Raw genomic sequence first — 50,327 nt, 5'->3', positions numbered from 1 at the left:
CAGCGACGTGACAGCCTGCGCGGTCCCGGTCGATAACGAACCGATCGCGCTGGCCGCGCCGGTTGACAGGCTGCTGACCGTTTGAGCGGTCGACGTCGACAGTGACGAGAACCCTGCAGCCGTGCTCGTCGACAAGCTCGCGACCGTCGTGCCGACGTCGGACAGCCCAGTTGAGAGCGAACCAAAGCCTGATGCCGTACTGCTCGACAGACTCGTGATGTTGGCCGTGTTGCTGGTGAGGCCCGTCGACAGCGACGTGACAGCCTGCGCGGTCCCGGTCGATAACGAACCGATCGCGCTGGCCGCGCCGGTTGACAGGCTGCTGACCGTTTGAGCGGTCGACGTCGACAGTGACGAGAACCCTGCAGCCGTGCTCATCGACAAGCTCGCGACCGTCGTGCCGACGTCGGACAGCCCAGTTGAGAGCGAACCAAAGCCTGATGCCGTACTGCTCGACAGACTCGTGACGCTGGCCGTGTTGCTTGCCAGGCCCGTTGACAGTGACGTGGCCGACTGCGCAATACCGGTCGACAAGCTGGCCAACGCCGTACCGGCGCCGGCCACGCTGGTTGAGAGCGAACCTACGCTTGATGCTGCGCTGCTCGACAGGCTCGTGACGTTGGCCGTGTTGCTCGAGAGCCCTGTCGATAGCGACGACAAAGATTGTGAGGCGGTGGTTGACAGCGTAGCGAGTCCGGAAGAGACGGCGGCAACTCCTGTGGCATTGTTGGCGGTCGCAGTCGACAGCGACGTCACGGACTGACTCGTCGACGTAGAGAGACTCCCAACTGCCTGTCCCATTTGATAGAGCTCGGATCCGTTGACGGCGTCGAGACTTGTTGCACTAACGGCGCCGGCGGCAACATTAGTCAGTTGCCTCGGACTTTGCGGCGCACCGAAACTCACCACCCCGTTGGACGTTGATCCCGCCACCGAGTAGTTCTCACCAGCAATACCGAAGCTACTAAGCGGGTGCGCGGCGCCGGTCGTGGATCCCGATCCGATTGCGACATCCTGCGAATTGTTCGCGACGGCGCCGGTTCCGATCGCGACGGAACCATTGCCCGCAGCAGTGGCGGCGAAACCCATTGCCGTTGCATTCGTACCGGCCGCCGTCGTATTGCCGACCGCTACCGCATTCGTCTGCGCGGTGCTGGACGTCCCGAGCACGATCGAATCGGCGCCGGCCGCCGTCGACGCGTAACCAAAGCTCAACGAGCGCGGCCCGGCAGAGGTAACCGCCGTGCCGATCGCAACGGAATAATCGCCAGAGGCAACGGCACCATTCCCATCTGAAAGCGCACCATCTCCGGACGTCTGAGCATGCACTGGACCAGCCATCGATGCGATCGCCGCGGCGATCGCGATCGATAAACCGCGTGGTGTAGGGCGTTTCGAAAATTTCATTACAATCCCCGCTTAACAACGAGTGCCCGGTCTACGGGACGTTTACGCCTGCGCTCGCGCAGGACCTGGAGCCCTCTGTTCCTGTCCTCCGCCAAGATTCCGGGAACAGAGGGGGTTTCTTTCGGCAACATCGCCATCGATCTGACGGCGCTGCCTTTGGTGAATCTCAAGCTCGGCACCCTCGAAGGCGTCGCGCAGCATCGGGATATCGGCAATCAGAGGAGGACATTCCCCGTCATGGTCGCTAGCGCACGCTCGAGCGAGTGCTATCGCGTGTTGCCGACCGGTATGGAGGTAGTTGAACCACGCTGGCGAACCGGGGTCTGTCGTACGGACCGCATAGGCGTACTGGATACGCGCCTCGAGCGCCCGCGAGAAGCGAGAAAGGACGGCCGTCATCGCAACGCCTCCGACTGCGACAGCAGTGCAGCAGCAATCACTGGAAAGGTCCGCTGCATCGGCGGATAGCAGATCTGGTTGATTGCACAGCCTTGATAGGTCACCGTGAGGCCGAACATCTCGCGAGCATTGACCGGCACACGCAACGTCACTTCCCGCTCGAACACCTCAACCGGACGCCCAGAGCTCGGATCAGCGACGACCTTGCCGGCGCCGTGCTGAATTGCACCGAGGTGCGCGCGGCCGTCGTCACTCGCGACCCGGAAGCGGTCGCCGTAAAGTCGGTAACCGTCGGCGACCGCAAAATGGAGGACGACAGCGCCACGTTCTTCGGTCATGCGAACGCGGAACGCTTGCTCCGGCGACAGAAACTCCTGCGCGCGTGCCTGGCGAGCGAGGACACCGCCAACGATCCACGCAAGCAACGCCACCAACACGGCCACTACGAAGCCGCGCAGAACGCGAGTTCGACCGGTCATCGCGCACCTCGCTGCTTCCACGCCGATTCAGTGCGGGCGAGACCGTGCAAGACCGGCAGCGCCAGTAGGCTCCAGAAGTACAACGTTGCGCCGGCTACCATTCCGTCGAAACACAAGTCGAAAGCCGATTCCGCCAACCTGGCCGCCGGCGAATCGAAGTTCCCGACGATCACGATCATCAACAGCATGCAAATGAGATAGACATACATGCCGAAACGGTGCAAACCGCGCTGCGCGCGACGTAGTGCGCTCCACGTTCCACGACGAGTGCACGTCGAACGTACAGCCGGCAAGAACAGTAGCGCCGTAACAATCGCGGCGATGAACACGGGCTCCGTGCTATTCCAGAATCCGAGCGCATCAAGGTAAGCAATAGGCGCAATCAGTAACCAGGTAACGACCGCCAACACGCCGAGCATGATTCGCACATGTCGACGATGAACGGGGGGGGTCAAGGGGCGCGTATGCATACGGCTTTCTCCTTTACATGCCGCGTATTTGTCCAATTCCATCGTGGCGTTCAGTTCGCATGCCCACTGACCAAAAAGCGCAGGGCGTCCTGACTGCCTGCCGCCGCGGCTCGACGCATGAGTTGCATGCCGCTTTCCTGATCCGTATCGGTCGCCGCCGTGGTGTGGCCGAAACCCGCGTGCTTTTGCAGGTGCATGCGAGCAACCAGGTACATCGCTGTCGGTTCGCCAGCGTCCGACTCGGCCTGGAGCAAGCCCGGATAGTCGCGATTGAAATGAACGGCAAGCCATGTACCGGCGGAACGATTTCCGCCTTTCAGCGCGGCCTCCATGGCAGGTCGCATGTCGAGGTACGCGCGCGAGCGAGCCCAGGACTGCAAGGGCCCGTTTGTGCCGGTGATGGAAAACAGGCAAGCCGCCGCCGCAAGCGCGACCGCCGCGCCCTTCAGCGTGCGTTGGGCAGAGGGGTCCGGATTGGTCAGGATCAACGTGCCTTCTGGCCAGGTGATCGAGGCTGCAGCTCGCCGGCGCTCGATGGAAGATGCGCGATATCGATTCATTACGGGTGCCTCTACAGAAACGCGAGATCGGGGAAAAAGACCAGCCGGCAAGCCGGCTGGCGTCAAAGGGAAGGCGCAAGGTAAGGAACAGCACCTTCCCGCCACTAAATTGCGATCAGGCAGGCGCTACTGGCCGATGCCTCCCTTGGCCACGTCGGTGGTCTCGGCAAACGTGTATTTCTTGACGACGCCGCTGTCGTCGAACAGCACGGTCAGCGTCTTCTTCCGCACGTCAGCGCCATGTGCAAACGCACCGACGATCGGCACGAAGTTGATAGCGTGCGGCGTGGCGTGAGCCAGCTCGTATGTCCAGATCTCGAGACCCGAATCGGTGAACGTGGTCTTGTTCGGTGAACCGAAAGCATCCTGAACGTCCTGCTTCGTGCTCTTGCCCTGCTGGATTTGGGCCTGAACGCTTGATTGCGTCGCGGATTCGAGGTGCTCGTTGCCGGTGGTCGCGCAACCGACAAGTAACGCCGTGCCCGACAAGGCGACGATCAGGAGCGTGTTCTTCGTGAATTTCATGGTCTTCCTCTTGGTGTGGTCAACAGTCAAAAAATGGCGGTGATTCGTTGCTGGACTAATACAGGCGGCCGGTTCGCTCTGCTTCACATACAGCGCGGTACCAGTCGTCCATGTGGCGCCTGACCTGCAGCTCGACGTAGCTGATGTACGGTCGCCACCACGCGTAGAACAGCGAAGCAACGAGGCCGGCGAACGCGTACATCGGCAGCGACGCGCGCGGCTCGACGACGATCGGGTAGTCCAGGTGGAACCCGTTGGAGATCAGTCGCCCCCAGAGCAACAACGCCGGAGCCCATGCCAACCAGCACAGCGCGAGCCACTGCACGACGTAACGTGTCGCCCAATCGGCTTCGGTACGCAGCAGTCTCGGACTGGTCCACAGCCGACGGCGAATGTGTCGACGTTCGGCCAGATAGAGCCGCGTAAAATGTGGAACGGGACGCGCACGGCGGGGGCGATTGAAAATAGACATGGCGGCGCCTATCGCTCGATAGAAAGCTGGTGGTCGTGTGATCGGTCTGCGCGTTCTGCTTCGTGATCGCGCTCCTTGACCTGGTGCAGCGCGCTATCTGGCGAATACTGAATCGCGACCTGCTCGCCGACCTCCACGTCGCGGGACAATCGATCGCGCGGATAGACGATGCCGACGGTCTGACCGATCTTGACCAGCGAGTGGTGCGTCGAGTTGGCGAGCACCTCGCCGCGGTAGTGGCGCTCCAGCTTCTGCGCATCGCGCAAAATCAGGTTGTGGTGATCGCCGGCCAGGCCGATCGCCCGGCGCGAAACATCGTCCGGCACGTCACCCTCGGGTAGCTGGCCGCGATGGATCAGCTCGGACAGGTTGGCGCGTTCGAGTTCGCTGTGGGGAACCGTGCTGATCGAGGTCCGCGTTTCGAGGTGGTGGTAGGCCGCGTCGAGCTCGGGGAAGAGGGCGAGCGCCTGGTCACGGCCCAGCGTGTCGAACGCACGGCCGCGCTCCGCGTCGCGTGCGTGGTCAACGGTACGCCGGCGCGGCGCGCGCGCCGTATCGACTTCGACCTCCGTCTTTGCCTGATCCGGTTGGTGTGCGGGCGGCAGAATGGCCCGTTCGCGTACCGGCTCTATGCCCCCCGGATCGACGACTACCACACGACCGTCCACGATGCCCAGATTGTCGACGCCCTGATCGCCCCAGTGGTAACCGCGCTGACGAAGCGCATCGGCGGTGCGCGCGACGTCGGCCGATGTCACGCCTCGCATTTCGGCGCGGGGCATGATTTCGTATCGCAGATTGCCTTCGGTGCCGCTCGCCACCGGCTGCAAGACCTCTGGAATTTTTGGCCGAACGGCAAGATCGCCAGTACCGAGCCGCACCACATGCTTGTCGTCGGCCGCCAGCACGACCGACGACGCGCCGGCGTCCAGCGGTGTCAGGTGAGTCATCCCGTGCGAGCGAAGCCTGGCCTCGAGCGCGGGCAGATGACGCGACGCGGCGATTTCCTCGGCGACCGGATCGGGGAAGCGGCCACCGAGGTTCGGCACGTCACGGGTCATTGACCGGAGGACGTCGCGCAAGCCACGCTCCGGCGCCGGCCGCGCATCCGCAGACGCCCCGTTGGCCAGTGCTTGCGCATCCCTCTCCCGGACGCGTAGCGCCTGTTCACGACGCAGCGAGATGTCGGCAATCTCCGGTGCCGGCGCACCTCGCCCGGTACGAGCGTCACGAATGTCATCGAGCATTTGAACGTGATGGGCTATCTCGTCGCGCGTCATCGGACGCTCGCGCTCATGCACGATCGACGCGGCGGCCGCTTGCGGCTCGCGCCATTCACCCTGATGCAGTTCGTTGCGGTAGACCTCGCGGTGATGCCGATCGAGGATCAAGATTCGATCCACTGCCTTCTCTCGCTCGAGCAACGCGACCGTCTCGACCATGCCGGCATACGCCTGGTCGTGCTGCTCGGGATTGACAACCCGCCCCACGCCCGTCGTCGCGATTTCTCGCTCGGTACGCATCTGCGCACGTGTGAGCGACACCTCGGCTGGCATAGCGACGCCCCGAACCTCCAGCGTGTAGCCGCGCTCCTTGAGCCGCCGTGCCAGATTGCGCAGGCTATCGGGGTTGCGCATCGTCCCGTCGACCACAAGATCACGCCGCGCGTCGGATGCGGCCGTGGTTAGCCGGCCGGCCCATCGACCGGCGTCGGCATGCGTCAAGTCAGCCGCGTGTCGCGGATCTTCGCGAAGAAGCCGGCTGTACTGCGGCAAGTTCTCCCTCATGCGATCCGCGTCGATCAAAACGGCACCACCGCGTTCGTTGAGTTCCCCCATCGCCTGACGCGCGAGGGCCGTCTTGCCGGCACCGGGCTGGCCGCCGATGAGGATCGCCTTCGGTTCAGCCTGCTCGCGACTGCCGTCAATCGCCTCGCGCTCCACGCGCGCATACGCGCGCTGCATCACCACATCCGGAAAATTGTCCATGATGGGCTCCGGAGTCAGGCGCGACCGAGGTTCAATCGACGAACACGCAGGCCGTAGACGTCCAGCGCACGAGTGATCGCGACCGTATCATCCGGATGCAGCGCATCGCGAGCGGCAACCAGAGTCTTGCGTTCTGCGTCCGCGATCGCGACGCACTCCGCATCCGGCTCCGACCGCGACTCCTCTTCAGCGATGACGGCGACATAGTGGGCGATCAGCTGCCCGATCGTTTGGCAGGCGACTTCGTAATCGACATGAGGCATCGTGTTCTCCTGAAAAAATTAAGCTTGCGCGCGTGCTTCCTGGGTCAAACCCCTGGGTAAGGCTTCGATTCATTCCATAGCCGCGTCCACGCGCTGCGCACGGCTGCGGCGACCGTGGCGTGATGCCAGATGACGAGGACGTTTTCTGCGTTGTGGTTGGCGCCGGCCTGCGTGTAGTTCATCGAGCCTGTCTGGGTCGTATCGCTATCAGCGACGATGAACTTGTCGTGCATGAGCGGTACGGCCATGTCGATACGAACCGGTATTCCGGCCGCGACGAGATCCGCGAGCTTCGAGCCGCGGCCGTCAAGCTGCGAGCGGTCGAGGACAACACGAACCTGCACACCAGCGTGGGCGCGCTCGATCAGGTGGGTAACGATGCGACGATTGGTGAGCTCGTAAGCGGCGACGTCGAGCTCCGACTGCGCGGTATCGATCACGCTCAGCACGAGGGCCTCGGCCTGGCCGTCTGGCGAAGTGGCGAATTGCACGGAGGCGCGATCGCCAGAGCCGGTGCTTTCCGAATGTGAGGCGTTTTCGGCCGGGTGTTTCAGAGCGCTCGCATAATGCCCAACGGACGACGACAAATTGCCGAAATCCGGCGTTGGGCCGTCATGCAGCACGTAGTAGCCGACACCGGCCGCGAGCGCGAGGAAGAGGAGAAACTTCATGCCGACCTCCCGACGTGAGAGGCGTGGCCATCCGCTGAATAGGAGCGGGCGCAGGCGTTGTCGCCGTGCACCGAGGCGCAAGCAGCAAGAAGCAGGGCAGGAAACGTGAGCGCGGCCAGACGCACTCGACTCACCGTCGAGATCGCGCTATTTAAAGACGCAAATGAATTGACACCACGACGAATTAATTCATCAAGGATTAACTTGCCAGTACGCAAAATCAGGCGTAACGTCAACACTAATTGCGTACGGGGACGCTCATCATGGACTATGTGCTTGCGAATTTCATGGCGATAATGGCAGCAGTGATTTTCTCGGTTTTCACGTCGTTTATTGCATCGCGCAGTGGCCGATTGATTTACCGGAAAATCATGTGGTGCTACCTGACCACGCTCCTGGTTGCGGCCATCGTGATTACGGTAATGCAGCTGCCCTTTACCATTTTGGCGTTTGGCGCTCTCTCTTCCTGCATATTCGGCGTGTTCGCAGAAATCGGCATCGCTGCGAAAGTCGGCCACCTCGCCATCACCGACAGGTCGGGCGGTGGATATGACGATAATCTCGCTAGGTCGCGTAGCTTTGTCGACGAGTACACCAATAGCTGGAAGCAGCCCTACCACGGGCCGAATGATTCTCTTCGAAATTGGTGACAGTGAGTTCTTCATATTCTGAGTGGGCCGCAAGGCCCCTTTTTCATTGGTTCTTGGGGTCATCGTTTGCAACGTCCGCCCGCGGGATCGACTTGACTCCACGTTCGTCATCGGCCGAACCGCGCCCTAGTCGACTCGGCGACACCAGAGCGCTCGGGGAAGTGGCGGCGCCGCTGGCCGCCGACTCGTCGCGCGAAACCGATGGGGCGCCTTCGGCGGTTGCGGGATCGGGGTACGGCGAAGGTGTCGTAGGCAAGACAGCCCCAGCAGCAGATGGTCCGGCTGGCGCGCGATCGATCTCCATCTTTCTTTCAACACCGCCGACTTGTGACTCGACGGTTGGGAGGCCGACGCCACCAGACGTCGAACTGCTCCGGGCAGCTGTTCCAGGCGCAGTAGGCGCCGGCGTAGCCCCCACTGGACCAGCGTTAGTAGGTTTGACGTTGTCAATTCGCGAGCCGGAGCTAACGGCCGTCGTTCGCGGAGCCACGACTGAGACCCCGCCGCTGCGCTTCATTGAAGCGGTCGGCACGCCACGTCCCTGACTTCCATCGTCAACCACTCGGTGACCCGGTGTCGGGTCGACGCGTCGCGCTACAGCTTCTTGATCAAGACTGGATACCTCCGGAGACGGCCGGCTGTATGTCCCGTCAAGAGGATCGGGCGCTCGACGATCACTCTGCAGATGTGACATGTGGTCGTTGCGGGCCGGCAGAGTCACGATCCTGAAGTCAGATTCAGACAGGCGCGGTTGAGTTGCGGGCGCGGGTCCCGCCGCTCGAGCGGCTTCAAGAGTCGGGCCATTTCCCGTCGTTCGCGGATGCAGGAAGCTTTCAATAGGTGCCGAGGTGGACGTTGTTCCAACCGGCCCGGTCGGCTGAATCGAGTTCACCCATGCCGACAGAGGCCCCTTGCTATCAGAAGCTGAGGTCGCCGCCGGCGGAGAGGAAAGCGAGCGGCCCGGTGCCCGCTCGGGCATCATGAGCGGCTTGTTGTCAGCCGACGGATCGACGTGGTCACGCACCTGCTTGATCGGCGCGGCGGACTCGCTTGCGACCCGTTGCTGCATAGCATCCACACGCTGCTGAGCGTCGGTCACGATTTGGGGCATCGGAGTCGCAACATCCAGGGGTGTCGTATCCACTGGTCCAACCGCACCTGCAAATCGCTGGAACGACGCGGGGGCACTTGCGCCAACACCGGACTGGTTGCGTTGGTCCTGGCGAGCGACGTCGATCCCGCTCGCAGGGAGAGCAGACCCATCACGAGCCGTGGTCGGCAACGTCGAGTTGCGCGAAACGATGTCGCGCATCGCTGCATCTTGGGCGACCAGCTGAGCGATCTGCGGAGACGGCAGCGTCATCAGCTGGCTGTATCGCATACCGTTGCGCGCAGCGACCGCCTGCAGGTTCTCAGGCGTCATCAGGTTGGTCGAGGTATCTACGCGCGAAACCACTTGCGTCGATCCGCGCTGGCGCACGTCTGCGCTGCGAGTGAGATCCGCTGAAACGCGAGAGCCGGACGAAACCTGGTCCGTCAGAGACGCGGAACGGTCGCTGCGAACGTGTTGCCCGGACTCCATCCCCGTCGAGTCCGAATGGATCTGTGAGCCTTCCCGGCTAACTTGATCGCTTTCGGTATAGGCGCCCAAACTTCCGTACTGATCGACGAACTTCTGTGCATCGGAATTTCGCCAGAATCGCGTGTAGCCACCCTCACCCGAAACGTCGAGCCCAAATTTCAGACTGGACCGCCCCTTTCCAGTGCCGCCGCCGTTGACAAAATCTGCCGCGCGCACCTTCGACCGATACGCGTCGCGCACCGCCTGCACCTCTTGTGGCGTTTTTCCGAGCGACTCCGCCTTGCGCGCAAGCCGGTCTTCCTCGGCTTGATTGAATAGTGGTGAGTTCGCCGAGGAATTGGCGGTTCCGTGGGACCCATTGCCGCTCGGGCCCCGACCATTGCCACCTGACGATCCACCACCGCCACCTCCGACATTGCCAGCAGGTTGCGCATCATCACCAAACGACTTATCGAAGCCACCACCGAGCATGATGGATCCTCTTCCGCCAAGCGACGTCTGCCCTTCAACGGAATGTGCTTGATCGACTGCGTACTGCTGGTCGTTCGACGTCCGGCGCTCGCCGGACTGCGTCGAAGAGGCCCGCGTACCAGAACTGGCCTCATCGGCAAGCCGTTGCGAGCTTCCCCGTTCCTGGCTGCTCGAGACGCTATTCGTGCTGGACGCAAGCTGCTCGCGCCCAGCGAAGGTCGAATTCGTTTGGTTTGCCGCGACACCCGTCGAGGTGTCGGTGCCGAGCGACCGCTCGAATGCGTCCTGGGAGGTTGCCGAAACACCAAGGTTGTTTTGAAACTCGGTTCGAGCGATCAGGCCATTGGCAAAATTCGTAAAGGCCGAGCCGGTCCCGGTATCGACGTTCATCGAGCCAGTGCGCGATTGCACGGTGTTGTCGTACTTGTTCGCCGAGGTCACGTTGCGCGACGCGTTATCGATCGACGACGAATCCATGTGCACGTTGCCGATGTTTTCGTCGCCCTGCGCCTGCTGGCCACCGATCTGTTGAGCGGACCCTGTAAGCGCGCCGCTCAATTGAGAGAACGCGCCGACAACGCCGGCCGACGCGAAGTTCAGCAACATCCAGGCAAGGGGTGGCGTAATAATCACCATGTATCCAAGCAGCGCCTGCTCGTCGAGCAACGTCTGCCCGAACTTCGCCGCCATCCCGAACGGCACCCCGGCCTGCAACAACATCGAGCGCATCTCATGGCTCAGGTGAATCAGCGACAGCCCGTTGATGACCGCGAAGAGCATCGGCCAGATAGATACCCACGCCACCGTCTTCGCATACATCGCGAGGATTCGCTTGGCCCCATCCGCGCCGCTGATCAAGCAGAGCACCAGAATGAGCGGGAAAACCGCATAGATAATCGCTTCGGCATAGTTGCGAACAGTCGGCAGCGTGTTCTTGGCCAGAATCGCCATGGAGGCAAGCGAACCGTTCGTCGCCACCGCAGCCTGGGCCGAACTCATCAACGCATTGACCTCGGCCACGCGCGCCGGATCGTTCAGCATCGCGGGCAGCTCCGCGCCCGCCTGACGCCATACGTTGTTGAACATTGCCTGTCGTAGCGCCGACGACGCGTTCTGCGACGACTGGAGGATGAAGCCGTACGAATCTCCGATCGCGTTGACGAATTCCGCCTTCGCCATGGAGGCGTCGGCGATCTCCGGATACATCTCGCTGCCATACATCTGCTCGGCCGCTTGCTCAGCGTCCTGTACGCGCAGCAGCAACAAAGTGCCGGTCGCCGAACACGTGTCCGTCGTAGGGTTCGCGGTAAGGGTGTTCGTCGTCACGTATCGTGCAGGGCTCGTCGACGTGAACACGGTATTGAAGGGGTCCGTGCCGTTCATGATCGTCTTCGGATCAATTGCGCCGTCCTGGATGTCGTAGACCGTGCACTCCTTGAAGAACTGGATAAGGTCGGCGTGCAGCCCCGGATCAGTGATTTCAGCCTTGTTCACCTTCTGCAGCACGGAGATGCCGAAACCCACATCGCCCTTTTTCAGGGTCAGCGTATCCGGCACCGAAAAGATCGTTTCGTACGACTGCGTCAGCACGCGAGAGATGAGCGTGAAGCTCTGGGCAACGGCGGCGAGATACGCGGGGACGTGATCCACCTCTCGAGTCGGCTGCACGTTGTTGACGTCGGTGATGAACACGTTCTCAATAGGCAGCAACAGCAGCTGCGTCATCAGCATCGCGGCGGCGAACCAGCGGAAGATCTCGTAGCCTTTCCGACCGATCGCGACAATCGTCCAGATCACCACCCCGCACAACAGCGTGTAGCGGATGAGACCTGTCCAGGTGCCGCTACCCATGAAAGACGCGATACCCTGCATGACGTAGTACAAGGTATCGACGTTCCCATAGGTGTCGATTTCCATGTTCATTGCGTGCTCCCGCCGTTCAACGTCTGGCCGAACGCCAACGAGTTCCGAAGCGAAGACGACACATTCGCGTGCACGGCACGCTCGATCGACTGGAGTTGCTCGACCAGCTGCCACGCGTTCGACGTCTGGCTGAAGGCTTGCATCACGACGCTGCGTGCTTCCGATTCGACCGTGTCGATGTTGGTATTGAGCTTCGTGGCCTCGTCGAGCAGCGACGTGCTGGATTTAACGGTGCCGTAACGCGCGATTGCCCGGCGGAGGTCTTCAGCAGATCCGTGGATGTAGGCCTCGGCGTACTTGGCCGCGATCAGCGACTGGTAGGTGCTCAACAGTTGGTCGGCCAGAGACGAATTGTTCAGGCGCGTGCCGACCGCGATCATTTTGTAGACCGGCAGGTCGGTCATGCTCAGGAACCGAAACGTGTCTGCCGGGTTCGGGATCGCGGAGCGCGATGCGATCGCATCCGTGATCACCTGCAGCTTTTGCTGTACGAGCGTACGGAAGGGGGTGTACCCAATTTCCTGCACTGACGGATTCAGGCATTTCGACGTCTCGTCGCACACGTACACCTGGATCGTCGTGCCGCTGTTCGCAGCGGGATCGTTACCGACCAGCTCCTGCACCGTGAGGCTGCCGATTCGCGGGAGAAATACAGGGTTCACCTCCGTGCCGCCCGAATCCGACGGGTCGGGGAAGATGACCGTCCCCACCAGCGACATCAGGAATTCGCGATCCGACGTGCTCAGGTCCGGCAGCTGCTGCAGCGCCTGCCACGTCACATTGCCGTACGGCTGCTTGGCCGCTAGATTGGAATCCGACGCAGTGGCCGTGTTGATCGTCTGCGCCGCTTGTGCCGAGTTGTTTCCGGTATTTGTCCAGGCATCGGTCATATCCGAATACAGGTTCGTGAATGGCCCGAGCGTGTCGGCCAGGTTCGCCTGCTCCTTTTTCCATGCAACGGGCGTCACGGCGTTGACGATGCCCTCGGCGGCCTGGCACGAGTCGATGTTCATCCGGTTGACGTCGCGGGCGATGGTCTGCAGCGATTGCATGACGTTGTCGCAGGTCGGGCAGAGGTTCTGCAGGGCAAGCTTGAATGCGTAGCCCAAGGCGTTCGAGCCGATGTTGCGCAGCAGCGCAACAAACTGCTCTTTGTTGATGAAGCTGAACCCGCCGGCAAACAGGTCGATCCCGCCGCAACCCGCGCCCCATTCCGGGGCCGTGACACTCGCGAGCTGGTAAGTCTTGTGTGGCGTGCGCATGAACACGCTTCCGCCGCTGTACATATCCATCGTTTCGCCCTGCAACGCGCGTGGGCTCGATACGTTGCCCATGGCGTTGATAGAGTCGAAGACCTGCTGCATCGACATCGCCTGCGCATAGGCCGGGGCGATGGCAAACACTGCAGCCGTCATTGCGGCAATCCAGCGTGTCGGTTTCATCAGAAAAGCTCTCCAGGCTGCGAGGCAGTGAGAACGAAGATTCGGTCGATGATGTCCTGGAGGGACATCGTTCCCGAGCCGATCATCGCGTGGTCGCCGGTCTCTTTCGACGCGATGAAGAGGGCGGGCACCTGTTGGACGCCCCAGACCGACGCCTGCCCGTGGTCAGGCGTCGGGTTCGGAAACTCGCCAATGCCTCGCCCGTCCAGAGAGACCGGCAGCACGTCAATGCCATAGCGCTGCGCGAGCAGCACAATCGTCGGGGCCATCGCATGGCAGTACGGGCAGTCCGAGCGGAAGAAGAAAATCAGGCCGTGCTTCTGCGCGAGCGCACGCAGCTGCCCGTCCTGGTCGGAATCCCGGGTCCGGTCGTAGGTATGGACAGCGACGTTGTTGGTCGGACGCTTGAGCGAGTAATCGAGGCTCGGGTTCTGCCATACGACGCGGCGCCATTGATCGGCGAAGACAGCGCTCTTTTGCTGGACGTACTCCCAGAGCTTGATGTACTCCTTGATGTGCTCGGGCGTCGGGTCCATGTTCGCGACGTCGAGTCGGTGCTTCAGCGCCTCGCGCATCTCATCGGCCGACTTGATCTGGTCGAAGTCGTCGGAATCGGTTGGCTTGGCCGCGCTCGCACCTGCCGGCGCCGCAGGCTTGTCGTCGTCGCAGTACCAATTGAATTTCTCCTGCCCGTCGCAGCTCCAGGCGGACTTGTAGTCCAACCCATCGGCGTGCGCGATCGGCGACACCAGTAGCGCTGCAGGAAGCACGACCGCTACCGCGAGCCCGAATCCACGGATTGCGCTCATGGCCGGCTCCGCTGCGCGTCGACGTCATAGCCGGCGTCCATCAATTGGCCGAGTGCCTGCTCGAGTTGCACTTCCGCGAAACCAAGAGACTGCGCCGCCTTGACCTGTTCTGCCGCATCGGCTTGATGCCGCGGCCCTCCGAGAATCCAAAAGAATTGGCTTCGGGCCTTGGGCTTGTGCAACACCGCCGCCGCGCCCATAAACGCCCGACGTGCGTTCCGCCAGGCGAAAGCCGCGCCAACTACGTTCGAAATGCAATGTCGCTGATATGCAGCAAGCTCGATCAACTCGTCATCGCGCTGCGCGTGAGGCGGTTCGGCAGGAGGCTGGCTGTCGTGCTGCCAGCCGGCCTCTGTCGACGCCGACGAAGGTGCCGCCGGGATACTGACGACACCGCTCACTGGCCGAGCCGGTTTGTCCCACTTTGGGGTCGACCATGGCGCACCGGAGAAATGATGCTTTTGGAAGGCTGCGAGGAGCGCGGCATGGTCGCCGCCCAGGGAACCTGCGATCTCCCTCAGACAGTCGAGGTTGTCGCTTCCATTCCGATATACCCGGGAATCGTCTGAGTAACCGAAAAACCAGTCGTGCCGATCGAGCATGTCGTAAAACTGTTCGATCGCGGGACGGTGGATCGGCCCCGCCGAGCTCAGCGGCGTCCCGTCAGACAAGTCGACCGGATCCGCGACCGCGTCGTCATCGAGCTCGATCGTCGTACCGGGCGCCGGCGCCGATCCGTCGACAACAACGAAGCTGCCTTGCCCCGTGACCTGATCGTAGTTCGTCACGCAAACATCTGCGATCGCGTCCTCGAGCAATACGGAAATGGCTTCGCGCGACGGCGCGGCGCCGCGCGTTACCCGGAAGGTCGCGCGGTCACTGCCGGCGCCAGCAAAAAGATGGCTCGGCAAGTCGGGCGCCGGCGCGGCGCGCATGCTGGTGATCGTAATCTGCAGTCTCACTTCACCTCTCCTTCGCGGCTTGCGCGACTACGCTCGGCACGCTGCCGTCCGATCGAATCGAGGTGTGTGCGCAACGCGAGAGGCGAGGGCGGAGACCAGACGAGGTCCGCAGCAAGCGTAATGGCGGCAGCAACGAGCCACGCGACGAACAAGCCGTGACCAACCCGACGAGCGAGCGTAGCGACGGGAACGTCATCAGTCCGCCAGTGCATACAAATGGCCGACGGCGAATACTGAGCCGCGGTATCGGCACATGTCCGCAGTCGGATCGTGTCCGGATTCGTGCCGCTTCCAGCAGCCTGTTCGAGCACGGTCGTTGCCATACCCGTGAACGACCCGAGGTTGAGAACTGCGAGCCCGGCGACTGGGACGGCCGCCGGCACAACGACGAAAGCCACGAAGAGGCGCCGCACGTAGCAGGGAAGGCTGGCCCGCAGCGCCTGGGCCCAGTCGGAGCGGGAACGCGAAGGGGGAAACATGCTTTCGATGGACATTTCAACGCTCCTGCGTCGTGAGGGTTTTGAAATCTGCAACCAGTGGCCGGTGCTGCGTCACGGTGTATCTCCCGCGGGTTGCGACGGCGCCGCCGGCGTCAGGCCAATCGGCGGGACCTGATCGCGGCAATAGTTCATCTTCACGTCCAGGCGGCCGCTGGCTTCGCCCGCCTCGGTCTGGACGCCGCGGACGTCGAACAGCACGTCCAGACGCTTGCAGCCCGGCCGCGGCAAGTCGCCGATCGAGCGAGCCGTGACGTAGACCGGGCCGTTGGCGTGCAGCTTGGTGATAAGTGAACCCGCAACGGGTCCACGCAGCGCGCCAGACGCTGACCCGTGATCAATCGCGTCGATGAGAACTGCACTGAATTCGTCGTAGCTACCGCCGAAAGCCGCGGCCGGCAGCGCAAAAATCGCAGTAGCAAACGCAGCGGAGACAAGGCGCATCATTGGGATACCCCTTTTTCGCTTCCGATCGATTGCCGCACGCGCTGCAGAATCGCGTCCTCGTCGACGGCCTTGGACTGGATCGAATTGACGAACTCGGTAAAGTCGATATTCGAAAAATCAATACGCTGGAGTTGGTCGGCCGTGAAGCCACCGCAGCCGGCGAAGGGGATGCCGAGTTGCGCCTTGCCTTGCTGGTTGACAAGCTTCGCGATCAACGAGTTGAAACAGCAGTAGCTCTTCTTTTCCTCGACGCACACGCCGAGCACGCGCTTGGAGCAGCCCTGGTTGTACTGGACACAGAGGTTCTGGCCACGCTTCAGACTGAGCACCTGCTCGTCAGGGGAACATGCGAGCCACATCTGGATCAGCTGCGCAGCGATCTCGGCCGCGAATACGTACGGATTGAAATCTGCAAGCTGAACACCATTGGTGAGGGAGAACGAAAAACTAAAGCCGTAGGCACCAAAGGTTCCGGAGGTAGACAACGCCCTGTCCGCCCATGCGCCCATCTGCAAGAGACCAGAGTTCACGATCGAGCTATCGACCGTTTCGTACAGCTGGTCAAAGACATACCTCGACCCTAACGCGATGCCCTGCTTCGCCGCCGTTCCGCCAACCGACAGTCCAGCGCTGACCGCGGCGCTTCCGATCGCGTTGTTCGAGTAAGCGGCACCGCCGCCGTTGCTGGTGCAGCAGCTCTTGATCTCGAGGCCGCCCAGCACCTTGATCGAGCAGCTGCTGTCGTAGCCTTTGAAAATGTTCACGTTACCGCCACCGACACCGTAGGCGCCGGCTTCGCGCCCGGTTTCCAGCCCTGCTACGACCTTGCCGAGCGCGCCGTCCGCACCACTACTTGACGAGAAGCATCCGGCACCGGGTGCGCACATCGTGTTCGTGCATTGGGTGACGGTCGTCGTGTGCGCCGGAGTATCGAGACACTGGTACGTGTACTGCATCGTGTCGCAGCTTCCCTGCACCGCGTCGTTGTATGACACACACTGCTGGTTCACAAGGCCGCAGCCTTGCTGCTGCAATGGCGCGCAGTCGTTAACGGTGGAAGCGGCTTGGCATTCGTAGGTATCCTGGTAGTTCCAGCAATCCTGGTAGAGCGGAATCCCGTTGATGACACGTGTGCCGGCCGGCTCGATGCAGGCTGAACCAGTGCGTTGGCAGGTGGGCGCGGCATACGCTACCGGCGCGGCGAGCAGGGTGACCGTCATTACACTGCCGACGAGGGTGAACGCACGCGCGGCGAACATGAGAGCGCGGATATTCATTGTGCGGCCCGCTGTTCGAACGAGCTGCACTGGTCGATCCAGTTCGGCGTGCAAGTCGCGGTGCAGATCTGGTTCAGCGTGAGCTCAACTCGGGCCTGCCCGCCGCCCTGGAAACCGTACCCGCCTATCGCCGCTTGAATCTCGACGGTATTGACGCCCTCGTGCAAATACGAGCGGATGTCGGTGTTGGGCGCAATGGTCGACGGGTTCCCCTCGTACTCGCTACCGAAGGTGAAGAACGGTCGATACTCCGTGAGACCGCCATCTGCCGTAAAGGCAGTTTTATCCGAACACACGCTCCGAATGCCGTTGTAAATCAAATTGTGTGTGAAGGTCACACCAGGCGAGGACGCGGCAAGATAGCCGGTGGTCTGCCGTCCATCAATACCGCCGGACGACGCCGGCAGCGTCGCCACTCCGCATTGGAGAATGCGCCCGCCGTCCGGCGCATCGGTGTAGACCGTGACGCCGTTAATGTCGACGCTGCGCAGCGTATTGTTTGCCGTGATCTGGCTGATGACTGCGGTACCGATCTGACCAAGGTTCTGGACGCTGAAACTCATCGAGCCGGACACGGTCAGTCCGTTGTAGCCTGAGTTGTCGTGATAGCCCGTGTCAGCGCCGAAGTTCCAGAGCGCAGAGTTCGATGCCAGCCGCGCGGCAAACCCGCCGGTGAAGCTTCCCTCGACGACCCCGCCAGCGGCGCAGCCTTGATAGGGTTCGGTGCAGACGGGGTCATTGATGCGGTTGCAGGTATAGGTTTGCGTACCCACGGCCTGCTCGCAGGTTTCCTTCCGGTAGGTCGCCGGCACCGTCGACGTCACGTTGTGGCAGTCCTGCGAACTCGTCGTAGACCCGGGGTTATTGATCGTGCCCTTGCTCCCGGTCACGATCGGATCGCTCGCGGTGATCGGCATGCGATTGGGCGGCTTCTTCGCGAGGTAATTCACGGCATCGCATTCTTGACGCCAGTAGGCACTCGGGTTCGCTGGCTGCGTCGAGCAATCCGCTTCCTTCCCTGACCCGGCCGGCCCGAGACTGCCCTGCCCACCGCCATACAGCGGCGTCAGCTCGCCGTCCTGGTTCGTGTAGTTCGGCACGTTCGAGCTACCGCCACTGATGCTTCCGTGAGCCGCGTTCATTCCTGACTTACCGAACGACTGGCCTTCAGTAAACGCAGTCCCGGTAGATGGGGCGTCCGCAGCAGCGCACACGGCGACCGCAGCCAGAGCGGTCGCGATGGCCAGTGGTGCGCTTCGGCGCAGGGTTGCCCGCATTCCGTTCATTCGACATCCCCCAGTGCACGGAGATATCGCTCGGCGATCCCCCCGTAGGTAGGGCTGTGATCGACGATCTGGCGCAGGGCATACGCGGGCGTCACGTCTCCCGACAAGGAGACGTACGACGCCGGCAGCGCACATCCGCTGCTGTCAACCTGATTGTTGGCGTCTCCACCGCGTGTGACGACATAGGCGGGCACACGGGCGATGCGATACTGCGTGAACGCCTTCGGGTTGACGACGATGCCGCCGGACGCAATCCCCAGCCTCTGCATTTCCGCGGCCGTCGCCTTCAGTGAGTCGTTCTTGAAGCCCCGGAACACCACAGTTCCGCCGGCCTGATTCATGGTCTTCACCAGGCGTACCAGCGAGGCAGCGGGCATCGAGAAGCTCGCGAACGCGACGAAGGAATCGGTCACACGACGCTGCGTACGGCTTTCGTACCGTTTGGCGACGGCGAACGGGTCGGCACCGGCGGCGGCTGGCGCCGGCGTCGGCAGGTTCGGGAACGCGTTGCCATCGTGAGATGCCTTTGCTGCCGCCTGGGCCATCTGCCGATCGCGACTGCCCTGGATACGGCTCATCTCGGCATCAATCGCATCCGACGATGGCATCACGCCGCGGTAACGCGCGGTGCCGCTGGCTGCCTCATCGAAGGTCGCTCGGCGCGTGGTATTGATCTGTTGCTGCTCACGCGCGAGCGCATGATTCGACACGGTTTGTGCCGACACGTGAACGGCCGCGAGGGCGATCGTGCCGGCGGCTACGATGGAGAAAGTGAGCCGACTCATTGGGGCAGGTCTCCGAGGTTCGCACCCATGCAGCAGTTGCGCTTGCGGAAAATCTCGTACGCGAAGTCCTCCCCCGTGTACGGGATCATTTTTCCGGCGCCCCAGAGCGCCGACGTGCGGCCATACGGCTGACAGCACTGACCGTTGATCTGGTCGGTTTGCGCAACGGGGTAGAGCATCGTGTACTTGTATTGGGTCTTGTCCATCACCGGCTGCAGGTAGTAGCCGCACATGGCCCCGTCACCTGTCGTGCCCCACATCAAACCCTCGCGATGCAGCTTTGCGGTCATGCGCTCGACCAGCAGTGACGACGCCTGGATCGCGGACACATGGGCCTGAACGTGGCCGTTGAATGGATAAATCGAGCCGTTGCAGCCTGCGCACCAGAAGAGCAGGTTGCTGCCGAAACCTAGGCTCGAGAGTACGCAGTCACCTGCGCACGCGGCCTGGGCGATCGGACTGCCGAACAGGTAGGTCTCGGGCTCGAGGAGCAAGGTGAGATCGTCGTCGCTCCACGTCGGATCGACTTCGGTCATGTACGCGACATCGAAGCTGCCCGTCTCCATACAGGGGTCGTCTAGCAGGATCTCGGTGTAGTACATGACCGGATCGGTGTACCAGTGCACCTGATAGAAGCTCTGCTTGGTGTCGTCCTTCTGCTCGCGCACCTCCCCCTCCGGGGCGTGGATGCCCGGGTTCAGCGAGATCCCGCCGAGCGAAACGAAGCAGTAGGGCGAGCGCGTGACGTCGACGCGCCGGATCGGCTCCCAGAAGCTGAACTTGACGCCGAACGTGCCGTTACAGAAGCAGAGGAATCCTCCCGGGTTCGGGGTGTCGTCCTGGCCCATATTGAGGAACGTGACGCTACCGATGGCCATCGGGAAAGCGCATTCCCAGCAGATATCCGTGATCGGATTGGCGAATCGGCCGACACACTGACCCGCATCGGCCGGCGCCGAGAACGAGAAGCAGCTGGCAACCAGCGCGATCGCGAGAATCCAGCGGCGAAGGAGAGGGCGCATGCTCATGAAAGCAGCTCCCGCATCGCCGGATACACGTGGAAGACGAAGTCGATCAGGTTTGCGCCGACGTGATGGCCAAGGCGATAGACGATCGGCAGGAGGATCACTGCAACACCGCCGGTCGCCGCACCGGCAACGCCCCAAGCGGCGACCCAGACCACACGTGACGTTACCGTGGCCAGGATGCCGAGCAGCTTCGCTCCAATCGAACGACGTGCGGACTCAACAACGCCGGAGACGGGAAGAGGCTCATCCAACTGGACCGTATGGGTCGATTCGACGCCGATACCGAGGGCGCCCTTCACCCCCTTCTCGATACGACCGATCAGCTCAACGGCTTCGACCTCGCTCAGATGCTCGGCGAGGACCGCAGCAGGACGGTGGATATCATCTACAGCACCCGCCACAACGCGAAAGATTTCCCCGCTGCTGTCTCCTACGATCTGGCGGTCAGGTTGAACGGATAGACGAGCGACCCTGCTGTCGTACGGGCTCGCGCGCCAGTAGTAAGTCGCGAGCACACCGTTTCCTGAAACGACGACCTGATCATTGGTGACGTCTACGACATACCGCGTCGGCTCGCCTGTCGCATTGAAGTGCTGAAGAGCAGCAGCGCCGTCGTGGGGCGAGTTCTTCTCGACGACGTCGATAACGGCCGGGTCGGCAGTGAAGCCCAGACGGTCATAGTTGTTCATCGCGATTCCGATAAATTGGGAGGTGACAGGTGGTTTGGTCGCCGGGTCAACGCAGTTGCTCCGCAGGTTCTTCCTCAAGAAGCAGTTGGTTGCCGCGCTGGCTGATGACGGCCGGCACGCGGGTGATCCCGAAACGCTGGCTAAGTCGACCCTGCTGATCGAAATACACTTGCCGTTTCCACGACTTCGTCAGGTCAAACCACGAACCAGCAGTCAGGATCGGTTTGATGGAATCGCCGGAGCGGGCCGCGAGCGCCTGAACCGCCTTAGCCTGAGCCGGATCACGGCCGTCGAAGAACACCAGGCGCTCGTGCAACGTGACAATGTCGAGCGGATTGATCCGCGTGCCGGCGGCGACAATCACGGCGCCCGCGTCATTGGTGACGGGTTTTGCGTAGGTGACCGTCGGATCGATCAGGCGACTCGAGTACTCGCTGACCGTTGAAATGCCCGGCACCGGGGGCAGGGACGTTACGTCATGCAGCGCGCGCTGACGTGCGCGGCGCTCGACGGTCGCCAGCCCACCATTGGCTTGCAGTTCGAGCAGGCGACGCTTCAGCATCGCAATTGCGTCATGCTCTGCGATCGGATACGTCGGGCCAACGACGCCCAAGTCGTCCGCGACCGCGGAGATTGGGGATGCCGCGAGCGTCAATGCCGCGATCCACGTGACGGCCGGGCGTCGCTCAAGCCATCGGAATTGGAGCCGAGCAACGAGGGAGCAGGATGACGTTATCGCCGTTTCCAATACTTGAAGAACTGAGAAACGAGGGGTGCTACTGCCGTGCAGATATGCCAGGCACCCACGAGCATCACACCAAGTCAGACTACGGTCACGACGGCCAGCACGAAATGCATATTCCCGGTGATGAATCCGACGCAAATCAACACGAGAGAAATCAACAAGCAGACAAGTTCCAGCATTGGAATCTGAGCCTCCAGTCGAAGGGTCGGCCGGCGTGATGAGGGCACGGCAGCGGTCAAAAAATTTCATAGGCCTCCCCGACGATTGCGGTTTGAGGAACGGTGCCGGCGATCGAGTACCGCGAATCGAGGCTGTTCGGGTTCGGCGTGGCCACGAAGTAGTGTCCGGGCGGAATCACGCCGTCTTGGGTCGGAAACAGCGCCATCCCTGCAAGCGAGAGCGGCTTGGCGTAGCCGATATAGGTCTGATTGACCCAGACGTTGCGACCAACGACGTGCACGACGTCGCCAGGCAAACCAGCCACGTGTTTGATGAAGGTCAGTCCCGCGGGGTAGGTCGCCCCACCGTGCCACCGAAATGCGATGGTGTCGCCGAGGCGCGGCCGACAGTGGCCCTTGCGGATGAAGTAGAGCGTCCCCGGCAGACTGGTCGACATGTTGAACGTCAGCCCATACCAGGGCGTGAGGCCCCATGCGACGGCCGCCACGATCGTCAGGGCGACGACGGTGCGAACAAACCGTCGATAACGAGCCAGGCCGCTGGAGTAGGCGACGAGCGCGATCACTGTTCATCTCCGCGCAGGTCGGCCTTTGCAGCCATCGCGCACGCCGATCGGCAATAGACGACATGCGTCGTTACGTTTGCAAGGACCGCCGCACCAGTACTGGTCGAGGCGGCCAGATAATCGCCAACGTCGGTCGGCGCGAATCGCTCTCCCGCCGTTCCTATTCCACGCGTGCGCGCCGAAAGCCGGGGCAGCACCATCAACCGGAGGCGTGTCATTTGGCGATCCTCTTGGCGATCAGGTCCGTGAGATCGGGCGCGTCACCTGCAAGCACGGCAGCTTTGTTGATCACCACGCAGCCACACTGCGCGCCGAGCTGGTCCAGCGCGGCCGACAGGCGCTTTGCGTAATCGCCGGCGTGTTGGGTCGCCTTGTTCTTTGCGTCGTCCGTCATATGGACGGGATCGCCGTTATTGAAGGTCTTCAGCAACGTTTCTTGCTCATCGCTGATGAGCTTCTGCACGTCGACGACGACGACCGGCGCAACTTTTTCGCGTTGCGTCCAGAAGTAGACGAGCGGGGAGCCCAACAACAACGAAGCGCCGATCGAGATAAGGCCGGTGAGTACGAGGTCGTGTCGCATGTTCATTTCCGTTTGGCTTGGATCAGGGCGCGGATGGCGTCTTCGGTCGACGTGCCGCTGGTACGCAACCGCTCCATGAATTCGTAGTCCGGCCCCTTGGTGGTTGCCATGGCCAGAGTGAATTCGTCGGGGATATGGCGCAGCAGGTGAGTGCCCCCGTTCGGATCGACAAGGACGAACTCGCTATAGCGACCGGGTACCGGGCGCAGCGACTTCAACATGCGCTTCAACCCCGGTGACAGATCCATTACATCGCCCTTCTCAATCTTCTTGAGCGTGTCGTCGCTTTGCTTGAGGTGGAACTTCCATGCGGAGTTGTCAAAGGCGGCCTGCGTAGCCTTGTTCATCCCTGCATCGGTGATCCCCTGCGTCGCGAAAAAGAAGCTGCCTTCATATTTGCGCGCACGCCGATAGCCTTCTTCCATGAAGTCGGCCGATTCTTGATCGTCACCGACGATCTGCCAGCCCTCGTCCTGCAGGAACAGCTTCGGCCGCGACCGGTCAAAGCGGTACATTTCGTTGGTGACCTGATTGGTCAGGCCGAGCATGATCACCGTGCGCAGTTGGGGATCGCTGTTGAGGTGCTCGAGTTCAAGGCCCACCACTTCGTTGTCGAGGCTTACGTTGGTGCGCCCGTTGACGTAGTCGCCGTAAACACCGCCCTTGCAGAACGGTTCGAGACGCACGGCAAGTTCATACGCGATGCGTTCGGGTTGCCCGTTCTGGTCCTTTAGGCTCAACAAGGCGTCCCGCACCAACGTGGGACTACCTTCCTGACCGTAGTCCTTCCATACGATGCGCACTGCGACATCGAGCAACGCACCCTCGAATGGGGTGATGGGTGCGGTCGGCGATACCATTCGCGCGATAATCGGCCGGATGAATTTCACCTCGCTGTCGAGACCATTTTCGGTATCGATACCGGCCGTCGAAAACGCATTGATGATGATTCGCGACCCGGGCTTGAAGTCGATGTACTGGCCGTCGCCCATGTCGATCTGCTTTTCATACGAGTAGCCCACATCGCAGATCCGGACGATTCCGCCGACCGAGCGAAACGCTCCGATAATTTCGTTCAGAAGTACCGATTTACCAGCGCCGGAAGTACCATCCACAAAGCCGTTGTAGTTCGTTCCGCTCGAGTAGATGTCTACGAGCGCGGGCGTACCGCGGCGTCCAAAGAACAGCAGATTGGCTCGTCCACTGGTACCCGACCACTCGCCCAACACCGGCGCCATGTCGGTCGCATTCACGGTGGTCTTGGTAGTGATCAACCGGAACTTCTTGAGGTCGTCCCGCATGTCGCTTGTCAGCATCATGGGCAGGGCCGACAGGAACGTCGTGAGCTGCTGGGTCAGCATCGGGAACAGCTTGAAGCGCTCGGAGCGCCAGATTCCTTTCGCGGCCGCCACACACTGCTCCATCTTTTTGCGCGGAGCGAAGAGCGTCAGCGTGTGATAGAGCTCACACATCGAGCCGCCTTGCGTGAGCTGCATCGAGACGGCTTTCCAGTCCTGGTTCTGCAGGGCGAGTTCCGGCTGCAGCTTCGCGATCTTCGACTCGGCGTTCTGTGTCGCGCGAGCACCACGCAGAGCGGCCCGTGTCTCGACGGCGGTCTGATCGAGAATCAGGACGCCGAGCGTGATCAGGTACGGGCAGGGGTATTGATGGACATCGTTGAAGAGTGAACCTACGATGTTGTTCATCTCCCAGAGCTCTTTGCTCTTCGGATACTGGTGCACGCCAAAGCTGCGCACCGCGATGCGCGCGTCGGGCTCGTCCGCATCCTCGGGCGGCACTCCATAGAGCAAATGCTTCGCCTTCACACGCATGTGGTGACCGAAAGCCGTCAGTTGGTCACGAATGGGCTTGTCGTCGCTGTAGGTCTGATCGATCGTCTCAGCCCCATCGCCAAAGAACGCACTGGGGTTGAGGATCGGCCAGAGGAAGCGCAGCAGATCGTTGGGCTCCGCAGTACGGCTTGCCAGGCTTGCGGAACTCAGCGTCGCGCCGACGACGTCGCGAATATTCTGGATTTCTTCGATCAGCTTCAGATCGTCGAGCGAGCCCTTGCGCACGATCGACAGCAACAGCCGCTTGTCCGTGATCGAGTAGTTTTGGCCCAGAAACAGCGGCTGGCCGAGTTTGCCGCGGATGAACGCGGCGCGGCGCTCGGCCTGCTCCAGATAGAACGAGGGTGCACGGCCCGCCTCGGCGTACTCGCGCCGCAAGTCGACGTAGGCGTTTAACGACTCCTCGATGATGGGGTCGCCCAGCAGCATCCATTGAAGCCCATAGCCGGCAGGAACCGAGTCATATAGGCCGTGGAGACTGCGGGTCAACTCCGCGTCAGCGCCCGTCTGCGGTGCAACTGCAAGCACGAAGCCAACGGAATCCGTGTTGTAGTAGAGCTCCGTGGCGGGGTCGTACTGGTCATACGGCAGCAGGTTATGAAGTCCGACTGTCTCGACGCGCCGCTGGTCGGCAGCAACGGGTGCGGGTGGCCCGAGGTCGTCCTCGGTGCCGAGGATTGCTTCGCTGATCGCTGTTCGCGCGAGCGATTTCGCGTCGTCGATCCAGGCCTGCAGGGTGCTCATCGATGGCTCCTGGATCAGTGGTCTGTCGCTGCGGGCATCGCAGCCGCTGCACGGTCGACTGCACCGGCAGGCGTGAGAATTCCCTGCATGACCCGATCGGCACTCGAGATCGACCCCGACGCCGACTCGGTGTTGGAGCTAGCAGCGGATGCCTTGCTACCGCTACTGCCAGCATCCGGCGCAGCTGTCGGCGGCATCACCGGCCGGAACGCGGCCTGGATGCGCTGCTGGTTGTGCGCGATCGACCAGTGGCCGGGATCGACGATCAGATAGACGTATTCCTGATCGTGCAAGTCCGAGTCCGCGTCCTGCCACGGTGCGAACCAGATCCGCATCTCGCGCGACGCCGTGTGAACCGGAGCACCGCTGTCGAGCGCTTTGGGAAGAATCCCGGCGGCGCCGACGACGGGTCGAGCATTGCCGCCGACCGCAGCACCCGGTGCGCTCGATGCCTGGCTGAAATCTCCGGCATAGCTGCCGAGCGCGATATTCGTCGTCGCGCCGGCGCCTGTATGCACGCGCTGGTCGGGCAGGTTATGCGCCATCGCGTTGGCATAGATGCCAGACATGCTGCTGCAGAGCACCCCTTCAGGCGCCTTGCAGGCGAATTGCGAGCTCGCGTCATAGCCGCTGAAGCTGCAGCCGGTCAGGGTGAGAAGCGCGGAAAGCGTGGCCAGCATGATCTTGTTTTTCATGGTCACTTCGCTCCAAGCCATTGATCGATCGCTTCGGCGCTGGCGGCGCCCGGAAGCACCCGCCCGTCCTCGCTCACAAGCGCGGGCGTGCCAGAAATGCCCATGCTTGCGGCCAGCGCTTCGTTCGCTTCGATGGGGTTTGCGCACGACACGAGCTTCGGCTCGACGCGCGTCGGTGCAGGTGTCTTGGCAGCGCCGCCAGTCGGAGTCGATCCCTGATCGCGCATCCAGCGCGACAATGCGAGGGGCATCCACGCGTGCCACGTGGCAAGCCTGTCCTCGGCGCACCAGATCGCTATGGAGTGCGCGCGGGCCCGCGGATGAATCGACTCGAGCGGGTACATGAAACGGTAGATCGTGACGTCCTTGAGCTTGGAGAGGTCATCCTCCAAGGCCAGGCAGTATGGACAATCGGGATCGTCGAAGATCGCGAGCTTGCGACGGCCGCTACCATGAACCTCGACGAACGCGTCCTGAAGCCGATCGGCCGGGAACCGCACCTTCTGCAGTGCTTGCTCGAGCGGCACTGTCAGATCCTGTTGCGTCACCATGTCGAAGAGGTGGCCAAACAGGAAGTACCGGCCAGTGACGTCGGTGTAGGCAACTTTGTTGCCCATCACGACCTCATAGATGCCGGCCGACGGCGTGGCGGCGACTTCGTGAAACTGGGTTGCCGGGTAGCGTGCATGGAGCGCCGCCTTGAGCGCAGCTACGCCGGGATCAAGGTTCGGGTCGGCCGGGTTGACCTTCGACGTGGCAGCCGGACCGACAGACGCCGTAACACCGGCTTCAGAGCCCGGCCCGGCGACACGCGCCGGAACCGTGGATGGCACCACAGAAATACCTTGGGTGGTGCAGCCCCACGCGATGCACGTCGTCATCAGAAGAGCGAAAGTGAATTTGGCCTGTTTCATTGGATCGTTGAGCATGTTGAGGAAAAGGTGCCGTCGACGAACGTGGGTGCCGACGCGGGGGAGGGGTCAACCACGTGCGGTCGCACCACTCGATCTTGCTGATCTCGGTCATCGCCGCACCATCATGCAAAGGTCCGCCCGGCGCTTGATCTCAGCCGCGTATACGGTCAAGTCGCCGGTCAACACAACATGCGTGCGCGGTGCGGCTGGCACACCGACATACTCTTCAACAGGGGAGTCCGGGGTCCGCTTATCTCCGGCAATGCAGACGTTGTAGCCCCGCGAATTCGGAACATGCGCAATCGAGAGCGTGCCCTGCGCGACCATCGCTTCGAGCAGCGGGCGAATCCGCGCCGCGCTCAGGTGAAACTCGCTTGCCAACGCGTAGGCTGCATAGGCGACACGTGGGCGCATGGCAGCAAGTACATCGTTGGCAGTCGGCATATATTTCGCGCGAGGCATGGTCAGTCCTCCACGGGCTTGCGGCGTTGCACGAAGTCCCACAGCGCGGCCGGCAAGAACCGCGCCTCTGCACCTCGCTGGTCGAGCATCATCGCGACGTTGGCAACATCCACGGGATCGCCCATCGCGACGACCTCGATAAGCTCGCTCGCGAGCTTCATCGCCGAGACGGTCGCGGGGTCGCGCCATCCGCTACGGCCTTCTTGACGCTTCTTTGCGAGCTTGCGTTTCATCCGCGCAGCGAAGAGGTCGACGGCGACATCGTCCGGATGCACTGAGCCAGCGCGTCGGTTCCAGGCGGCTGCAGCGGCAGCGGCGTCGTTGAAGAGCAGCACCATCTGATAACCGGGGCACGCGAGATCGACGCAACTCGCACCGAACATCGCCTCGGAAACACGCATGACCGCGTCAACGTCGCAGTACGGACACGGGACAAGTTGATGATCGCGGGGAGAGTTCATTGAAGTTCTCCAGAGACGGCCGCGCGCGCAGCGACGCGCTCGAAATAGAAGACGACAGGCGCCCCGGTTTCCTCGATCAACCCGTAGCACTTCGCCAGGCGATAGATCGGGTGATACGCGTTGAGCGAGGAGACATGCTTCATGAGCGCTTGGCGCCACTGCTCAAGCGACATCTGCCCCTTGCTGATGTTGCAAGGCGGACAGGACGGCATGTAATTCGACTCGACGTCACGCTCCGGATGCCTCGACGGGCCGCTCACAAGCTTCCATTGGCCATCCGCGGTGCGCTTGGTCTCGACCGCGCGTACAACCGGGTCTAGATGGTCGCCGTGCCACCGATCGGGCAACGGCATTCCGCAATACGCGCAGTGTCCGTCGTACTTGCGCCGGAGCCGATCGCGCTGTGCTTTGGAGAGTCGGCTCACGCTTTATGCTCCGAGGCAACAGCGGCAGCATCGTGACAGACGGCTGCAGCGGGTCCCGCTGCATTTGCGGAGCGGATCACAATCTCCACCTGCTCCCAGAGCAAGGGCTTGCAGTCACGCGCAAGTTCGTTCGGAAAGCCGGTAACGCCGATGGCACCGGTGGGTGTCCTGATGTCGAGTTGGCCGCCCATAACCGGACTGCTGGAAATCTTCGTGAGCTCGCCGGCGGCAATGATCTCGTCGGGCGACGCGGGGGCAGACGCGATAGCCTCGCCCTTATACCAGTGCATCATGGCGAGCAGGCCGATATCGATGGGGTCGCCCTTGTCGACGTGCGAGCGCAACATCGTCGATAGGTCATCCCGTTGCGCGCTCCACCAGCCGGCACGCCCCTGGGCTCTACCCACTGCCATCTTTGCCTTCAACTCGCTGGTGAACCCGTCGAGTGCCGCATCGTCGAACGCTGCCGCGCTGGTGAGCGGATTCGCGTCGGTCACACTGGTAACAGCTGACGAGCCGAGCTCGTTGCTGGAGAGGTCCAGCAGATCCGCAGCTTGCTTAAGAAATTCCAGGAAGCCCGATTGAAACGCGGGATCACCGCGAAATCGATCGGCACCGATATCCGCGAATCCGCGCACGTGCTCGGCAATGAGCGAAGCCGCACCGAGCCAACCGGCAAGCGCCCTGCGCATTCCCGGTTGGCGGTAGTTGCCGTCTCCATCCTGCGTGAACGACGCTTCGTGGTCCGCTTCGTCCGCACACCGCTGCATTGCGGCCTCGAACGCGGCCATGGTCACGCTCTTCGTTTCATCAATCATCGGAGTAGCCCCCATCGTTAGCACGGCCATCGTTGGCCAAGCCATCGTTGATGTTGCTGATATCGGAGAGGGCGCCGTCGTATTCGGCTCCCTTTGTCACGGCGAACTCGACAATGCGGCCACCGTCCGTTTCGATCACGGGGAAAAGCTTCTCAGCCGTGCGGATGTAGTACTGCTTAAGAGCGTCGGCGCCTCCAGAGACGCCACTGCCGATAGCAGCACGGCCGACCTGGCTCGGATTGATAATGGAGGTGGACCCAAGGGCGGTATTACTGAGGGTGTTGGCGGACTGATTGAACGCTTGCCCAATCCCGGACGAGATACCGGCGAACACCGACATGGCCAATGCCGATCCCGCCTTCGAGACGAGCCGACCTCGCACACCCTCCTTGCCGTCCTCGCCCATCACGTTGCCCTTGATCGGCATTTCCACGGTTCGGCCGTTCTTCAAGATGCAGTCAAGCGTTTCGCCGCGCATGTGAGTGCGCTCGCTGGACACATCGCCATACGCCTGCGTCAGAATCCGGCACTCCGTGATGTCGAGCTTCCGGCTGTTCGGCAGATTGGCTGGGTCCAATACCTGGAGGAACACGGGAAGCGGGTCGTGCTGCGCCTCACCGCCCGTTGGGGCGTCGACACCGTTCATCATGAATACGCGAACAAATGAGGAGCCCGGGATGAAGCTGACTTTCTTCTTGCCGTTGGCCTTCAGGCAGTCCTGCTGTGCGCGTGTCGCCTGATCCAACGGCAACGACGAGTAGCGGGGGTCGACGCAGTCGGCCCCGTTGCCGGTCGGTGTATTGAATTGAATGATGGCGAGCTTTGGAGGGGCAGCAGCCATATCGACACCGGGCTTGCCGGATTTGCCGAATGGCGGATTCAGGATTGCGCCCGTCTTGGCCGGGGCCCCGTTGAGGGGAATTGGCTTGTCCAGGGCCGCGCGGTCTGCCGTTGCTCCGGACGCGGGCGCGGGCGCGCTTGCCGGCGTGCTCTTCATCGCGTCGATCCGCTTACTGAGCTCTTCCTGGGCTTTCGACAAGGCTTTCATCTGCGACACGGCATCGTCGGCGCGCGAATCTATACTCGACATCCTGCGCGTAAGCTCAGCAAGTTGCGCCTCGGAGTGAGCCCGCCAGGCATTGCGATCGTTCTGGTCGCCGAGGCTCGTAAACGGCACCTTCGTGGTGAACTGACGATTGGCCGGCCCGCTCTGCGTGAAGAACATACCAACGGCGAAGAGGCCAGCGAGGACGGCGAAACCGGCCACGGTCAGGATCCGCTGGCGGCGCTTGGTTGCTTGATTGACATCACTCATGGTCGCCCCGCTCACGAACGACATAGACGATCGTGCTGGCGCCGGCCGGCAGGTTTGCGTTTTCGATTGCGATGGCGAGCACGCCCGGCGCGTAGAGTTCGCGCTCGTCGAGAGCCATGTCAGTGTGCGAGGTATTCGAGAGCGTGTACGTCTCGCCAATGAAATCGCCGTCGCTGTACTGACGGACCAGCGTCAATACAGCCTCCTTCCAGAGCGGCACGACAGTGTCGAGCGACGTGTACGACAGCTGCGGTGCCCCCCGACCACCGGCCATCGCCAGCATCATGAGTTTCACCCGTCGTTGAAAGGCCGATGCGTGGAGCGCCTGGGTCGAGCGCGCTGCAGGCGGTTCGATACGGACATCTTCGGCCGGTCGCGGACCAGGTACGAGCAACAAACGGTAGGTGGTGCCAGCGTCATCGATCACGAACACCGTGATCGACTCATTCAGCGCGGTGGGATTCGCGGGCATGAGCCAGAGCTTCCCGCCGTCTTGCGTCCACGAGATCGAGCCTGGTACGGCTGGCACGATCTTCGAAAAGCTGCGCCCCCCGGACATTGACAGAACGTTGTATTCCGCCGCGGAAATCGAGACCTGCTGCACTTGCCGATCCGCTCCCTTGACGACCTGGATCGCATGCGCACTAGCGGTAATAAGGAGCATCACGGCGGTAGACATGAGGCGCGGCCTGAAGGCCGTGCACAATTTCTGCGACTGTCGACTGAAGGCAAATTTCATGATGCGGGAGTCTCCGTTGTGACCAGCGGCTCGACGCCTTGTTTGCCGCGCGTGGCTTCTCGGATGTCGAGGAGGACCAAGCGGCCGAAGACGGTGATTCCGAAATAGACCTCGTAGGTCTTTTGTTCCGAGCTCGTGCGTTTGCCGGAGATGTAGGTGGTCAAGGTGCCGGTGACCTTCACGGCCTTGTTGCGGAAGTCCACCTCACCTACCCCCATCGGCTCGAAGACGTTCGTCACGCCGTCGTGCTTGATCTGCAGCGCGTCGGCCTCCCATTCGGTCTTGAGCGCGGCGCGCCGATCGTCATCGACCATGGACAGGAGAATCCGTACGTTGTTGTCGACGGTGGTCGGCGTGACGCTTTTGGAAAGGGCGAGCACGTACGCGGCCTGATCGGCGAGGTACTGGTCGTTCGCATACCGGGCCCCGATGACGTAGGTGCCGCGAACGGCTGGCGGCATGATGATGACGCGCTGCGTGATGACCAGCCATGCGCAGGTGAGGGCTATGACCACACTGGTGGTGCCGTTCCCGAGCAGCACTTTCTTCAGAAAGCGGTTCTCGGCCTGCAGCTGTTCGCGTGATTGGGCGGCTTTACCGGGTGTCATCGAATCACCCGTTCAGTTCGCGAAGATCGGACGGCGGAAACTTCTTCGGCGCCGGCTGACCCAATACCCAGTACATGACGTGAGCCGACATACCGGGATGCTGTCCCGAGCTGAACTTCTGCCAAAGCGCCGCGACCGCAACGCCCGCGACCAGACCGAGCAGGGTGTGGTTAAGCAACACACCGCCGATCGTGCCAGTGAGCCCGATCGCAGCTACATCCTTGCGAAAGAACAGAAACTTCTCCGGGTCGTCGAGGCGACTGGGTACGTAGTGACTGAGATCATCCGACATCGCCGCCCCCGGTCAGATCGTCGCGGTGTAGCTGGCGTCGATGATGCTAACGATCACGCCGGTCAGGATGCCGATTCCCGACGGGACAACGAAAGCACCGTAATCCTTCACGAACATCGCACGCACGCTTCCGAACAGCAAACCAGCGATTGCGCAGGATTTACCGGGATTGCCTTTGGCCCATCCCTCAAGGGTAGTTGCCCCTTGCTGGAACTCCGCGCCGTCCGTTCCGAACGCGTAGCGTGCGACCATCATCAGCGTGACCGCGAGGATCACGGCAGCGACGAAGTTCAGCGTTTCACGCACTTCGGATTTCTCCAGAAGCGCCTTCGCGCGATCCTCGAAAGCAACGAGGGCGCTCGCGGCTCGATATTCGAGCATCTCGAGCTGGTTGAATTGAGCGGTATTCATCTAGTCCTCATGTGGTAGGTAGCCAGCAGCGCGGGCCGGGGGTTGTGCTCGCGCCGCTACATGCAGCGCGAGCACAATTCAGGGGGAAAGTAGTTAAACGAACAATCGAACTTGTATTACGGATTACTTACTATCGCGTTTCCTCCTTGGTCGAGTGGTGAATCGGTGAGCTGCGCGGACTAACGGCCCGCCAGGTGCTTAGACGCCGTCCCGACCGCGGTGCCCGCGGTGCAAAGCGTTCGATTCGCCACCTTCGCGACTCGGTGGACATGTCGGATTCGCGCGTGCAGGGATCGGTGGCGCTTGGCGATCGGCGTGGAAAACGCTTGAATGGGCCGGGTTTCTGCAGCCAATACAGGGAGCGATAGATTCTCTTGAACGACGGGCGCCGGCGCCGCGAGGTGCTTGATTGTCGGTTCAGGGCACGAGTCGCCGGAACAGAACACGTAGCGGCCGGAGCCGGGTTCGCCGATCTGCGTGACGTCGTAGTCCGGAAGACGGGAAGACGCAAAGCAGGCTTGAGCAAGGGTCCCGACAATCAGGCCAAGAAGAGGGACGAGGCGCATCATCGCGCGCCTCCTTCGGCGACCTTGCCGAGCGCCGACTGGGCGCGATAGCCCGCATATGCACGCTGCACCAGCCGGACATAGCGCGCCTGGGCGGCGATGTTCGTGGAACTGGGCCCTGTGTTGTAGCAACCGACGGCGGCCCAGGTCGCGCCCTTGGCCTGGATGCAGTTGGCGAGCACCCACGCGCTGAGCTTGAGGTTCACGCAGGGGTTCAGGAGGTCGCGTTGGGTGACGCCGTAGCTGACGAGCTCGGGAAGATGGATATCGTTGATTTGCGCTGCCCCCCATGCCCTGTGGCCGTCCGGCAAGCGCGGCCCAATGGCGCCGGGCACGCCACGGGATTCGACCCAGGTTATCGCCCGCAGGAGATCGGGATCGAGGTGATAGAGGGCTGCAGCCTCATTGAAGATATTGCCCTCGCAAACGTCCGCGGTTGCTGGCGGAGAAGCGAGCAGGGCGATCGTGGCAGCAACTGCCACGCAGAAGGTGCGCATCGCACGCGATGAGTGGCGACGCACGGAATAAAAAACGTAGCGTATCGGGTTGCCCCGAAACGCTACGAGACCGCCTGCAGTCGAGGCACTGAGAGAAGAAAGCGACAGGCGGGATACGAGCGAAAGCTGCTCGTACCGAAAGAGCAACATGGAGCAAAAAGGGGGTCTGTCCGAATAGATGCGTGACACCGAACCCGCAGGGCAAGACACGCCGCTGCGGAGGAGGTTTGACGCGGAACAGCGATCGAATGTCTTGCTCGCGCGTGATATTCCAGTGCGGTGGACAAGGCGTATCGCCGTCGCCTTAAAAAGGGACGCATCGAACGCGTCAACCCCGAAGGATTGACGTACAATATCTGTAGCCACGAGTGGTCTCTCTCAGCTTTCCCAGCTATTTGCTTGTGGTCAGGACATATGGGGTGTTGGCGCACCCTGTATGTCCGTCTTAATTAACTACAACTGCACAACACAGACATGAATGTTCGGAGACTTTCCGAATCTGCGACGTGACGATATTCGAAGCGCCGCACATGTTTTTTTGTTCACTTCAAAACCCACGGCGGTCAATTGACCAAGATCGCGTACAGAACAGCTAGTCACACGTGGGCAGCGCTCAGAACTCATTACGCTTTCGCGCGAGCGGCTCAGAGGCCGGGCCGACTTCGCATCGGTAAACCTGGCGACTGCCGCTACCTGGATCTACCAGGTTCGTACCGCTCATCCCTTTGGATTCCACTGCAGGGTGATCACGTTAACGTTCAGCTCGTGCTTCTCAAAGTACTTCATCATGCTATCCAGGCTTGCCCATGTCCTCGGTTCATTGCGGAACGTATACAACGTGTGCAAGCCCTCTTTCCAAGACAGTTCGACGACGAAGAGATAGCCCCTATCCGTACGCAAAACCGATGCATGCTTGATAGCGTTGTTCTTCGCGGCATCCCGAAATTCCGCCTCAGTAATCTTGCTCAACCCACCCTCCAATGTGCTCAACTGGAGGATAGTAAAGCGATAGCTACCGATTCGGATGGTTCGATTCAATTTCTACCAACATCACCTGTATTGCACTGCATTAGATCATGAGTTGCATTGCAAAACAACATATTTTGCAAGGCGCAGCGGGAGACTACGGTCTTGTCCTCCCACCCTGACCAGCGCCGATCGGTCGACCAGCAAACGACGTTACCAACTGTAACAGGATGTTGAAAATTTTCAACTCCTTCGTTGAACAAAAATTAGGGTCGGGCATAGCGCGTGAAGAAAAAGGAAGAACTTGCAAGCCTAGCGGCCACGTTTGTGGCAACGGTCAAACATTTGCAGCAGGAGGCCGGCGTCAATGACTCGGAACTGTCGCGCGCGATCGATCTTGACCGGGGCACGCTCAGCCGCCTGTTATCGGGTGAAACTATCGATCCGAGACTGAGCACGATTTCGGCAATCGCCCGGTTTTTCGCCGTTCCGATGTCGTCCCTCTTCGGCGAAGAGAGCAGGGGGTTCGTGCCTGTCTATGAGCAGCGGAGTCTGCGCGACGCGCGAAAAGTATCCGCGGCGCCGCGCCACGGTCAGCTGTGGATCAGGGTATCGAACGCAAATTCGAGTCGATTTGCGATTGCACTCGCCCCCAAGAGCCGCACTGAACCGCTTCCGCACAATGCCATCCTTGTCATCGGAGATTATGCTTCTCTTGATTCAGGCGATTTTGCATTTGTCGAAGTAGGTGAACAAACTTACACCTTCGTCAAGTTGACGGATGGCGAAAAACTCATCGGTTACGACATAGAATCAACCTCAAAGCGCCGGCCCATATTGATAAATGAGCAAGCGATCATCGGAAAAGTTGTCGAAATTATAATGGGCGCTAGCTCCGAATGAAATTCACCTTATAGTCGTAATGATCGACACCATCACGCGACTTTATCCAGAGAACGATTCTGGAAAACAAGACAGAGAACGCCATTTCGTACAACATCTTTATCGTAATTTGTGCAAGCACGATCTTGAGAAGCACAGTCATCGGCACAACGCCGTAGAACAATAGTGTCCCAAATAGAACGCTATCGACGACTGCTCCGACTGCATTGGCCGCAAGAAAACGAAGAATCAGGGCGCGGCCTCTTAGTGCGATCTTCAGCCTAGATACGACCAGCGAATTAGATAACTCGCCTGCGAAGTAGCCGACAGCCGACGCGCCCAGCGCCCTCATCATTTGATGGGACACTCCGAGAACGCTACCGCCCAGCCATCCCGCCTTCTCGAGCGACAGAATAATCAGAATAACCGGGATGTTCACTAAAAACGCACCCCATATCACATGGCGACTTACAACAAATCCATACGTCTCCGTTATGCAAGCCCCAAAGCAATACGTCAACGGAAAAACGACCAGCGCGGTTGGAAAGAGGACGCTGTACCCCTGCAGGAACGGCAGGTTGATGGTGGTGATACTATCTCCAATTAAATTGGTAGTGACCAACATCACGCTGAAAAGTGCCGTAAGATAAATAATCCCGTAAGGGAAGTGCGGCACTCGCTCGGTGATGTTCTGGATATTGACGTCGTTGGCATTTACCGTAGCGAGCAATGCGACATCATTGGCAGAGAATTTGCCGATCCAATCCGCCTCTAACAGTTCACCAACGGGTAGCTTCATCGAAATACCCGTATCATTCACGCGCACTCTCGCGACCGAAAATCGCTTTTCACCATCCTTCGGAAGAATCGCCTCTACCTGGCATCTCGGGATACTATTTGCCGTCACCATAATTGCGCCTGTTCAAAATCTATCCGCCAAACAACCAAAAGCACCACCGGCCTACCTTGGAAAACCGAACACTTACGTCACTTTGGCAGATTCTGATACGCCATCTTCATTATGATATCTCGATATTGTGGATACTTTCCCAGCAACTCGGACTGAGTAAGAATTCTATAATCAGCATCGTCAAATCCCGGCACAACAGCGCAACTGACCAAAGTGTAATCACCTGAATCGACCGACGCCCCGAAAATCCACCCTCCGCGCATAACTACAGAAAGTACCTCCCCATGTTCCACGTTCGGGCCGAGACGGACCGTCCGATATGCTCCCGCTTCATCGATGACGTGCATGGTGAGTGGGTCGCCAGAGTGGTAGTACCATATTTCATCGGATATCATCTGATGGAGGTGCGACGGGCTATCATGGGTCACCATGAAATAGATTCCACTATAATTTTTCCTTTCAGCGCCGCTCGCCGTTTTTCGATAAATGTCAGAACCAAACGCGTATCTAAAATAGCCTCCTTCCGGATGAGGCTCCAGACCGAGTTTCTCCATCCAGAATTCCCTGGATTCGTGAGGTCTGCTGCGATTTGAACTTGACATAACTTTTCCCGCAGATATCATGAAAATTATTACAAAAATCGAAACGAAGGTGACTCGTGGAATCACCGCCTTCGGCCCTCTACACATAAATTTATTGTTTTTCACAAACATACGATGTGGTTCTAGTTGAAATTTCTACTACATCGCGAGACCGCAGGTGCACGGGGAAATAGTACCGCTGCTGATCCTACACGATGATATCGACATCGATTTGGAATTCTTTACTGCTTTGCAATACGGAGGTTCCCGCGGCGAACAGATGTCAACAAATAGAAAGGTATATTCGAGACTCCAACAGAATTCTTTCGATCTGATTTAATCTGAACGCGCAACGCGCCGGCGACCGAGCAACGTCCCTATAACCGTAGCGGCGAGGCGATGGAACAGCGTGCGTCGCCGGCGCGCGCCGCAACCTTAGTCCGGCTCGATCTGCATCTGTTGCGCAGCTTGTTGACGTCGCTGGCGCTGCGGCTGGGTATTCGCCTGCTCGCCCAACTCATGCTCACGCAGCGTCTCGATGGCGCTTGACTTGTCCTGGTGGCGTGAGACGGCCGCTCGAGCGAGAATTGCGTCGGTCGTGAAAATCTGGAGATCCTCGACCGCCCGGGTGAGCCCGACATAGAAGCTCCGGTCGCCGAAGATCCTACGCACCGTCATCGCGACGTCTGACTGGCGCCGAGCATCTTCCGGACCACGCTCCATTTTGTGTGACGGGATATGCAGCATGGCTTGCTCGCGGGTCGCGCCTTGGCCTGCGTGAACCGTCACCGCATACGCGTGATCCCAATGACGCTGCTCGTCGAGATCCCAAGGAATTTCCTTGCCATCCGCGAGCCGCAGGACCGCCTGGTTCTCGTTGACAGAGACGACGGTCGCCTCGTGACCATTCTTGACGAGCTCGTCGCCGCGGGTGAAGCGAATGACGTCACGCGCGGCGAGATTCCTCGTTTCCGAGAGATACACCTCCACCCGGTTGTACTTCTTCGGTTCCCATTCCATTAGAGACCCGTCGGACTTCCGCAGAACGACGATACCCTCGTCGGGTCGAGTGCCCACAACGCGCATGTATTCGCCGCGGGAGGCGAGTATTTTCTGATAGTCTCGACCGAACCGGACTGTCATATCCTTGGTGTAGTACTGCGCCTCCTTCTGCTTGGCCCGGGTCATATCTCCGTCGGACCGGAAGATGGTGTGTGCCGAGTCGTTGACATCGAGCTCGCCACGCTCCTGCAGCTCCGCCCGAACCGCATTGTTGATTTCGACGCGGTCCTCGTTAAACGGGGTGATGATGATCGTCTGATTTCTTCGTGGTCCCCGGTCGACGTACTGGCGCGCCAACAGGTCGATCAGGTCTCCCGGATCCTCGTGTTCCGTCACGCGCCCAGCTTGCTCGAGAAAGTCGAAGGCGCGAGCGTTACGTAGGAGGTTCAGGTCGGTGAGGGGCTCATCCGTTGCAAGGTCGGCGGTGCCCACGGTGATCGCGACTGCCTGCTGCAGCTCGGGATTCTTCTGGCGCTGGATCTGGGTCATCTGAGCGGTGGCCACGCCCTCGTCCTGCAGGATCTCAAACGGTTTGCCCGCCTCGATGGCCTGCAGCTGGAGGCGGTCGCCAAGGAGGATGACCTTCGCATCCGCTCGATCCGCCATCTTAAATAGGCGAGCCATTTGCCGTTGGGCGAGGAATGATGACTCGTCGACGAGCCAGAGCTCGCGCTCTCGTGATAGGTCCGGCACATACTCGCGCAGGACCTTCAAATCATCCTGGCGCCGCTGCTCATGAATCTCGAACATCGTAACCGTATCGGCCTGGATACCGGAGTCGTTCTCGAGCTGCTTGGCAGCCTGGCCGGTTGCGGCCATCCCTCGTACAAGCCAACCCTGCTCGTGCGCGACCTGGACTGTTCCCTTGACCATCGTGGTTTTGCCCACGCCGGCGAGCCCCTGCACCGCGACGATCCGGTCTCTGCTCGTCAGCGCATGCTCGATCGCGCCTCGCTGGCCGGGGGTGTAGTCGAAGGTGGGATCGTTCCGCTCCGCACGCGCGGTGGCGATGGCCTGTTCGATTTTGGACCGGACTAATTCGGCAGGCGCGATCGGCGGCGTCGCATCTCGCTGCGCGAGCGCGTTCTCGACCGTCCAGCGCTCCGTGTTGAGCATCTTCTCGGTGGTAATGTTGCCGTCCGGAAGGTCGACGATCTTGCCTTGATGGACCAGCTTTTTGTAGGCATCGAGAATTTGATTCGGAGACGTTCGGCCGACCGCATGTTCGAGCGCGGTCTGGACGAGGTCATATTGGTTCAGCACGATTTCGCGCTCACCGAGGTGAGACGCAGCGAACCGTAGGGCTTCAATACCGGACAACTTGACGACCCGTGCATCCGTTCCCGCTTCCCGCGCCTCCCGTGCCTTCTGCTGGATGACGCTGTAGTCGAGGCCGACTGCTTGTGCGCGCTCACGCCATTGAACCGACAAGGCCTCATGGTCGACGCCGACCTTGCGTTCGCGGGTCGCGAGCACTGCACGCTCCTTCTCGGCGGCCGTGGCGTTTGCAGGATCGATTCCGTTGGCCCGCAGCCATCGATCGCGCGCTGCCGAGCGCTGGCTGAAGTGTTCGATCTGCTCTCGAGTGACGCCGACCAGTTCGAAATTCCCGTTCTCGTCGGGTGCCGTGATGGCATAGCCGCGCTTCTGCAACCCGCGCGCTAGCGAGGACGTGTAGATTGCCCCGATCACCTTCTGCTGCACGTACAACTCGTCATTGGTCAGCGATCGCCATTCGCCATCCGCGCGTTGGGTCGCGTTCATGACGAGGGCGTGGGTATGCGTATCGGGGTCGAGATCTCGGCTCGTGTTGTGTCGAAAGAGGGCGGCTACTACATTGCCGGTCGGCTCCACCAGCGTCTGGCCATCGACCGTTTTGCGCGCCTGGGCCACATACGCCTCGACGTACTCGAGCGCCTCCTTGACAGCCTCTTCATGCGCGAGGCGGACCTCGCGATCATCGAAAACTTCTGCGGCAATACTGACGCTCTTCGGCGCCGAAAAGGTCAAGTCGATGCCGGGTCGATGCACAACCTCGGGCTCGCCATTCTCGTCCAGGACGACGCGACCGAGTTGCTGATCGCCGACCTGCCCAGACAGCAGCTTGAAAAAAACGTTGCGATCGACTTGCCCGTTCAGACCTAGGGTGGCCGCCCCCTTGCCGAACCAGGCTGAATGCTCGAGTCCCTGATCGGTGGTGTAGTAGTTATCTTTCGAAAAATAGTGGAGCGCCTGGCCGGCGCTGCCGACATTATGCATGCTCATCATCGCGCGTCACCCCAACAAGTCGCCGAGACCGGCGCGGCCGGTGGGCCGTTCGCCGGTGACTGGCTCGCGGGGAGCCGACGTACTGTGAACTTCGCCGGTGTCACCGTCGACGATTTCGCCAGTCGACAGCGAAATCACATTGGACGGTCGTGCTACGCAGCCAGAAGTGTTCGGCGCGGGGGCACCGACAGCCGGACCGGCCGAAGCGGCGTTGGTCGCCGAATCCTCGGCGGCCGTGGTCGGTGCGCCGGAAGGATTGGGTGACGGGGAGTGGGACGGGGACGGGTCGCTGCCGGACCTCGCCGTCGGGCTGGGCGGGGAAGGTAGCGCAGTCGATTGTCTCTCCGGCGCAGCCGGACGGTCAGCTGCAGCGCCTGCCGGAAGCCAGAGATCGTACGTTTGGCGCGGGATGAAGGGCGTCACCGTTTGGGGATGGGGGACGTACTCGTACTTGACCCGGGCAACCGGATAGTCGCTCGGCGTGACCAGATAGCCCTGCATGTCGGGCAGGTGCAGGATTTCTGATGAGAGGACGAGATCGCGGAGATTGCGTCGCGCAAAAACGCTCATGCCGTCGCGCCGCTCGTCGATGCCGAGATTCAGGCTTTCCTCCTTTTCGTCGAGGTCGGCCTGACCGATCGCGTTGGCCAACGCCTTGGCCGCGTCACCATCGGTCACGCGCAACAGGAGCTTGGTCTGGCATCCGGAGATGATCGTGCGCGCCAAGTGCTCGCCGTAGATCTGGAAGAGTTGGGAAAAGTCCTGGATGCCGAGTACGAAGCAACCGCCGTACTTCCGAATGTTGGTAACGGCGAGCTTCATGATCTCGAGCTTTTGCAGAGTGGGGAGCTCGTCGTAGAAGTACCAGAGACGTTCGCGATGAATCGGCTTGAGCGTCAGCAGCGAGCGGATGGCGATATCACACCAGAGGCTGATGAGCGGAAGCAGGGCGGTTTTCTGCTCCTCGTTGACGGTAATGAACAGCCAGGAATCGTCGTCTTCATCCTCATTCTGGATCCATTCTCGGATCGAAAATGGCTCGCCTTCGTCGTGCAGGTAACGAAAGCAATCGAGCTGGTTCTGCACGGTCATCTTGAGGCTCATGCCCGTACGCTCAGTGACTGGATCGACGTAGGTCGCCGCAGACTCGCTCGCTAGGATCGCGTGCAATTCCTCGAGATTGCTATGGGCGATGGCCTTGTACAGCGCTGCGTTGGTTCGTTTGTTGTCGCCGCCAAGCGCACGAATCGCTCCCTTGAAAACCATGCGCCCCGCAATCGCGAAGAATGGGTCGGCGACATTCGGCGGAATCGGGATGAGCCCCTCAGCCAGCCCGTCGTAATGGATCTCGCTTTGGATTTCGCGCCAGGCATTCCAGTTCGGGCTACGCGCGTCGAGCGGATTCAGGATGACGTCCTTCCCTTCGCGGTAATACGCAGCGGTGAATTCACCTGATGGGTCATAGACGATCGCCCGTTTTTTGCGGGCGCGCACCTGATCCATCAGCGCAAAAAACTGCTGGGACTTGCCACTGCCTTGGGCACCAGAAAAGAGGGTGCCGAGCACTTCTGCCTTCTTCCGCATCGGCACACCGGCGATGCGATAGGGGCTGGCGTCGTCTCGAGCCTCCAGTTCCTTGATGAGCTCCTTTGCTTTGACGAGCTTGGCACCGCGCACCTGCTTGTCGGTAAGTTTTCCGCGGCCGTACTCCATCCAAAACAGGACGGAAAGGAACGTGACGGCAATAGCGGTTAAAACAGCGTACAGGGCAGCATTGCGCGCATAGACGAAGAACTCGTCGGCAGCATCCTCGGTAAACGACAGCGCCGCAGCGGGCGGCAGTGCCGTGTCGTCGCTGTCGAGATGGAACGAGACGTTCGGATTGGCCATCGGAACGACGGTGAGGATTTCCGCCTCAACGTGCTTGATAGTCAAATAGCGAGTTTCGGCCGACGTGACGAAGTACAGGTATGCACCGCCGGCCAGCGCACCGACGAGAATTGCCGCGATGACAACCGCCACAATCGCACTGGTGAGAAGCTTTGCCTGTTGCCACCAGAGGGCAGTTCCTCGTGAAAAGGTGGCGAGTCCGCTGGGGGAGCGTTGATCAGCCATTGCTCTCTCCCAGCAGTTTCTTGGTAGCGGCTTCGGCGCGATCCTGAGCCTGGTGGAAGAACTGGATGTTTCTGTCGCTGATGATGCTGGTCAGGACTTCGCGGCTGAAGAACACCGCTTGAACCAGTTCGGACGGTAGCGTCTGGACGGACTTGCCGGGGCCGCCATCGGACGGCATGTGCCCACTCAGTTGCTGAATGAGCGCCTTGAGACGCTGGTCGATGAGCGAGACATTTTCGGTGACGACGCCGAGCGCAAGCTGCTTGCGAATGTAGTCGGACAGCGAAACACCGTTCTCTTGAGCCTTGCGTCGATAGAAGCGCTCCGACTCGGGATCGAGTTTGAAGGAGATGGGTTTGGACGCACCTTTTCCCGGCGTTTTGAGACGCGGCATGAAGACCTCGTAGCGAGAGATCCTTACCTTTTTGTGGCCGTGGTTATGTGCGGATTGAGCTGCAGATACGCGCTTCCGTCGTGTGAAGATGTTAGCACATGGTTACGCTTTTTCGTCATACGGCTAGGAGTTTTTCCGATACTAGCGACGATCTCTGCTGCTCGCGTTGTTTTCTCCATCAGCAGCTGCCTCGCGTCTTTAAATAACTGATTTAATTGTTGTTTTCTGGACAGACTGATATTCATTGAATTTAGGTGTACTACCGTGACACCAATGGCGTATTACGCCTATATACGTTGTCAGGCTGGCTTCCGATCGACGTTCGAACGGTAACAAAAGGGTTTTACGGGCGTCATACCGGCATACGCTTTTTCAGGCTTCGAGTTTTGGCTCTAGCTTAGCGATAGCTCTAATTTAGGCGTCCTACCGCTTAAAGGCTTGCGCAGCAAGGCTTTAAGCACCCGCAACGGAGTTGCGTGGTGTGTGACCGTCTGGTCGGGGGGTGGGGCTTGCCCCACGGGTCGCCCCCCGGACGAACGGCATCTGGATGGTGATGCCCGGACGGGTCCGGGTATCACCGGTTTTTCAGCAGGCGTCGCGATCGGCATCGCAGCCAGCAAGAGCGAGGATTTCGTTCCATTGAGGCGTTCGCCTGGTTGAGGCACAGACGCGATTTGCAGGATTTCCTTGGCACGAGGGACGGACGAGAAAAGCAGAAACGGTAGGCGAGCGTCGATCCGTTCAGCACAGGGAAAAAACGGAATAGGAAGGATGATCGGAGGCAGGGAGCGGACTGGGAGAAATTCGGAGCGACGAGGGTGGTTATGCCACGCAGGTTTTCCACATATCCACGGGTCCGGACCGACGTCGCGATGCATCAACATCGCAAGAGCGTCGGCCGCGCGCCGTTTTCCACAACGGTGTTGGTTGTGGGAAACGGCGCGCGGGGACCGGTGGGTATGTGGGAAACCTGCCGGCGTGCGCAGATTTCGGTCGTGGATAGATGGGCGCCGTGCAATAGCCAGAGAGAAAACGCTGTGAGCACGGTTGGTTTGCCGGTTTTCGGCGGGCGCGACTTTGCGGCCGCCGAACTGGGACTGCGCAATGCATGCATTGGGCACTGGAGGGGTGGTCCGCGCGGGGCGGCGCCCGCGGAGATGGGCGGGTGCCGTCCCGCGCGGCGACACCTGCACAAGCACGGCGGCGTCGACTAAATGCGCGAGGAGGTTGAGGCGGCGGCCGCGACGTTGGCGGCCGCCGCGCTCGAGCTGCGCAACGCGTGCATTGCGTCTGGGTGGATGGTCCGCGCCGGGCGGCGGCCGCGGAATGGCGCGGGCGACGCCCGGCGCGGCGACAGCATGAAAGTTGCGATGCCGGGGCTCGGCGAGCTGGTTGGTCGGGCCGGCGGCCGCGACGGTGGCGGCCGCCGTGCTCGAGCTGCGCAATGCGAGCATTGCGCTCTGGCTAGGTGGTCCGCGCGGGGCGGCGGCCGCGCGAAACCGCGGGTGACGCCCCGCGCGGCGACAGCAGGAAAAATGCGGGGGCGCCGGATCAGCGCTCGGAACGGTTGCGTTGGCGGCAACGACGGTGCCGGCGGCTGCGCGCGAGTCGCGCAGCGGGCAATTGCGCCGCGACGAATGAGGCGCGGGGCAGCGGTGCGACAGCGGGGTATCAGGCCCCAGTCCTTTACGTTGCGCGGCCGAATTCCGTTACACTTCGCGGCAAGGGGGAGGGGCAAGATGGAGTGATAGAGGCCATGACAGCAGATGCAGGGAAGACAGCGCGCAAGCCGCGACCGATCGAAGACGAGATCGCGAGGACGGCGGCGAAGCTGAAAAAGCTGCAGGACCAACAGCGCGAGATGATCCGCAGGGAACGCGAACGGAATCAGAAGGCGGTGCTCGAGCTGTTGCGCGCGGAAGGGCTCGACGAGATCCCGGCGGAACAGTGGAAAGAGCGGCTCGAGGTGGTAAAAGTCGCACTCGCGAAACCGGGTGAGACCCCGGTGCCGGCGAAACCCGCCCAGGGCGTGCCGCCAGCCGCTGTCGCCGACGGCGCGTCGGTGTGATAGTTGGGGCAATCCGGCGACGCGCGAAGTATGCGCGGAGCGGGATTGCCCCGATTCATTTGCGCAGCGCGCAAACTGGCTAACGCATTGGTCGCGGGCTGGCGGGTGGTCGCGGCGTAGCGGCGAGCGCCCGCCAGCCCGCGACGCCGCGCAAAAATCCCGGCTCAGGCGTGCTCGTGTACAGGCGTCGTTACGGTCAAAGTGAGGCCGAGCGCGCGCACCACACGCAGGATCGTCGCGAATTCCGGGTTGCCGTGCTCGTCCAGCGCTTTGTAGAGGCTTTCGCGGCCAACGCCCGCATCGCGCGCAATCTGCGTCATGCCGCGCGCACGCGCCACAGTGCCGATGGCTTCCTGAATGTCGGCAGAATCGCCAGTCTCGAACGAAACCCGCAGATATTCGGCCTGCGCCTCGGGTGTGTCGAGGTATTCGGCCGCGTCGAACGGCGTTGTCTTGATACCCATGTCAATCTCCCAATTGCGCCGAAAGCGCGATAGCGCGCTCAATGTCGCGCTGCTGCGTTGACTTGTCGCCACCGCATAGCAGGACGACGAGCGTTGAGCCTCGTTGAACAAAGTAGACGCGGTAGCCGGGGCCGACGTGCACGCGCATTTCGCTCACCCCGGCACCCACCGATTTCACGTCCCCGTACTGGCCGCGCGCGAGCCGTTGGATCCGCTTGGCAATCTGCGCGCGCGCGATGTGGTCGCGTAGGCCGCGCAACCAATTCGCGAAATCGTCTGTCTGCTCGATTCTCATATTCTATACAGTATCCCATGGGATACACAAATTCAAGGTGCGTTCCAGCTACCGGCTGGACGGCCCGGCGACGCGATCCGCGCTCGTCGATGCGGGCACGGTTCTCACGCGACGCGCTCGACCTCTACAAACTGCGAGCCAAAGAGCGATTCCGCACGAGTCCAAGCCTCTTCGTAACTACCTGCGTCGATGATCTCGACGTCGAATCCAGTCTCGGTCTTGTAGGTGATCGCCCACTGTGCGCGCATGTCAAATCTCCCTTGTGAAGTCCCGCTATAACGGACGCGGGTGGCGTCGATGATGCGTTATAGCGAAAACGCGCCGTCGAACACGGCGCGTTGCGCGTCGGACAGGTGCGTCACGTCGATCTGCGTAGCGCCGTTCACGATCATCAGCGCGTAGGGTTCGGCAAGAATCCGCGCTTCGCGGCACAGGATTGGATCACCATCTCCGCTCGGTTTGCGGGCGCGCCAAATGTTGATCGCGCGCTCGATCTGCTCGATATGCAAAACTGTTGTGTTGTTCATCGCTTTCGCTCCGATCGGCGCGCCAGCTTCGGCGCGCCCGCAAATGGGTCAATGGAAGATGCCGAGTGCTTCACGGATGACGCGTTGAGCGCTCGCAGCGCCGTAGCGCTCGCCCCGTGCGTACGCCTTTTCGTAGATCTTGATCGCGACATTGATTTGCCACGCGGTCCAGTCAATCGTGGGCAGCGTAAATGCCAGTTCGCCGTCGTCGCCATGATGTACCGCGATGGAAGGCGCGGCATTTTCGGAACACGCAATCGCGAAAAAACCTTCCGTGATACTTTCGATCATCAGTTCGTCAGTCGGGTAGCTCATCGTAAGTCTCCGGGTTATTGCCAAACCGGCGACCACGCACCGGTTGCTTGGCGAAAAAGGGTGATGCGCTTTGCGGTGCCGTCGATCACGGTTTCGAGCCGCACCGCGCGCGCGTCGTCATCAGGGCGGGTCCAGCGATGCAAGACGCAAATTGGGGCGTCCATAGCGCACCCGAGCCAGTGCGCGGCCGTCGCACGCAGCCGATTTTTCGGGTGTCGAATGCCTGCCTGGCGGTGAGCCTCGGGGGGTGCGGGGGGAACGCCCGCGCGTGTGTGCGTGATTCGGTCGGGGGTGGTTGCGCTCACGGTTTCGTCCTTTTGTGTCGGGTTGTGGATCTGCCATTGGGAGCCGCCTCGACGCGGGTTTAGCGCGGGCAGGCACGGGTGCAAGGGCGCGCCCGGAGGCCGCATGCGGAGCGCAGGCGTAGCCGAGCACCGAACGGGTGAGGACGTGGGCGGAGCGAAGCGCAGCCTTTACCCTTGCGCCCGTGCCTGCCCGCGCTATGCGTCGAAAAAGGGGCGGCTCCCAATGGCAGATCCACGCGCTTAACCCGGCGCAAAAGGATGGAGCGCAACCACACGGTTTCCCCGACCGGATCACGCACACGGCGCGGGGCACGCCTGCCCCGCGCCCCCTCGGCCGGCGTAGCCGGCCGCTAGACCTGCTGTCCGCCCGCGCGCAGCGGGCGCGTACTTCACGAGCAAGCGAAGCGCGCAGCGCCGGAACGGCGCGCAGACGTCAGGGATTGAAGCCCGTAGGGGCGAGACTCGCGCAGCGGGGCTCGACGCGCAGCGCGAAAGCCCGGCCCGCAGCGAAGCGGAGGGAGACGCCCGAGCAGCGAGTCGAGAGAGTGCCGCCAATGCATACGCCACAGCGACGAGCGCGCATGCGCGGCATCGGAAAGGTGATCCTTTACGGGAGCGGCAGAGAATCGGAAAGTGAGAACTTCCGGGAGTGGATCATCACTGCGGCCGGCCCCGCCGACGGAGGCCGACCGGTACGCTACGCCAGCGGGCACGGCGCACCCGCTGGCGTCGATCAGGTCAATCACGCGGCGGCATGCCTTCGCCTTCCGCTACGGCCGCGTCGTCGCGCATGTCATCGGTCGACACAACCGACTCAGGACCGTCCGCCTCCGCTTCCTCGGCGTCCGACGCCTTCGCCGGAACGTCCCACAGCTTCATCCGCACGACTTCAGCCTTCGCGAAATGCTCGGGCAACCAACCGCGCCCCGCGATCAGCCGTTCGGCCTCCGTCGCCGCGTCCGCCTTCTTGAGCTTCGCCACGCGCATCGCATCGGAAGGCGACACGGCCGCGCTCACGACGTCCACAATCCGATCCTTCGAAACGTGATCGAAGTAGCCCGCCTTCGTCGGTTGCCACGCATCCGCGAGATTCAGCCCGAGCGCCGGGATCAGCGCGTTGATCGCGTGCGGCCGCTCATCCGGGCGCAAGCTGTCCACGGACGCCGCGACGTACTGCGCGAGGATCAGCAGCAGGCGCTCGTCGGTCTGCTCGATCAGCCAGCGCAGCAGTGCGTCGCTGTCATTCGGGATGACGCCTCCCCAAACCCGGCGTTGCTCTCGGCGCATCGTGAACGCAAGGTCGTCGTCCAGTTCCGGCGCATGCTTCGTCAGGTTGTGGGAGTGGTCGCGGAACGTCACGTCCAGCGCGCTCCCTTCGGTACTGTGACCGTACTCGCCCGCCAGCAGCCGGTGCACCAGCGCGGCGAGCGCGACGTGCGGCTGCTGCGCAAGGGCGGCGGCAACGGCCGCCGTGCGATGCGCGTTCAGGCGCAGCGTCAGCCTTTCGGAGTGCGGCCCCTTCGCGGCCTTCGCGGCCGGCGCGGCGACGCGCGCGGGCTGACCATCTGACGAGTGGTCGTCATCGTCGTCACCATTCTCGTCACTTTCGGTCGCCGCATCTCCGGCCGGCTCGCGCGCAACGAGTCCGCGCTCGATCACGGGCTCGCCGTTCGCATCAAGCGAGAGAAGCGCGCCAGCTTGCACCATGTCGTCGGGGTGGTAGACGAGCAACGAACCCTCAATTTCGTCCTGACGCATGGTCAACGCGCCTTCTTCGGATTCCAGCCGTTCGGCGGTTTCGTCGTCCATTTCGTCGGCTTCATACAGTGCTGCGATCTCGGCCAGCCGCTGATCGATCGCCGCCAGTTCTTTCGCCACCTCATCGGCGGGTTCCGTTCGACGCGGCAGCACCGGGCGGAACTGCGACCGGGTGGCATGGTCGCGTTCCGGCATGGCTTTCACCCACGCCCAGCCTTCGGCAAGCACGGACGCGCCGAGGGCTTCCAGTTGCTCGGTCGCGAGGCGCAGCATCAGCGCATGATCGCGATACCAAGCGTCCTCGGCTGCGGAGAAAAGGTCGCGGCGCACGGCACCGCCCGCCGCTTCGAACGCCTCGACGCCGACGAACTTCGCGACGCGATTGCTGACGAACGACTGTTCGTCGCGCACGAAGCGGCGACGGATCGCGTGCGCGTCGCGGTTGTACGGCTCGGCTTCGAACCATGCGGCCTCTTGCTCGGCGTGGCTGTCAGACAGCGCAAGCGCCTGCATCTGGTCGAGCTTTAGCTCGCCGGCGCGGAACAGGTCGATCAGCTTCGGCGACACGTGCGCGAGCTTGAGACGGCGCTGCACCGTTTTCGGGTGCACGCCGTACAGGTCCGCGATTTCCTCGATCGACCGGCCGGCTTCAACCTGAATCCGGTATGCCTCGCACGCGTCGGCGGGGTGCATCGGCTCACGCATTTCGTTCTCGGTCGCGGACAGCAGCACGGCATCCTCGACCGGCACGACTTTGCAGCGCACCGGGTAGTCGGCGGGGATGTAGTCGTGTTCGAGCAGGTAGACGAGCGCGAGGCGACGGCGGCCGCCTGCCGCGACGCCGAACGTCTGCGCCTTCCTCGCCCCGACCTTCATCGGGTGCACGATCAGGTTTTGGAGCAGGCCGACCTTCCAGATATTGAGCGCGAGTTCCTTGATGCCCGTCGGAGGCACGCGCCGCACGTTGTAGGGGGACGCGACGAGCCGTTTAAGCGGAATGTCGCGCACGTCGTCTGCCTGGCGGTGAGCCTCGGGGGGTGCGGGGGGAACGCCCGCGTCGTGGGCGAGGGCCGGGATTTCGGTGGTCACTGCGTTCATATAGCCTCCATTGCGTCGGGGTGAAAAATTGCTGCCATTGGGAGCCGCCTCGACGCATGGGAAGCGCTCGCGGGGAGGCGTTGCAGGGGCGCGGGCAAGGCCGCAGCGGTGCGAACCCGCAGGGGGCGCACCGACCGGGCGCAGCACGCGGCGTAGCGCACCCTTGCAACGCCGGGACGCAGCGCTATGCGTCGGGATGAGGCGGCCCCGATGGCAGTCGATTCGCCGACAGTTGGAGGTGGAACGCAGGGACGGTTACCGAAAGCCGGACGTCGCCGGCGCGAGGCCGCTCGCGCGGCCCGAGCGCGAACTCCGCGCACGCGTGCGTGCGCGGCTGGCGGGGCGGCCAGCGCCGGGGCCGGAC

52 protein-coding genes are annotated in these 50,327 nt (G+C 61.6%); 3 read left to right on the top strand and 49 right to left on the bottom strand.

What is annotated here, in order from left to right:
• The 9 genes from QZM15_RS32785 to QZM15_RS32745 form a co-directional block, all read right to left on the bottom strand.
• Positions 1-1,407, bottom strand: a 1,407-nt coding sequence (locus QZM15_RS32785) for a beta strand repeat-containing protein (RefSeq protein ID WP_367883046.1), incomplete at its 3' end; no start/stop codon positions are given.
• A gap of 395 nt (positions 1,408-1,802) precedes the next feature.
• Positions 1,803-2,285 carry a protein-disulfide reductase DsbD N-terminal domain-containing protein gene (locus QZM15_RS32780; protein WP_109343295.1) on the bottom strand — a complete coding sequence of 161 codons (483 nt, stop codon included), beginning with the start codon at positions 2,283-2,285 and terminating at the stop codon, positions 1,803-1,805.
• Complete coding sequence (locus QZM15_RS32775; RefSeq protein WP_146211727.1) at positions 2,282-2,755, bottom strand: hypothetical protein; 474 nt, start codon at positions 2,753-2,755, stop codon at positions 2,282-2,284. Before QZM15_RS32775 ends, QZM15_RS32780 begins: the two co-directional genes overlap by 4 nt.
• 50 nt (positions 2,756-2,805) lie before the next feature.
• Positions 2,806-3,315, bottom strand: coding sequence for a hypothetical protein (locus tag QZM15_RS32770; RefSeq protein ID WP_163125533.1), 510 nt, complete (start codon positions 3,313-3,315; stop codon positions 2,806-2,808).
• A 126-nt stretch (positions 3,316-3,441) separates the two neighbouring features.
• The gene (gene bamE / locus QZM15_RS32765) at positions 3,442-3,840 is read right to left on the bottom strand and encodes an outer membrane protein assembly factor BamE (RefSeq protein ID WP_058904131.1); all 399 of its coding nucleotides are present in this window, start codon (positions 3,838-3,840) and stop codon (positions 3,442-3,444) included.
• A 55-nt stretch (positions 3,841-3,895) separates the two neighbouring features.
• On the bottom strand, positions 3,896-4,312 hold the full coding sequence (locus tag QZM15_RS32760) for a hypothetical protein (protein ID WP_109343298.1): 417 nt from the start codon (positions 4,310-4,312) through the stop codon (positions 3,896-3,898).
• 8 nt (positions 4,313-4,320) lie between these two features.
• Positions 4,321-6,300 (bottom strand): zeta toxin family protein, encoded by a 1,980-nt coding sequence (locus tag QZM15_RS32755; RefSeq protein ID WP_109343299.1) that lies wholly within the window; start codon positions 6,298-6,300, stop codon positions 4,321-4,323.
• A gap of 14 nt (positions 6,301-6,314) precedes the next feature.
• Positions 6,315-6,563 carry a hypothetical protein gene (locus QZM15_RS32750; protein ID WP_109343300.1) on the bottom strand — a complete coding sequence of 83 codons (249 nt, stop codon included), beginning with the start codon at positions 6,561-6,563 and terminating at the stop codon, positions 6,315-6,317.
• A gap of 44 nt (positions 6,564-6,607) precedes the next feature.
• The gene (locus QZM15_RS32745; protein ID WP_058904052.1) at positions 6,608-7,234 is read right to left on the bottom strand and encodes a phospholipase D family protein; all 627 of its coding nucleotides are present in this window, start codon (positions 7,232-7,234) and stop codon (positions 6,608-6,610) included.
• A gap of 263 nt (positions 7,235-7,497) precedes the next feature.
• Between QZM15_RS32745 and QZM15_RS32740 the strand changes: the two genes are divergently transcribed.
• Positions 7,498-7,884, top strand: coding sequence for a hypothetical protein (locus QZM15_RS32740; RefSeq protein WP_174392406.1), 387 nt, complete (start codon positions 7,498-7,500; stop codon positions 7,882-7,884).
• Between the two features lie 43 nt (positions 7,885-7,927).
• On the opposite strand, the gene QZM15_RS32735 is transcribed toward QZM15_RS32740, so the two are convergent.
• The 29 genes from QZM15_RS32735 to QZM15_RS32595 form a co-directional block, all read right to left on the bottom strand.
• Positions 7,928-11,860, bottom strand: coding sequence for a conjugal transfer protein TraG N-terminal domain-containing protein (locus QZM15_RS32735; protein ID WP_109343301.1), 3,933 nt, complete (start codon positions 11,858-11,860; stop codon positions 7,928-7,930).
• Positions 11,857-13,302 (bottom strand): conjugal transfer protein TraH, encoded by a 1,446-nt coding sequence (locus QZM15_RS32730; protein WP_109343302.1) that lies wholly within the window; start codon positions 13,300-13,302, stop codon positions 11,857-11,859. Before QZM15_RS32730 ends, QZM15_RS32735 begins: the two co-directional genes overlap by 4 nt.
• Positions 13,302-14,111 carry a conjugal transfer protein TraF gene (locus QZM15_RS32725; protein ID WP_109343303.1) on the bottom strand — a complete coding sequence of 270 codons (810 nt, stop codon included), beginning with the start codon at positions 14,109-14,111 and terminating at the stop codon, positions 13,302-13,304. Before QZM15_RS32725 ends, QZM15_RS32730 begins: the two co-directional genes overlap by 1 nt.
• Complete coding sequence (locus QZM15_RS32720; protein ID WP_226094272.1) at positions 14,108-15,073, bottom strand: hypothetical protein; 966 nt, start codon at positions 15,071-15,073, stop codon at positions 14,108-14,110. The genes QZM15_RS32725 and QZM15_RS32720 overlap by 4 nt, the downstream gene beginning before the upstream one ends.
• A complete protein-coding gene (locus QZM15_RS32715; protein WP_109343304.1) occupies positions 15,070-15,567 on the bottom strand; it encodes a hypothetical protein in 498 nt (165 codons plus the stop codon). The genes QZM15_RS32720 and QZM15_RS32715 overlap by 4 nt, the downstream gene beginning before the upstream one ends.
• Positions 15,568-15,624: 57 nt before the next feature.
• The gene (locus tag QZM15_RS32710; RefSeq protein WP_109343305.1) at positions 15,625-16,017 is read right to left on the bottom strand and encodes a hypothetical protein; all 393 of its coding nucleotides are present in this window, start codon (positions 16,015-16,017) and stop codon (positions 15,625-15,627) included.
• Positions 16,014-17,294 carry a conjugal transfer protein TraN gene (traN, locus tag QZM15_RS32705; protein ID WP_109343306.1) on the bottom strand — a complete coding sequence of 427 codons (1,281 nt, stop codon included), beginning with the start codon at positions 17,292-17,294 and terminating at the stop codon, positions 16,014-16,016. The genes QZM15_RS32710 and traN overlap by 4 nt, the downstream gene beginning before the upstream one ends.
• On the bottom strand, positions 17,291-18,571 hold the full coding sequence (locus QZM15_RS32700; RefSeq protein ID WP_226094271.1) for a hypothetical protein: 1,281 nt from the start codon (positions 18,569-18,571) through the stop codon (positions 17,291-17,293). Before QZM15_RS32700 ends, traN begins: the two co-directional genes overlap by 4 nt.
• A 5-nt stretch (positions 18,572-18,576) precedes the next feature.
• Positions 18,577-19,365, bottom strand: a complete 789-nt coding sequence (gene trbC / locus QZM15_RS32695) for a type-F conjugative transfer system pilin assembly protein TrbC (protein ID WP_109343308.1) — start codon at positions 19,363-19,365, stop codon at positions 18,577-18,579.
• Positions 19,362-20,393, bottom strand: a complete 1,032-nt coding sequence (gene traU / locus QZM15_RS32690; protein WP_109343309.1) for a conjugal transfer pilus assembly protein TraU — start codon at positions 20,391-20,393, stop codon at positions 19,362-19,364. Before traU ends, trbC begins: the two co-directional genes overlap by 4 nt.
• Positions 20,390-21,082, bottom strand: a complete 693-nt coding sequence (locus QZM15_RS32685; protein ID WP_109343310.1) for a hypothetical protein — start codon at positions 21,080-21,082, stop codon at positions 20,390-20,392. Before QZM15_RS32685 ends, traU begins: the two co-directional genes overlap by 4 nt.
• 46 nt (positions 21,083-21,128) lie before the next feature.
• Positions 21,129-21,746 (bottom strand): type-F conjugative transfer system protein TraW, encoded by a 618-nt coding sequence (gene traW, locus QZM15_RS32680; RefSeq protein ID WP_109343344.1) that lies wholly within the window; start codon positions 21,744-21,746, stop codon positions 21,129-21,131.
• Positions 21,747-22,062: 316 nt separating this feature from the next.
• The gene (locus tag QZM15_RS32675; RefSeq protein WP_109343311.1) at positions 22,063-22,572 is read right to left on the bottom strand and encodes a S26 family signal peptidase; all 510 of its coding nucleotides are present in this window, start codon (positions 22,570-22,572) and stop codon (positions 22,063-22,065) included.
• Between the two features lie 214 nt (positions 22,573-22,786).
• Positions 22,787-23,155 (bottom strand): TrbI F-type domain-containing protein, encoded by a 369-nt coding sequence (locus QZM15_RS32670; RefSeq protein ID WP_226094270.1) that lies wholly within the window; start codon positions 23,153-23,155, stop codon positions 22,787-22,789.
• Positions 23,156-23,157: 2 nt separating this feature from the next.
• The gene (gene traC, locus QZM15_RS32665; RefSeq protein ID WP_109343313.1) at positions 23,158-25,752 is read right to left on the bottom strand and encodes a type IV secretion system protein TraC; all 2,595 of its coding nucleotides are present in this window, start codon (positions 25,750-25,752) and stop codon (positions 23,158-23,160) included.
• A 14-nt stretch (positions 25,753-25,766) separates the two neighbouring features.
• The gene (gene traV, locus QZM15_RS32660; protein ID WP_109343314.1) at positions 25,767-26,447 is read right to left on the bottom strand and encodes a type IV conjugative transfer system lipoprotein TraV; all 681 of its coding nucleotides are present in this window, start codon (positions 26,445-26,447) and stop codon (positions 25,767-25,769) included.
• A gap of 2 nt (positions 26,448-26,449) precedes the next feature.
• Positions 26,450-27,376 carry a DsbC family protein gene (locus QZM15_RS32655; protein ID WP_226094269.1) on the bottom strand — a complete coding sequence of 309 codons (927 nt, stop codon included), beginning with the start codon at positions 27,374-27,376 and terminating at the stop codon, positions 26,450-26,452.
• A gap of 93 nt (positions 27,377-27,469) precedes the next feature.
• A complete protein-coding gene (locus tag QZM15_RS32650) occupies positions 27,470-27,823 on the bottom strand; it encodes a hypothetical protein (protein ID WP_041489688.1) in 354 nt (117 codons plus the stop codon).
• Positions 27,824-27,825: 2 nt separating this feature from the next.
• Positions 27,826-28,284: a hypothetical protein gene (locus tag QZM15_RS32645; protein WP_109343317.1), complete on the bottom strand. Its 459-nt coding sequence runs from the start codon at positions 28,282-28,284 to the stop codon at positions 27,826-27,828.
• Positions 28,281-28,709 carry an HNH endonuclease signature motif containing protein gene (locus QZM15_RS32640; protein ID WP_011695064.1) on the bottom strand — a complete coding sequence of 143 codons (429 nt, stop codon included), beginning with the start codon at positions 28,707-28,709 and terminating at the stop codon, positions 28,281-28,283. Before QZM15_RS32640 ends, QZM15_RS32645 begins: the two co-directional genes overlap by 4 nt.
• On the bottom strand, positions 28,706-29,527 hold the full coding sequence (locus QZM15_RS32635) for a hypothetical protein (protein ID WP_109343347.1): 822 nt from the start codon (positions 29,525-29,527) through the stop codon (positions 28,706-28,708). Before QZM15_RS32635 ends, QZM15_RS32640 begins: the two co-directional genes overlap by 4 nt.
• The gene (locus tag QZM15_RS32630) at positions 29,520-30,866 is read right to left on the bottom strand and encodes a TrbI/VirB10 family protein (RefSeq protein ID WP_226094268.1); all 1,347 of its coding nucleotides are present in this window, start codon (positions 30,864-30,866) and stop codon (positions 29,520-29,522) included. The genes QZM15_RS32635 and QZM15_RS32630 overlap by 8 nt, the downstream gene beginning before the upstream one ends.
• A complete protein-coding gene (locus tag QZM15_RS32625) occupies positions 30,835-31,581 on the bottom strand; it encodes a type-F conjugative transfer system secretin TraK (protein ID WP_174392408.1) in 747 nt (248 codons plus the stop codon). The genes QZM15_RS32630 and QZM15_RS32625 overlap by 32 nt, the downstream gene beginning before the upstream one ends.
• Positions 31,578-32,189, bottom strand: a complete 612-nt coding sequence (locus QZM15_RS32620) for a type IV conjugative transfer system protein TraE (RefSeq protein WP_109343318.1) — start codon at positions 32,187-32,189, stop codon at positions 31,578-31,580. The genes QZM15_RS32625 and QZM15_RS32620 overlap by 4 nt, the downstream gene beginning before the upstream one ends.
• Positions 32,190-32,193: 4 nt before the next feature.
• On the bottom strand, positions 32,194-32,481 hold the full coding sequence (gene traL, locus QZM15_RS32615) for a type IV conjugative transfer system protein TraL (protein WP_089487643.1): 288 nt from the start codon (positions 32,479-32,481) through the stop codon (positions 32,194-32,196).
• Positions 32,482-32,493: 12 nt separating this feature from the next.
• Positions 32,494-32,892 carry a hypothetical protein gene (locus QZM15_RS32610; RefSeq protein WP_109343319.1) on the bottom strand — a complete coding sequence of 133 codons (399 nt, stop codon included), beginning with the start codon at positions 32,890-32,892 and terminating at the stop codon, positions 32,494-32,496.
• Between the two features lie 179 nt (positions 32,893-33,071).
• Positions 33,072-33,461: a hypothetical protein gene (locus QZM15_RS32605; RefSeq protein ID WP_109343320.1), complete on the bottom strand. Its 390-nt coding sequence runs from the start codon at positions 33,459-33,461 to the stop codon at positions 33,072-33,074.
• Positions 33,458-34,105: a lytic transglycosylase domain-containing protein gene (locus QZM15_RS32600; protein WP_226094267.1), complete on the bottom strand. Its 648-nt coding sequence runs from the start codon at positions 34,103-34,105 to the stop codon at positions 33,458-33,460. Before QZM15_RS32600 ends, QZM15_RS32605 begins: the two co-directional genes overlap by 4 nt.
• A gap of 567 nt (positions 34,106-34,672) precedes the next feature.
• The gene (locus QZM15_RS32595; protein ID WP_034192245.1) at positions 34,673-34,924 is read right to left on the bottom strand and encodes a hypothetical protein; all 252 of its coding nucleotides are present in this window, start codon (positions 34,922-34,924) and stop codon (positions 34,673-34,675) included.
• 282 nt (positions 34,925-35,206) lie between these two features.
• Here QZM15_RS32595 and QZM15_RS32590 point away from each other — a divergent pair, with 282 nt between their 5' ends.
• The gene (locus QZM15_RS32590) at positions 35,207-35,824 is read left to right on the top strand and encodes a helix-turn-helix transcriptional regulator (protein ID WP_109343322.1); all 618 of its coding nucleotides are present in this window, start codon (positions 35,207-35,209) and stop codon (positions 35,822-35,824) included.
• Here QZM15_RS32590 and QZM15_RS32585 read toward each other — a convergent pair.
• The 5 genes from QZM15_RS32585 to QZM15_RS32565 all read right to left on the bottom strand — a co-directional run bounded on the left by QZM15_RS32585 (position 35,811) and on the right by QZM15_RS32565 (position 43,133).
• Positions 35,811-36,602 (bottom strand): VUT family protein, encoded by a 792-nt coding sequence (locus QZM15_RS32585; RefSeq protein ID WP_226094266.1) that lies wholly within the window; start codon positions 36,600-36,602, stop codon positions 35,811-35,813. The genes QZM15_RS32590 and QZM15_RS32585 overlap by 14 nt on opposite strands.
• Before the next feature lie 188 nt (positions 36,603-36,790).
• The gene (locus tag QZM15_RS32580; RefSeq protein ID WP_226094265.1) at positions 36,791-37,267 is read right to left on the bottom strand and encodes a cupin domain-containing protein; all 477 of its coding nucleotides are present in this window, start codon (positions 37,265-37,267) and stop codon (positions 36,791-36,793) included.
• Positions 37,268-37,729: 462 nt separating this feature from the next.
• Positions 37,730-40,624: a MobF family relaxase gene (gene mobF, locus QZM15_RS32575; RefSeq protein ID WP_109343324.1), complete on the bottom strand. Its 2,895-nt coding sequence runs from the start codon at positions 40,622-40,624 to the stop codon at positions 37,730-37,732.
• Positions 40,625-40,630: 6 nt separating this feature from the next.
• Positions 40,631-42,739 (bottom strand): type IV secretion system DNA-binding domain-containing protein, encoded by a 2,109-nt coding sequence (locus QZM15_RS32570; RefSeq protein ID WP_109343325.1) that lies wholly within the window; start codon positions 42,737-42,739, stop codon positions 40,631-40,633.
• On the bottom strand, positions 42,732-43,133 hold the full coding sequence (locus tag QZM15_RS32565) for a hypothetical protein (protein WP_011695200.1): 402 nt from the start codon (positions 43,131-43,133) through the stop codon (positions 42,732-42,734). Before QZM15_RS32565 ends, QZM15_RS32570 begins: the two co-directional genes overlap by 8 nt.
• Before the next feature lie 1,756 nt (positions 43,134-44,889).
• Between QZM15_RS32565 and QZM15_RS32560 the strand changes: the two genes are divergently transcribed.
• Positions 44,890-45,201 carry a hypothetical protein gene (locus QZM15_RS32560; protein WP_109343349.1) on the top strand — a complete coding sequence of 104 codons (312 nt, stop codon included), beginning with the start codon at positions 44,890-44,892 and terminating at the stop codon, positions 45,199-45,201.
• Positions 45,202-45,365: 164 nt separating this feature from the next.
• Here QZM15_RS32560 and QZM15_RS32555 read toward each other — a convergent pair whose 3' ends face one another.
• The 6 genes from QZM15_RS32555 to QZM15_RS32530 all read right to left on the bottom strand — a co-directional run bounded on the left by QZM15_RS32555 (position 45,366) and on the right by QZM15_RS32530 (position 49,963).
• Positions 45,366-45,665, bottom strand: coding sequence for an addiction module antidote protein (locus QZM15_RS32555; protein ID WP_011695198.1), 300 nt, complete (start codon positions 45,663-45,665; stop codon positions 45,366-45,368).
• A gap of 1 nt (position 45,666) precedes the next feature.
• A complete protein-coding gene (locus tag QZM15_RS32550; RefSeq protein WP_109343326.1) occupies positions 45,667-45,960 on the bottom strand; it encodes a type II toxin-antitoxin system RelE/ParE family toxin in 294 nt (97 codons plus the stop codon).
• 104 nt (positions 45,961-46,064) lie between these two features.
• Positions 46,065-46,208, bottom strand: coding sequence for a hypothetical protein (locus QZM15_RS32545; protein ID WP_163125531.1), 144 nt, complete (start codon positions 46,206-46,208; stop codon positions 46,065-46,067).
• A gap of 57 nt (positions 46,209-46,265) precedes the next feature.
• Positions 46,266-46,487 (bottom strand): DUF3717 domain-containing protein, encoded by a 222-nt coding sequence (locus QZM15_RS32540; RefSeq protein ID WP_109343327.1) that lies wholly within the window; start codon positions 46,485-46,487, stop codon positions 46,266-46,268.
• Positions 46,488-46,535: 48 nt separating this feature from the next.
• Positions 46,536-46,802, bottom strand: a complete 267-nt coding sequence (locus tag QZM15_RS32535; RefSeq protein ID WP_109343328.1) for a hypothetical protein — start codon at positions 46,800-46,802, stop codon at positions 46,536-46,538.
• A 1,043-nt stretch (positions 46,803-47,845) separates the two neighbouring features.
• Positions 47,846-49,963 (bottom strand): ParB/RepB/Spo0J family partition protein, encoded by a 2,118-nt coding sequence (locus QZM15_RS32530; RefSeq protein ID WP_109343330.1) that lies wholly within the window; start codon positions 49,961-49,963, stop codon positions 47,846-47,848.
• Positions 49,964-50,327: the final 364 nt, after the last annotated feature.

It is taken from the genome of Burkholderia sp. AU44665 (genome assembly GCF_030504405.1).
Taxonomy (GTDB): domain Bacteria; phylum Pseudomonadota; class Gammaproteobacteria; order Burkholderiales; family Burkholderiaceae; genus Burkholderia; species Burkholderia semiarida.
The sequence above is the reverse complement of the archived record's forward strand: the minus strand, read 5'-3'. Positions and strand labels throughout refer to the sequence as shown.

What these genes read in the sequence shown, in the direction of transcription:
- QZM15_RS32780 (WP_109343295.1), bottom strand. Translation starts at nt 2,285, where the DNA reads ATGACCGGTCGAACTCGCGTTCTGCGCGGCTTCGTAGTGGCCGTGTTG.
- QZM15_RS32775 (WP_146211727.1), bottom strand. Translation starts at nt 2,755, where the DNA reads ATGCATACGCGCCCCTTGACCCCCCCCGTTCATCGTCGACATGTGCGA.
- QZM15_RS32770 (WP_163125533.1), bottom strand. Translation starts at nt 3,315, where the DNA reads ATGAATCGATATCGCGCATCTTCCATCGAGCGCCGGCGAGCTGCAGCC.
- bamE (WP_058904131.1), bottom strand. Translation starts at nt 3,840, where the DNA reads ATGAAATTCACGAAGAACACGCTCCTGATCGTCGCCTTGTCGGGCACG.
- QZM15_RS32760 (WP_109343298.1), bottom strand. Translation starts at nt 4,312, where the DNA reads ATGTCTATTTTCAATCGCCCCCGCCGTGCGCGTCCCGTTCCACATTTT.
- QZM15_RS32755 (WP_109343299.1), bottom strand. Translation starts at nt 6,300, where the DNA reads ATGGACAATTTTCCGGATGTGGTGATGCAGCGCGCGTATGCGCGCGTG.
- QZM15_RS32750 (WP_109343300.1), bottom strand. Translation starts at nt 6,563, where the DNA reads ATGCCTCATGTCGATTACGAAGTCGCCTGCCAAACGATCGGGCAGCTG.
- QZM15_RS32745 (WP_058904052.1), bottom strand. Translation starts at nt 7,234, where the DNA reads ATGAAGTTTCTCCTCTTCCTCGCGCTCGCGGCCGGTGTCGGCTACTAC.
- QZM15_RS32740 (WP_174392406.1), top strand. Translation starts at nt 7,498, where the DNA reads ATGGACTATGTGCTTGCGAATTTCATGGCGATAATGGCAGCAGTGATT.
- QZM15_RS32735 (WP_109343301.1), bottom strand. Translation starts at nt 11,860, where the DNA reads ATGAACATGGAAATCGACACCTATGGGAACGTCGATACCTTGTACTAC.
- QZM15_RS32730 (WP_109343302.1), bottom strand. Translation starts at nt 13,302, where the DNA reads ATGAAACCGACACGCTGGATTGCCGCAATGACGGCTGCAGTGTTTGCC.
- QZM15_RS32725 (WP_109343303.1), bottom strand. Translation starts at nt 14,111, where the DNA reads ATGAGCGCAATCCGTGGATTCGGGCTCGCGGTAGCGGTCGTGCTTCCT.
- QZM15_RS32715 (WP_109343304.1), bottom strand. Translation starts at nt 15,567, where the DNA reads ATGTCCATCGAAAGCATGTTTCCCCCTTCGCGTTCCCGCTCCGACTGG.
- QZM15_RS32710 (WP_109343305.1), bottom strand. Translation starts at nt 16,017, where the DNA reads ATGATGCGCCTTGTCTCCGCTGCGTTTGCTACTGCGATTTTTGCGCTG.
- traN (WP_109343306.1), bottom strand. Translation starts at nt 17,294, where the DNA reads ATGAATATCCGCGCTCTCATGTTCGCCGCGCGTGCGTTCACCCTCGTC.
- QZM15_RS32700 (WP_226094271.1), bottom strand. Translation starts at nt 18,571, where the DNA reads ATGCGGGCAACCCTGCGCCGAAGCGCACCACTGGCCATCGCGACCGCT.
- trbC (WP_109343308.1), bottom strand. Translation starts at nt 19,365, where the DNA reads ATGAGTCGGCTCACTTTCTCCATCGTAGCCGCCGGCACGATCGCCCTC.
- traU (WP_109343309.1), bottom strand. Translation starts at nt 20,393, where the DNA reads ATGAGCATGCGCCCTCTCCTTCGCCGCTGGATTCTCGCGATCGCGCTG.
- QZM15_RS32685 (WP_109343310.1), bottom strand. Translation starts at nt 21,082, where the DNA reads ATGAACAACTATGACCGTCTGGGCTTCACTGCCGACCCGGCCGTTATC.
- QZM15_RS32670 (WP_226094270.1), bottom strand. Translation starts at nt 23,155, where the DNA reads ATGCGACACGACCTCGTACTCACCGGCCTTATCTCGATCGGCGCTTCG.
- traC (WP_109343313.1), bottom strand. Translation starts at nt 25,752, where the DNA reads ATGAGCACCCTGCAGGCCTGGATCGACGACGCGAAATCGCTCGCGCGA.
- traV (WP_109343314.1), bottom strand. Translation starts at nt 26,447, where the DNA reads ATGAAAAACAAGATCATGCTGGCCACGCTTTCCGCGCTTCTCACCCTG.
- QZM15_RS32655 (WP_226094269.1), bottom strand. Translation starts at nt 27,376, where the DNA reads ATGCTCAACGATCCAATGAAACAGGCCAAATTCACTTTCGCTCTTCTG.
- QZM15_RS32650 (WP_041489688.1), bottom strand. Translation starts at nt 27,823, where the DNA reads ATGCCTCGCGCGAAATATATGCCGACTGCCAACGATGTACTTGCTGCC.
- QZM15_RS32645 (WP_109343317.1), bottom strand. Translation starts at nt 28,284, where the DNA reads ATGAACTCTCCCCGCGATCATCAACTTGTCCCGTGTCCGTACTGCGAC.
- QZM15_RS32635 (WP_109343347.1), bottom strand. Translation starts at nt 29,527, where the DNA reads ATGATTGATGAAACGAAGAGCGTGACCATGGCCGCGTTCGAGGCCGCA.
- QZM15_RS32630 (WP_226094268.1), bottom strand. Translation starts at nt 30,866, where the DNA reads ATGTCGTTCGTGAGCGGGGCGACCATGAGTGATGTCAATCAAGCAACC.
- QZM15_RS32625 (WP_174392408.1), bottom strand. Translation starts at nt 31,581, where the DNA reads ATGAAATTTGCCTTCAGTCGACAGTCGCAGAAATTGTGCACGGCCTTC.
- QZM15_RS32620 (WP_109343318.1), bottom strand. Translation starts at nt 32,189, where the DNA reads ATGACACCCGGTAAAGCCGCCCAATCACGCGAACAGCTGCAGGCCGAG.
- traL (WP_089487643.1), bottom strand. Translation starts at nt 32,481, where the DNA reads ATGTCGGATGATCTCAGTCACTACGTACCCAGTCGCCTCGACGACCCG.
- QZM15_RS32610 (WP_109343319.1), bottom strand. Translation starts at nt 32,892, where the DNA reads ATGAATACCGCTCAATTCAACCAGCTCGAGATGCTCGAATATCGAGCC.
- QZM15_RS32605 (WP_109343320.1), bottom strand. Translation starts at nt 33,461, where the DNA reads ATGATGCGCCTCGTCCCTCTTCTTGGCCTGATTGTCGGGACCCTTGCT.
- QZM15_RS32600 (WP_226094267.1), bottom strand. Translation starts at nt 34,105, where the DNA reads ATGTTGCTCTTTCGGTACGAGCAGCTTTCGCTCGTATCCCGCCTGTCG.
- QZM15_RS32585 (WP_226094266.1), bottom strand. Translation starts at nt 36,602, where the DNA reads ATGAAGCTACCCGTTGGTGAACTGTTAGAGGCGGATTGGATCGGCAAA.
- QZM15_RS32580 (WP_226094265.1), bottom strand. Translation starts at nt 37,267, where the DNA reads ATGGAGAAACTCGGTCTGGAGCCTCATCCGGAAGGAGGCTATTTTAGA.
- mobF (WP_109343324.1), bottom strand. Translation starts at nt 40,624, where the DNA reads ATGATGAGCATGCATAATGTCGGCAGCGCCGGCCAGGCGCTCCACTAT.
- QZM15_RS32570 (WP_109343325.1), bottom strand. Translation starts at nt 42,739, where the DNA reads ATGGCTGATCAACGCTCCCCCAGCGGACTCGCCACCTTTTCACGAGGA.
- QZM15_RS32565 (WP_011695200.1), bottom strand. Translation starts at nt 43,133, where the DNA reads ATGCCGCGTCTCAAAACGCCGGGAAAAGGTGCGTCCAAACCCATCTCC.
- QZM15_RS32560 (WP_109343349.1), top strand. Translation starts at nt 44,890, where the DNA reads ATGACAGCAGATGCAGGGAAGACAGCGCGCAAGCCGCGACCGATCGAA.
- QZM15_RS32555 (WP_011695198.1), bottom strand. Translation starts at nt 45,665, where the DNA reads ATGGGTATCAAGACAACGCCGTTCGACGCGGCCGAATACCTCGACACA.
- QZM15_RS32550 (WP_109343326.1), bottom strand. Translation starts at nt 45,960, where the DNA reads ATGAGAATCGAGCAGACAGACGATTTCGCGAATTGGTTGCGCGGCCTA.
- QZM15_RS32545 (WP_163125531.1), bottom strand. Translation starts at nt 46,208, where the DNA reads ATGCGCGCACAGTGGGCGATCACCTACAAGACCGAGACTGGATTCGAC.
- QZM15_RS32540 (WP_109343327.1), bottom strand. Translation starts at nt 46,487, where the DNA reads ATGAACAACACAACAGTTTTGCATATCGAGCAGATCGAGCGCGCGATC.
- QZM15_RS32535 (WP_109343328.1), bottom strand. Translation starts at nt 46,802, where the DNA reads ATGAGCTACCCGACTGACGAACTGATGATCGAAAGTATCACGGAAGGT.
- QZM15_RS32530 (WP_109343330.1), bottom strand. Translation starts at nt 49,963, where the DNA reads ATGAACGCAGTGACCACCGAAATCCCGGCCCTCGCCCACGACGCGGGC.